The organism is Streptomyces sp. NPDC007084, assembly GCF_040703595.1.
In the GTDB taxonomy this organism is placed as follows: domain Bacteria; phylum Actinomycetota; class Actinomycetes; order Streptomycetales; family Streptomycetaceae; genus Streptomyces.
Genome location: NZ_JBEYFY010000019.1, coordinates 56723 through 112587 on the forward strand (window position 1 = coordinate 56723; position 55865 = coordinate 112587).

General features: G+C 71.7%; 54 protein-coding genes, 2 pseudogenes and 1 riboswitch (2 of these 57 running past the window's edge). Of the genes and pseudogenes, 24 read left to right on the top strand and 32 right to left on the bottom strand.

Features of this window, described 5'->3' with window-relative positions; genetic code table 11:
- Positions 1-1217, top strand: the 3' portion of a protein-coding gene (rox, locus tag AB0912_RS17935) for a rifampin monooxygenase (protein ID WP_366700666.1). 208 nt of this gene lie to the left of the window's left edge; 1217 of the gene's 1425 nt are visible here — the last part of the coding sequence; its start codon lies beyond the left edge, outside the window; it ends in the stop codon at positions 1215-1217.
- Between the two features lie 114 nt (positions 1218-1331).
- On the opposite strand, the gene AB0912_RS17940 is transcribed toward rox, so the two are convergent.
- Both AB0912_RS17940 and AB0912_RS17945 read right to left on the bottom strand, forming a co-directional pair.
- Complete coding sequence (locus AB0912_RS17940; RefSeq protein ID WP_366700668.1) at positions 1332-1802, bottom strand: zinc-binding dehydrogenase; 471 nt, start codon at positions 1800-1802, stop codon at positions 1332-1334.
- Between the two features lie 318 nt (positions 1803-2120).
- On the bottom strand, positions 2121-3461 hold the full coding sequence (locus AB0912_RS17945; RefSeq protein WP_366700670.1) for a GAF domain-containing SpoIIE family protein phosphatase: 1341 nt from the start codon (positions 3459-3461) through the stop codon (positions 2121-2123).
- Positions 3462-3724: 263 nt separating this feature from the next.
- Here AB0912_RS17945 and AB0912_RS17950 point away from each other — a divergent pair, with 263 nt between their 5' ends.
- From AB0912_RS17950 to AB0912_RS17960, 3 genes are read left to right on the top strand one after another with little or no spacing between them, the layout of a single operon-like run.
- Positions 3725-4414 carry a TetR/AcrR family transcriptional regulator gene (locus tag AB0912_RS17950; protein ID WP_366700672.1) on the top strand — a complete coding sequence of 230 codons (690 nt, stop codon included), beginning with the start codon at positions 3725-3727 and terminating at the stop codon, positions 4412-4414.
- Positions 4411-5778 (top strand): MFS transporter, encoded by a 1368-nt coding sequence (locus AB0912_RS17955; RefSeq protein ID WP_366700674.1) that lies wholly within the window; start codon positions 4411-4413, stop codon positions 5776-5778. Before AB0912_RS17950 ends, AB0912_RS17955 begins: the two co-directional genes overlap by 4 nt.
- Positions 5775-7277, top strand: a complete 1503-nt coding sequence (locus tag AB0912_RS17960; RefSeq protein ID WP_366700676.1) for an aspartate aminotransferase family protein — start codon at positions 5775-5777, stop codon at positions 7275-7277. The genes AB0912_RS17955 and AB0912_RS17960 overlap by 4 nt, the downstream gene beginning before the upstream one ends.
- Before the next feature lie 80 nt (positions 7278-7357).
- Here AB0912_RS17960 and AB0912_RS17965 read toward each other — a convergent pair whose 3' ends face one another.
- The 3 genes from AB0912_RS17965 to AB0912_RS17975 form a co-directional block, all read right to left on the bottom strand.
- Complete coding sequence (locus AB0912_RS17965) at positions 7358-7531, bottom strand: hypothetical protein (RefSeq protein ID WP_366700678.1); 174 nt, start codon at positions 7529-7531, stop codon at positions 7358-7360.
- 32 nt (positions 7532-7563) lie between these two features.
- Positions 7564-7920, bottom strand: coding sequence for a PRC-barrel domain-containing protein (locus tag AB0912_RS17970; protein WP_366700680.1), 357 nt, complete (start codon positions 7918-7920; stop codon positions 7564-7566).
- 97 nt (positions 7921-8017) lie between these two features.
- Positions 8018-8275 (bottom strand): hypothetical protein, encoded by a 258-nt coding sequence (locus AB0912_RS17975; RefSeq protein WP_366700682.1) that lies wholly within the window; start codon positions 8273-8275, stop codon positions 8018-8020.
- Between the two features lie 270 nt (positions 8276-8545).
- Here AB0912_RS17975 and AB0912_RS17980 point away from each other — a divergent pair, with 270 nt between their 5' ends.
- On the top strand, positions 8546-9250 hold the full coding sequence (locus AB0912_RS17980) for a YoaK family protein (RefSeq protein WP_366700684.1): 705 nt from the start codon (positions 8546-8548) through the stop codon (positions 9248-9250).
- 307 nt (positions 9251-9557) lie between these two features.
- Positions 9558-9872, top strand: coding sequence for a WhiB family transcriptional regulator (locus tag AB0912_RS17985; protein ID WP_366700686.1), 315 nt, complete (start codon positions 9558-9560; stop codon positions 9870-9872).
- An 88-nt stretch (positions 9873-9960) separates the two neighbouring features.
- Here the strand turns inward: AB0912_RS17985 and AB0912_RS17990 are convergent, their stop codons facing one another.
- The 9 genes from AB0912_RS17990 to AB0912_RS18030 all read right to left on the bottom strand — a co-directional run bounded on the left by AB0912_RS17990 (position 9961) and on the right by AB0912_RS18030 (position 19645).
- Positions 9961-11001 (bottom strand): LLM class flavin-dependent oxidoreductase, encoded by a 1041-nt coding sequence (locus AB0912_RS17990; RefSeq protein ID WP_366700688.1) that lies wholly within the window; start codon positions 10999-11001, stop codon positions 9961-9963.
- A 99-nt stretch (positions 11002-11100) separates the two neighbouring features.
- Positions 11101-11925: a DUF1684 domain-containing protein gene (locus tag AB0912_RS17995; protein WP_366700690.1), complete on the bottom strand. Its 825-nt coding sequence runs from the start codon at positions 11923-11925 to the stop codon at positions 11101-11103.
- Entirely contained in the window at positions 11922-13607 is a 1686-nt protein-coding gene (locus tag AB0912_RS18000) for an ABC transporter ATP-binding protein (RefSeq protein WP_366700812.1), read from the bottom strand. Before AB0912_RS18000 ends, AB0912_RS17995 begins: the two co-directional genes overlap by 4 nt.
- Positions 13608-13731: 124 nt before the next feature.
- Positions 13732-14679: an ABC transporter permease gene (locus tag AB0912_RS18005; protein ID WP_366700692.1), complete on the bottom strand. Its 948-nt coding sequence runs from the start codon at positions 14677-14679 to the stop codon at positions 13732-13734.
- A complete protein-coding gene (locus tag AB0912_RS18010; RefSeq protein ID WP_366700694.1) occupies positions 14676-15635 on the bottom strand; it encodes an ABC transporter permease in 960 nt (319 codons plus the stop codon). Before AB0912_RS18010 ends, AB0912_RS18005 begins: the two co-directional genes overlap by 4 nt.
- Before the next feature lie 8 nt (positions 15636-15643).
- Positions 15644-17266, bottom strand: a complete 1623-nt coding sequence (locus AB0912_RS18015; RefSeq protein WP_366700696.1) for an ABC transporter substrate-binding protein — start codon at positions 17264-17266, stop codon at positions 15644-15646.
- 318 nt (positions 17267-17584) lie between these two features.
- Positions 17585-17704: a putative leader peptide gene (locus AB0912_RS18020; RefSeq protein WP_366700698.1), complete on the bottom strand. Its 120-nt coding sequence runs from the start codon at positions 17702-17704 to the stop codon at positions 17585-17587.
- A gap of 32 nt (positions 17705-17736) precedes the next feature.
- Positions 17737-17845: riboswitch (SAM riboswitch) on the bottom strand.
- A 230-nt stretch (positions 17846-18075) separates the two neighbouring features.
- Positions 18076-18495 (bottom strand): MerR family transcriptional regulator, encoded by a 420-nt coding sequence (locus tag AB0912_RS18025; protein WP_366700814.1) that lies wholly within the window; start codon positions 18493-18495, stop codon positions 18076-18078.
- A gap of 115 nt (positions 18496-18610) precedes the next feature.
- The gene (locus tag AB0912_RS18030) at positions 18611-19645 is read right to left on the bottom strand and encodes an NADP-dependent oxidoreductase (protein ID WP_366700700.1); all 1035 of its coding nucleotides are present in this window, start codon (positions 19643-19645) and stop codon (positions 18611-18613) included.
- 567 nt (positions 19646-20212) lie between these two features.
- Between AB0912_RS18030 and AB0912_RS18035 the strand changes: the two genes are divergently transcribed.
- Complete coding sequence (locus AB0912_RS18035) at positions 20213-20491, top strand: hypothetical protein (RefSeq protein ID WP_366700702.1); 279 nt, start codon at positions 20213-20215, stop codon at positions 20489-20491.
- Between the two features lie 80 nt (positions 20492-20571).
- Here AB0912_RS18035 and AB0912_RS18040 read toward each other — a convergent pair whose 3' ends face one another.
- Together AB0912_RS18040 and AB0912_RS18045 are read right to left on the bottom strand one after the other, a co-directional pair.
- Complete coding sequence (locus tag AB0912_RS18040; RefSeq protein ID WP_366700704.1) at positions 20572-20841, bottom strand: DUF4190 domain-containing protein; 270 nt, start codon at positions 20839-20841, stop codon at positions 20572-20574.
- A complete protein-coding gene (locus tag AB0912_RS18045) occupies positions 20838-21026 on the bottom strand; it encodes a hypothetical protein (protein WP_366700706.1) in 189 nt (62 codons plus the stop codon). Before AB0912_RS18045 ends, AB0912_RS18040 begins: the two co-directional genes overlap by 4 nt.
- Before the next feature lie 346 nt (positions 21027-21372).
- Here AB0912_RS18045 and AB0912_RS18050 point away from each other — a divergent pair, with 346 nt between their 5' ends.
- Positions 21373-22242 (top strand): SigB/SigF/SigG family RNA polymerase sigma factor, encoded by an 870-nt coding sequence (locus AB0912_RS18050; RefSeq protein WP_366700708.1) that lies wholly within the window; start codon positions 21373-21375, stop codon positions 22240-22242.
- Between the two features lie 260 nt (positions 22243-22502).
- On the opposite strand, the gene AB0912_RS18055 is transcribed toward AB0912_RS18050, so the two are convergent.
- On the bottom strand, positions 22503-23177 hold the full coding sequence (locus AB0912_RS18055; protein ID WP_366700710.1) for a DNA polymerase ligase N-terminal domain-containing protein: 675 nt from the start codon (positions 23175-23177) through the stop codon (positions 22503-22505).
- Between the two features lie 362 nt (positions 23178-23539).
- Here AB0912_RS18055 and AB0912_RS18060 point away from each other — a divergent pair, with 362 nt between their 5' ends.
- From AB0912_RS18060 to AB0912_RS18075, 4 genes are all read left to right on the top strand, one after another.
- Positions 23540-24367, top strand: a complete 828-nt coding sequence (locus tag AB0912_RS18060; RefSeq protein ID WP_366700816.1) for a SigB/SigF/SigG family RNA polymerase sigma factor — start codon at positions 23540-23542, stop codon at positions 24365-24367.
- Between the two features lie 147 nt (positions 24368-24514).
- Positions 24515-24949 (top strand): hypothetical protein, encoded by a 435-nt coding sequence (locus tag AB0912_RS18065; protein ID WP_366700712.1) that lies wholly within the window; start codon positions 24515-24517, stop codon positions 24947-24949.
- Between the two features lie 308 nt (positions 24950-25257).
- Entirely contained in the window at positions 25258-25878 is a 621-nt protein-coding gene (locus tag AB0912_RS18070) for an endonuclease (RefSeq protein WP_366700818.1), read from the top strand.
- Positions 25879-26061: 183 nt separating this feature from the next.
- Positions 26062-28095, top strand: a complete 2034-nt coding sequence (locus tag AB0912_RS18075; RefSeq protein WP_366700714.1) for a cellulase family glycosylhydrolase — start codon at positions 26062-26064, stop codon at positions 28093-28095.
- Positions 28096-28205: 110 nt separating this feature from the next.
- On the opposite strand, the gene AB0912_RS18080 is transcribed toward AB0912_RS18075, so the two are convergent.
- Both AB0912_RS18080 and AB0912_RS18085 read right to left on the bottom strand, forming a co-directional pair.
- On the bottom strand, positions 28206-28625 hold the full coding sequence (locus AB0912_RS18080; RefSeq protein WP_366700716.1) for a VOC family protein: 420 nt from the start codon (positions 28623-28625) through the stop codon (positions 28206-28208).
- Between the two features lie 723 nt (positions 28626-29348).
- Positions 29349-29834, bottom strand: coding sequence for a hypothetical protein (locus AB0912_RS18085; RefSeq protein WP_366700718.1), 486 nt, complete (start codon positions 29832-29834; stop codon positions 29349-29351).
- Between the two features lie 196 nt (positions 29835-30030).
- Between AB0912_RS18085 and AB0912_RS18090 the strand changes: the two are divergent.
- Positions 30031-30251 (top strand): annotated as a pseudogene (locus tag AB0912_RS18090) (hypothetical protein); the annotation flags it as partial.
- A gap of 58 nt (positions 30252-30309) precedes the next feature.
- Here the strand turns inward: AB0912_RS18090 and AB0912_RS18095 are convergent.
- Both AB0912_RS18095 and AB0912_RS18100 read right to left on the bottom strand, forming a co-directional pair.
- The gene (locus tag AB0912_RS18095; protein ID WP_366700720.1) at positions 30310-31200 is read right to left on the bottom strand and encodes a glycoside hydrolase family 19 protein; all 891 of its coding nucleotides are present in this window, start codon (positions 31198-31200) and stop codon (positions 30310-30312) included.
- 522 nt (positions 31201-31722) lie between these two features.
- On the bottom strand, positions 31723-32397 hold the full coding sequence (locus AB0912_RS18100) for an alpha/beta hydrolase (RefSeq protein ID WP_366700722.1): 675 nt from the start codon (positions 32395-32397) through the stop codon (positions 31723-31725).
- A gap of 232 nt (positions 32398-32629) precedes the next feature.
- On the opposite strand from AB0912_RS18100, the gene AB0912_RS18105 reads away from it, so the two are divergent.
- From AB0912_RS18105 to AB0912_RS18115, 3 genes are read left to right on the top strand one after another with little or no spacing between them, the layout of a single operon-like run.
- A complete protein-coding gene (locus AB0912_RS18105) occupies positions 32630-33850 on the top strand; it encodes a fused response regulator/phosphatase (protein ID WP_366700724.1) in 1221 nt (406 codons plus the stop codon).
- 44 nt (positions 33851-33894) lie between these two features.
- On the top strand, positions 33895-35514 hold the full coding sequence (locus AB0912_RS18110) for a CHASE3 domain-containing protein (RefSeq protein ID WP_366700726.1): 1620 nt from the start codon (positions 33895-33897) through the stop codon (positions 35512-35514).
- Positions 35511-35960 carry a response regulator gene (locus AB0912_RS18115; protein ID WP_366700728.1) on the top strand — a complete coding sequence of 150 codons (450 nt, stop codon included), beginning with the start codon at positions 35511-35513 and terminating at the stop codon, positions 35958-35960. The genes AB0912_RS18110 and AB0912_RS18115 overlap by 4 nt, the downstream gene beginning before the upstream one ends.
- A gap of 45 nt (positions 35961-36005) precedes the next feature.
- Here AB0912_RS18115 and AB0912_RS18120 read toward each other — a convergent pair whose 3' ends face one another.
- A complete protein-coding gene (locus tag AB0912_RS18120) occupies positions 36006-36212 on the bottom strand; it encodes a hypothetical protein (protein WP_366700730.1) in 207 nt (68 codons plus the stop codon).
- Between the two features lie 216 nt (positions 36213-36428).
- Here AB0912_RS18120 and AB0912_RS18125 point away from each other — a divergent pair.
- Positions 36429-36790: pseudogene (locus AB0912_RS18125) on the top strand (DUF427 domain-containing protein).
- Positions 36791-36954: 164 nt separating this feature from the next.
- Here AB0912_RS18125 and AB0912_RS18130 read toward each other — a convergent pair.
- On the bottom strand, positions 36955-37560 hold the full coding sequence (locus tag AB0912_RS18130) for a hypothetical protein (protein WP_366700732.1): 606 nt from the start codon (positions 37558-37560) through the stop codon (positions 36955-36957).
- A gap of 667 nt (positions 37561-38227) precedes the next feature.
- Here AB0912_RS18130 and AB0912_RS18135 point away from each other — a divergent pair.
- Positions 38228-39769 (top strand): CYTH and CHAD domain-containing protein, encoded by a 1542-nt coding sequence (locus AB0912_RS18135; protein ID WP_366700734.1) that lies wholly within the window; start codon positions 38228-38230, stop codon positions 39767-39769.
- A 56-nt stretch (positions 39770-39825) separates the two neighbouring features.
- Here AB0912_RS18135 and AB0912_RS18140 read toward each other — a convergent pair whose 3' ends face one another.
- From AB0912_RS18140 to AB0912_RS18160, 5 genes are all read right to left on the bottom strand, one after another.
- The gene (locus tag AB0912_RS18140) at positions 39826-41508 is read right to left on the bottom strand and encodes an ABC transporter family substrate-binding protein (protein WP_366700736.1); all 1683 of its coding nucleotides are present in this window, start codon (positions 41506-41508) and stop codon (positions 39826-39828) included.
- 76 nt (positions 41509-41584) lie between these two features.
- Entirely contained in the window at positions 41585-43714 is a 2130-nt protein-coding gene (locus AB0912_RS18145) for an ABC transporter ATP-binding protein (RefSeq protein WP_366700738.1), read from the bottom strand.
- The gene (locus tag AB0912_RS18150) at positions 43711-44619 is read right to left on the bottom strand and encodes an ABC transporter permease (protein ID WP_366700820.1); all 909 of its coding nucleotides are present in this window, start codon (positions 44617-44619) and stop codon (positions 43711-43713) included. The genes AB0912_RS18145 and AB0912_RS18150 overlap by 4 nt, the downstream gene beginning before the upstream one ends.
- A gap of 37 nt (positions 44620-44656) precedes the next feature.
- Positions 44657-45640: an ABC transporter permease gene (locus tag AB0912_RS18155; RefSeq protein ID WP_366700822.1), complete on the bottom strand. Its 984-nt coding sequence runs from the start codon at positions 45638-45640 to the stop codon at positions 44657-44659.
- Positions 45641-45898: 258 nt separating this feature from the next.
- Positions 45899-46387, bottom strand: coding sequence for a carbonic anhydrase (locus AB0912_RS18160; RefSeq protein WP_366700740.1), 489 nt, complete (start codon positions 46385-46387; stop codon positions 45899-45901).
- A 793-nt stretch (positions 46388-47180) separates the two neighbouring features.
- Here AB0912_RS18160 and AB0912_RS18165 point away from each other — a divergent pair.
- The 4 genes from AB0912_RS18165 to AB0912_RS18180 all read left to right on the top strand — a co-directional run bounded on the left by AB0912_RS18165 (position 47181) and on the right by AB0912_RS18180 (position 51174).
- Positions 47181-47969, top strand: a complete 789-nt coding sequence (locus AB0912_RS18165; protein ID WP_366700824.1) for an ABC transporter permease — start codon at positions 47181-47183, stop codon at positions 47967-47969.
- Positions 47970-48246: 277 nt separating this feature from the next.
- Positions 48247-49260 carry an ABC transporter substrate-binding protein gene (locus tag AB0912_RS18170; RefSeq protein WP_366700826.1) on the top strand — a complete coding sequence of 338 codons (1014 nt, stop codon included), beginning with the start codon at positions 48247-48249 and terminating at the stop codon, positions 49258-49260.
- Entirely contained in the window at positions 49247-50080 is an 834-nt protein-coding gene (locus tag AB0912_RS18175; RefSeq protein ID WP_366700742.1) for an ABC transporter ATP-binding protein, read from the top strand. Before AB0912_RS18170 ends, AB0912_RS18175 begins: the two co-directional genes overlap by 14 nt.
- Before the next feature lie 182 nt (positions 50081-50262).
- The gene (locus AB0912_RS18180) at positions 50263-51174 is read left to right on the top strand and encodes a TauD/TfdA family dioxygenase (RefSeq protein WP_366700744.1); all 912 of its coding nucleotides are present in this window, start codon (positions 50263-50265) and stop codon (positions 51172-51174) included.
- Between the two features lie 405 nt (positions 51175-51579).
- Here AB0912_RS18180 and AB0912_RS18185 read toward each other — a convergent pair whose 3' ends face one another.
- Positions 51580-52137 carry a TetR/AcrR family transcriptional regulator gene (locus AB0912_RS18185; RefSeq protein WP_366700746.1) on the bottom strand — a complete coding sequence of 186 codons (558 nt, stop codon included), beginning with the start codon at positions 52135-52137 and terminating at the stop codon, positions 51580-51582.
- A gap of 77 nt (positions 52138-52214) precedes the next feature.
- Here AB0912_RS18185 and AB0912_RS18190 point away from each other — a divergent pair, with 77 nt between their 5' ends.
- A complete protein-coding gene (locus AB0912_RS18190; RefSeq protein ID WP_366700748.1) occupies positions 52215-53492 on the top strand; it encodes an MFS transporter in 1278 nt (425 codons plus the stop codon).
- 180 nt (positions 53493-53672) lie between these two features.
- Here AB0912_RS18190 and AB0912_RS18195 read toward each other — a convergent pair whose 3' ends face one another.
- Positions 53673-53882 carry a hypothetical protein gene (locus AB0912_RS18195; RefSeq protein WP_366700750.1) on the bottom strand — a complete coding sequence of 70 codons (210 nt, stop codon included), beginning with the start codon at positions 53880-53882 and terminating at the stop codon, positions 53673-53675.
- A gap of 211 nt (positions 53883-54093) precedes the next feature.
- Here AB0912_RS18195 and AB0912_RS18200 point away from each other — a divergent pair, with 211 nt between their 5' ends.
- On the top strand, positions 54094-54720 hold the full coding sequence (locus AB0912_RS18200; protein WP_366700752.1) for a sugar O-acetyltransferase: 627 nt from the start codon (positions 54094-54096) through the stop codon (positions 54718-54720).
- Between the two features lie 10 nt (positions 54721-54730).
- Here AB0912_RS18200 and AB0912_RS18205 read toward each other — a convergent pair whose 3' ends face one another.
- Complete coding sequence (locus tag AB0912_RS18205; protein WP_366700754.1) at positions 54731-55150, bottom strand: CBS domain-containing protein; 420 nt, start codon at positions 55148-55150, stop codon at positions 54731-54733.
- 178 nt (positions 55151-55328) lie between these two features.
- Positions 55329-55865: the 3' portion of a helix-turn-helix domain-containing protein gene (locus tag AB0912_RS18210; RefSeq protein WP_366700756.1), read on the bottom strand. Its footprint extends 465 nt past the window's final position; 537 of the gene's 1002 nt are visible here — the last part of the coding sequence; its start codon lies off the right edge, out of view; its stop codon occupies positions 55329-55331.

The following is a 55865-nucleotide window of genomic DNA, read 5'->3' on the forward strand; positions in this document are numbered from 1 at the left end:
GCACCGGCGGCCTCTTCGGCGGCGTCACCAAGCCCTGGCCGGAGCGCCTGGACACGGCCCACCCCTACGGCTTGTCCACCCCGCAGCCCGTCACCGAGCGGCTGCTCCACGAGCGCGCCCTCGAACTCGGCACCGAGATCCGGCGCGGCGCCGAGGTGACCGGCCTGAGCCAGGACGAGGACGGCGTGAGCGTCGACCTCGCGGACGGCACCCGGCTGCGCTCCCGCTATCTCGTCGGCTGCGACGGCGGCCGGAGCACCGTGCGCAGACTGCTCGGCGTCGGGTTCCCCGGCGAGCCCGCCACGGTCGAGACCCTTCTCGGCGACATGGAGATCACCGAGGACCCGGCGAAAGTGGCCGCCCTCGTAGCCGAGGTCCGCAAGACCCAGCTGAGGTTCGGCGTCATCCCCAACGGCGACGGCACCTTTCGCGTCGTCGTACCCGCCGCCGAAGTCTCCGATCGGGCGCCGGCGCCGACCCTGGAGGAGTTCAGGGAACGGCTGCGGGCCGTGGCCGGAACCGACTTCGGCGTGCACTCGCCACGCTGGCTGTCCCGGTTCGGCGACGCCACCCGGCAGGCGGAGCGCTACCGGCTGGGCCGGGTGCTGCTGGCCGGCGACGCCGCGCACATCCACCCGCCGACCGGCGGACAGGGGCTCAACCTCGGCGTGCAGGACGCGTTCAACCTCGGCTGGAAACTGGCCGCCGCCGTCGCCGGCTGGGCCCCCGAGGGCCTGCTCGACAGCTACCACGACGAGCGGCACCCGGTCGGAGCCCGCGTGCTCGCCAACACCCGCGCGCAGATCACCCTGCTCGGCACCGACGCGGGCGCGACCGCGCTGCGCGAACTGTTCGCCAGTCTCATGGACTTCGAGGAGGTCAACCGCTACGTGACCGGCATGATCACCGCGGTCGACGTCCGCTACGACTTCGGCGACGGACATCCCCTCCTCGGCCGCCGGATGAAGGACCTCGCGCTGAGCCGTGGCCGCCTCTACTCGCTCACCCACGACGGACGCGGACTCCTGCTCGACCAGACCGGCCGCCTCTCCGTGGACGGTTGGGCGGACCGCGTCGATCACGTCGTCGACGTCAGTGACGAACTGGACGTACCGGCGGTGCTGTTGCGGCCGGATGGCCATGTGGCATGGGCGGGGGAGGACCAGCGGGACCTGCTCCGCCACCTCCCCAAGTGGTTCGGCACGCCCACCGGTTGACCCGTCGCGGCCCCTCCCGCCGCCGTCCGCCGTCGTCCTGCCGCCCCGGCGCCCGGTTCGTCCCGGCGCCCGCTTCGTCCCGTCGCCCCTGTGGCCCCGTCGTCCCTGGTCCCGTCACGCTCGGTGCCGGACGCGGTGGACGAGCGTGCCGGTGGCGCGGTCGTGCTCCATGTCGTCGTGGGCCCGTGCCACTTGCTCCAGTCCGTCGCGGACGCGGTCCACCGGGAAGGCCGGCCGGCCCGCCTCCACCGCGCCGAGGATCTCCCGCAGGGCCTCCCGGGGCAGGTCCGAGGCGTCGCCGGAGTACCCCGACAGACGTACGCCCTTGGGCAGGTACTCGTTCGGGGAGAAGTCCCGCACCGTCCACTGGTCGGACAGGCTGCCGCCCAAGCAGGCCGTCCCGTGCACCCGTACCGTCCGCAGCGTGTCGGGCAGCGCGCCCAGCGCCTCCCACGGCAGACCGGTGTCGACGGGGATGACCTGGGACAGCGGCACCGAGGTGTATTCCGCGTAGCCGCCGTCGGGGGCGGCCTCCACGGTGCCGACGGCCTCGATGCCGAGAGCCCGGTGAAAGGTGGCACCCACGCTCACGCCCAGCCGGAGCTTCAGCTCGGAGCGGTTGAGTCCGACCGCCTCGACACGGATGCGCGCCCAGCCCTCCTGTCTTCCGTTCCGGCGGGAGCGGCAGCGTGGTGAGCCGCAGGTCGTCCACGGGACCGGGCGGAGAGCCGGACCCCGCGCATCGTGGTCGGCGAGGACGTCGTGGGCGTGGCCTTCTTCCGGGAGACAGGACGGGAGACACGCGGGCGACGCGAACCCACGCGGCCCACGCGAGCCCGTGCGGCCGGCGTGACCCCGTGCCGCCGAAGCGGCCCCACAGCGGCCACCGACTACGGTGCCCGGTCAGCCCCGCTCGGGCACGCGCAGCACCAGCAGCGCGGTGTCGTCGCTGGCCCAGTTCCCGCTGTGCTCGGCGAGCAGGGAGCCGAGCCGGGTGATGGTGCCCTGGGCGTCGAGACCGTGGCAGTCGGCCAGCGCGGCGGCGAGGGCGTCCTCTCCGAACATCGGCCGCTCGCGCGGTGCGGCGGTGCGGCGGGCCCGGGCGTCGGTGGCGCCGTCGGTGTAGAGCAACAGCGCGTCACCGGGGCCCAGGCGGAAGCGCACGTCGGTGAGGGCGACGGTCGGCAGGACCCCGAGCAGGCTGCCTTGGCGGCCGACCTGCTGGACGCGTCCGTCCGCCCGGCGGATCAGGGCCGGGGGATGCCCGGCGGTGCAGATCCGGCCCGACAGACCGCCCGGCGTGAGACGGAAGGTGGCGTAGACGGCCGTCAGGAAGCGCTCGCCCTTGCGCTGCTCGATGAGCGCCGAGTTCAGATGCTCGAAGACGGTCGCCGGCGACAGATGCCGGCTGGCCTCGGCGCGCAGGGTGTAGCGGGCGAGGGCGGTGACCTTCGCGGCCTCGACGCCCTTGCCGCACACGTCGCCCATCACCGTGCACCACCAGGGCCCCTTCGCGTGGAAGAGGTCGAAGAAGTCGCCGATCACGGTCGTGCCGCCCGCGGCGGGCAGATACGACGCGGCCGCCTCCAGTCCGGGCACCTGCTGGAGGGCCGGCGGAAGCAGGCTGTCCTGGAGGCTGCGGGCGAGGGTGTTGGACCGCTCCAGCGCCTCCTGGGCGGTGACCAGGGCGTCCTGAACGGTCGTCAGGGAGGTGCGCAGGTTGATCTCGTTGCTCACCGCGCGGGCCATCGTCGCCAGCGAGCCGAGTTCCGAGGGGAGCCAGACGTGCGGATTGTCGTCGATCACGCACATACTGCCCAGCACCTGGCCGCCCGGCCCGAGTATGGGGTAGCCCGCCCAGGCGCCGATCTTCATCGGGACGACCGACGGATGGTCCCGGGTGCGGGGGTCCGCGGCGGCGTCCTCGACCACGAACGGTTCGCCCGCCAGGCCGACGAGGAAGTAGCAGAAGCTGTCCCGCACCGCGCTCTGCCGTTCGTCCATGCGCTGGGCGGGCACGCCGACGCAGGACTTCCAGTACGAGCGGTGCTCGTCGACCAGCGTGACGAAGGCGCGGCCACAGCCGGTCACCGCCGCGGCGAGCCGGGCGAGATCCTCGTACGCCTCCTCGGGACCGGTGCCCAGCAGCCCGGTCGCCTCCACGGCGGCGAGCCTGACCGGGTCGGACAACGCCGCGGGCAGACCGTCGGGGCGTAGCCCGGCGGCGAATTCGACGTTCTGCATCCGGCGTTCCCCTGTCCCCCGACGCCCGGTGTCCCACGGGCGCGATGACGGCGATCCGACCGCCGGGCGCCAAGACATTTGACGCGCGGCAACAGTATCGCTCCGCGCGCACCGCGGACGGCCCGCCCTCCGAAGAAGCGGAAGCTGTGGCCGACCCGAGATCTGCCCCGGCCCCGACGACCGTCCATCGGCGGCGGCAGCCGGCCGAACTCGCCTCCATCAATCGATTGATGGAGGCGCCGGCACCGCGTAGTCTCCCCGCCATGCCCGAGTCGCCACCCGCCTCCCCGGCCGCCGCGCCCGCGCCCCCCGACGCTCGCCGTGGCGCCTCCCCGGCCGCCGACGCCAGCCGCGAACGCATCATCGCCGCCGCCACCGCCCTCTTCGCCGACCACGGATACGACGGCACCTCCACCCGGCGGATCGCCGCCGAGGCCGGGCTGAACATGGCCACCGTCGCCTACCACGTCGGCGGCAAACCGGACCTGTACCGCGAGGTCATGCTGCGCGCCCACCTCGCCGAACAACGCGTGCTGGCCGACGCGCTCGGGACCTTCCGGACCCTGGCGCCCACCGATCCGGCCGCCGCCGTCACCGGACTCCTCGACCGCTACCTCGACTTCTGTCTCGACCAGCCGCACATCCCCGCCCTGTGGATGCGCCGCTGGCTCGCGGACGCCGCCGAGTTCGAGGACCTGGAAGGCTCCTACGCCCGCCCCCTCATCGAGTCGGTCCGCGACACCGTGGCCGGGGCGCTCGCCGCGCTGCCGGACGGCGCCGCCGCACCCGCCGACATCGAGATGACTGTCTGGACCGTGCTCTGGACCACCCACGGCTTCTGCCGCTCCGTCGTCCGCGCCGAGGTGCCCCGCTTCCGCGCCCACCTGCGCGGCCTCGTCCTGCGCGACCTCGGTCTCGGCACCCCGGCGGCGAACGCCCGGGAGCGCGGATGACGGCCACCACGCTCCCGGGGACCACCGCCGGCGAGCTGACCCGCCGTCGCCTCTTCGTCTACGGACTCGGCTCGGTCGGCACCGGCCTGTTCGCTACCGTCCCCGGCCTCCTGCTCCTCTACTTCATGACCGACGCGCTCGGCGTTCCCGCCGGAGTCGCCGGCCTGGTCGTCACCCTGCCCAAGGCGTGGGACGCCCTCTTCAACCCCCTGGTCGGCGCCGCCAGCGACCGGGAGGCCGTCCGCACCGGCCGTCGCACCCGGCTGCTCGTCGCCGGCGCGCTGGCCCTGCCCGCGGCGTTCGCGGCGATGTTCCTGGCGCCCCTGACCGGCGCCGGCGCGGCGGTCTGGGTGGCCGTCACCTTCGTCCTGGCCGCCAGCGCCTTCGCCCTCTTCCAGGTCCCCTACGTAGCCCTGCCCACCGAGATGTCCACCGTCCCGGCCGTCCGCACCCGCGTCATGGTCTGGCGGATCGTCTTCCTGACGCTGGGCATCCTGATAGCCGGCGGCGCCGCCCCCGCCCTGGTCGGCGCCGCCGGAGACGGCCGCACGGGATACGCCGTGATGGCGCTGACCCTCGGCCTGGTCATCGCGGCCGTCCTCCTCATACCGGCCCTCGGGACACGCTGGGTGCGCTCCCGCCCCGGACCCGAACCCCTCGGCCTGGTCACGGCGTTCCGCACCGCGCGCGGCAACCGCGCCTTCTTCGCCCTGCTGGCCTCGTTCGTCCTCCAGGCCGCCGCCGTCGCGATCATGCTCGCCGCCGCACCGTACGTCGCCACCTACCGGCTCGGCGGCTACGGCCTCACCTCGGTGCTCTTCGTCTGCCTGGTCGCGCCGAGCGCGATCGCCGTCCCGCTGTGGGCCAGGGCCGCCGGACGCTGGGGCCGCCTGCGCTGCCTCACGGCCGCGACCTGCGGCTACGCCCTGGGCGCCGCGGCCCTGCTCCCCGCCGCCGGGAGCGGAAGCGGAACCGCCGCAGTCGCCACGACCCTCGCCCTGTGCGCCCTGCTCGGCATCTGCTACGCCGCCCTCCAGGTCCTTCCGCTCGCCCTGCTGCCCGACACCGTGCACGCCGACAGCGCGAGGACCGGCCAGATCCAGTCGGGCGCCTTCACCGGCCTGTGGACGGCCGGTGAGACCTTCGGCCTCGCCGCCGGACCCGGCGCGTACTCGATCGCCCTGGCCGCCACCGGCTTCGTCTCCTCGACCCTGGACCACCCGGTCGCCCAGACCGCCACCGCGCGGACCGGCATCCTGCTCGGCTTCAGCCTGGTCCCGGCCCTGCTCATGCTGCTCTCCCTGCCGGCCCTGCGCGCCTACGGCCGCCGCCGCGCCCCGCGAGAAACGGAAACCACCCGATGACGACTCCTCAGCAGGCCACCGCCACCGCCCGGCCGGCCCACCCCGGCCTGCCCGAGAAGGGCCGCTCCGGCGAGGACCTGCTCGCCGAACTCGGCGCCCTCACCGCCGCCGACCTGCCCACCCGCGGCGGCCACACCACCGCCTACGTCTACGACAGCGGCCGGCCCGAGGTCCGCGACACCGCCGAACAGGCCTACGTCACGATGATGGAGGTCAACGGCCTCGACCCGACGGCGTTCCCGAGCATCGTCGCCCTGGAACGCCAGGTGGTCGGGGCGACGGCATCCCGGCTCGGCGGCGACGACACCACACCGGGGATCTTCACCAGCGGCGGCACCGAGTCGATCATGCTCGCGGTGAAGGCCGCCCGCGACGCCCGCCCCGACATCCTCGCCCCCGAGATCGTCGTCCCCGTCACCGCCCACGCCGCCTTCCACAAGGCGGGCAACTATCTGCGGGTCACCGTCCGCAGCGCACCGGTCGACCCGTCGACCTACCGCGCCGACCCCGCCGCGACCGCCGCCCTGTGCGACGAGAACACCGTCCTCGTCGTCGCCTCCGCCCCCTCCTACGCGCACGGCGTCATCGACCCGGTCCCCGAGATCGCCGCGGCCGCCGCCGCCCGCGGCATCCCCTGCCACGTCGACGCCTGTGTCGGCGGCTGGCTGCTGCCCTGGCTCGCCGACGCCGGCGCCCCGATACCGGCCTTCGACCTGTCCGTCCCCGGCGTCACCTCGCTCTCCTGCGACCTGCACAAGTTCGGCTACGCGCCCAAGGGCGCCTCCGTGCTGCTGTTCCGCGACGAGGCGATGCGCCTGGGCGCCTACTACGCCTGCGCCACCTGGCCCGGGTACACGGTCGTCAACTCCACCATCCAGAGCAGCAAGGGGGCCGGACCGCTCGCCGGAGCCTGGGCCACGCTGCGGGCGCTCGGCGCCGACGGCTACCGCGAACTCGGCCGCGCCGCCCTGGCCGCGACCCGCCGGCTGATCGCCGGAGTCGAGGCCATCGACGGCCTCACCGTCCTCGGCACCCCGGAGGCCACCCTCGTCGCGATCGGCGCCGACCCCGCCGCCGGCCTCCCGCTCGACCTGTTCGCGCTGGCCGACGAGACCCGGGCCCGGGGCTACTTCCTCCAGCCCCAACTCAGTCTCGGCGACCTCCCCGCCAACCTCCATCTGACCCTCACCGGCGTCAGCGAGCAGGGCGTCGACGGTCTGCTCGCCGTCCTGCGCGAGTGCGTGGACGCCGTCCGTCCGCTCGGTCCGCCGACTCCGCCCGCGGACATCGTCGGCCTGCTCCGGCAGGTGGACCTGACCGAGCTGGACAACGCCTCCTTCGCCGCGCTGCTGCCCGCCGCCGGCGTCGACCTCACCGGTGAGGACGCGGCGCGCATGGCGCCGGTCAACCGGCTCCTGGACGCCCTGGACCCCGCCGCCCGCGAGGTCATCGTCACCCGCTTCCTGTCCGCGCTGTACAGCCCGTACCTGGGCGGCTGAAGACGACTTCGGCCGCGCCGACGGATGTCGGTCGCGGCCAAGGCACGGGCGAAAGTACGGCGAGTGCTACGAGATGGCGGTCAGCGGGCGATCCGCTGCTTGCGACCGCCGCGGCGGAACCGCAGGGCCCCGTAGGCGAGCGCGGCGAGAAGCACGACGCATCCGATGACCAGCAGGTAGAAGAGGCCGTGCACGGCCACTCCGATGATGCCCAGGATGACGGCCGCGAGGATCAGGAAAAGGAACAGGCTCATCGGTTCTCCATGCTGCTTGCTGCTTGGTCGGATCAGCGACGGGCGAGGCGGCGCTCGCCCTTGATGCCCGGTGCGTAGTCGAGTTCGTAGTGCGCGAAGACCCCCGGCTCGTCCTCGGCGGGCAGTACGCCGTCCGTGTCGATGGAGGGCGCCTTCTTCACCAGGTTCTTGTCGTGAACGACCTTCAGATATCCGGGGCCGACGGTCGCGCCGTCGAGCGGTACGAACACCAGACGCCGACGCGTGGGCATGCCCACCGTCACCGTGGCGAACGACGGATCATCCGTCGCCGTGTCCACATAGACGGACTCCAGCGTGCCGATCTTGTGCCCACCCGAATCCACCACGTCGTGGCCACGCCACTCGCGGATGTCACCTGCCTCGAACATGTGAACCTCCATAGTCGGAGTACCCCCGATCGTAGGCCTGATGCCCTTGCGTCGCCTCTGTAGTCCTGCCGGGAAGAAGCGCCTGACGTGCTGGGACTCAGGACGCGATGACGGCCGCGATGCCGTAGTCCAGCTCCGAGCCGTCGACCAGGACGCCTTCGATCGCGCGCGTCTGGGGGTCGATGTCGGCGACGACGCCCTCGCCCGCGTACCGCGGATAGCCGGTCTCACCCGTCTCGCCGGTCGCCTCGACGACCGCCGCGCGCACCGCGGCCTCCTCGGGGGCGGTACCGCCGCCGTCCGCCAGGTGTTCGGGGACCAGCAGAATCGTGAAGCGCTGCGGTTCGGTAGTCATGTGACGGTATTCAAGTACGTTTCCCGCCGGTCGTGGGAGAGGCGCACGGCGGGCCGCGCCCCGGAGTCCGGGGCGCCCCCGGCCGCACCCGCCGGCCGGGGTGCCGGCTCCGGACGGGGTGCGGCCGCCCGGCCGCGTGGACCGGGCGGTCCGCCGGGGGCGGCTATAGCGTGAGAGACCCGGCGGTTGTGCCGCACCGCCGCGCCGGACGACCACGGGCCCGCCACCGGGGGTCGTACGACGGGACGCGGCGCGGTGAACGGAGGAGCGATGCCTGCCGAACGCGGCCACACCTCCGCCCCCGCGCTCGACCGGACGGCGCAGTACCTGCTCACCGCCGCCGCGGGCTGTGTCAACGCGGTGGGGTTCCTGGTCCTCGGCGGTGTGTTCACCAGCGTCATGACGGCCAACCTGGCGCTGCTGGGACTCGGCCTCGGCGGCGGACACCCCGGGACGGCCCGGCTCGCCGCCCTGACGATCGTCGCCTACGTGACCGGGGTCGTCCTCGGCGGCAGAGCGGCGGCCGGAATCGGGCGGGAACCCCGGCGCACCGGCGGACTGCGCGCCGCCCTGGTGGCCGAGTGCGCCCTGCTCTGGGCGGTGTGGGTCTTCTGGGTGAGCGTGGGCGGTGAGCCCGGGGCGGCGCAACGGGCGACGCTGCTCGCGGCGAGTTCGCTGGCGATGGGCTGCCAGAACGGCGGCGTCCGGGTGGTGACCGGCGGCGCCGAGACGACCGCCTACATGACGGGGGCGCTCACCGGTCTGGTCGCCGAGGGCGTGCGGACCAGGCGGCTCGACCGGCACATCGCCCTGACGGTCGTCCTCATCCCCGTCGGCGCGGCCCTCGGCGGCTTCGCCGTCCGCTGGGCGCGTCTCGCCGCGCCCGCGCTCGCCGCCGTCCTGGTGACACTGGCGCTGCTGGCCGTGGTGCGCGCAGTCCCCCGGCGGAAACGCGGTCCCCGCCCCGGCGCCTGACGCCGGCCCCCGCGTCCCGGGCGAACGCGGGGACCGAACCGTTCGCCCGAGACTCGCCCGGGATCAGGTTCAACCGAATTCGGTTACCCGGGGAGACCAGGTCCGCCGGTCAACTGGCCATGTTTGATCCGCGATGCGCTTCTTTAGCGCTTTCGCGTGCCGGAGGCAAGCGCCGATCACCCGAAGGTGTGGTGACACCCTGCGGATAGGGTGACGATTCTCGAAAGGCGTAGTGTCATATGCCTGTTGCTCACGGCAAGGGAGCAACTCGCAGGCGCGGGGCCAGGGGAGAGGACGGCATCACGAGATGGCGAGCACCGACTGGAGCGACCGAGGGCTGTGCCGCAAGGCCGACCCTGACGAGCTGTTCGTCGAAGGCGCGGCACAGAACCGCGCCAAAGCTCTGTGCAGCGGCTGTCCCGTGCTCACCGAGTGCCTCTCCTACGCGCTCGACCAGCGCATCGAGCACGGCGTCTGGGGCGGCATGACCGAGCGTGAACGCCGCGCCCTGCTCCGCCGCCGCCCGACCGTCACCTCCTGGCGCCGCCTGCTGGAGACGGCCCGCGTGGAACACGAGCGGGCCGGGGGAGACGTCGGGGTGGCGGTGTCCAGGGCGAGTTGAGGGACGTAAGCCGGCCCTCGGGACCAACTCGCCCCGCCGGTAAGGCGTTTCGGGCGAGGTGGGACGCGTCACGTCCCCCTCCGCGCGGTCAGTGAACCGCCCCCTGGAGCTGGGCGGACGCGGGCCGCCAGCCCAGCTCGGGCGCGATCGCATGCCGCACGTCGTGCAGGATCTGCTCGTAGTCGTCCCGACCGAACTCGTACGGCAGCTCCAGGCGCAGTTCCGACACGGCGGAGACGGCCGGGTCCGCGGCGAGCTGTTCGAGGATCTGCTCCGCGGTACCGACCACGTCCGGAGCGAACAGCGTCCGCTTCGGACCCCGGGGCGCGAGCGTGCGCTCGTGCCGACTCGCCGCGTACGCCCGGTAGCGGGCCCGGGTGGCGGCGTCGGCGCTGTCGAGCGGCACGATCACCCGCCCCAGCGCCACCCGCGGCCGCCGCGTGCCCGAGCCGGCCCGCCGGTACGCGGAGAGCAGGTTCCGCTGGGCCACGGTGAAGTCGTCGGTCTCCTCACCGGTGACGATGTTGCCCAGCAGCAGGTTCAGACCGTGCTCGGCGGCCCAGCGGACCGAACGCAGACTGCCGCCTCCGTACCAGACACGGTCCACCAGGCCGGGACTGTACGGCTGGAGCCGGGGGCGCTGGGTGTTGCCCGGCGACTGGATCACCGTGTCCGGGCCGCCCAGGAGGTCGCCGCGCAGATTGTCGAGGACCCGGGCGATCCGGCCGTAGGACAGATCGAAGCCGCGCCAGTCACCGTCGTACACCAGATCGCCGAGGAGTTCGGCGTGCGGCATCCCGGTGCTGAACCCGGCCTGGAGCCGGCCACGGGACAGCACGTCGGCCAGCGCCAGGTCCTCGGCCAGCCGGAACGGGCTCTCGTAGCCGATGGGGATGACCGCCGTCCCCAGCTCGATCCGCTCGGTCCGCTGTCCGGCCGCCGCGAGGAAGACCGCCGCCGAGCCGACACCGTGTTCCAGATGGCGCTGCCTGATCCAGGCACCGTCGAACCCGAGCCGCTCGCCGTACTCGAAGAGCCGCAGCGTCTCCTCCAGACCGGTGTACGGGTCGTCGTCGGCGAAGTTGCCCGGCGTGAGGAAGGCGAGCGAGCTGATCGCTGGGGTGGGCATACGGGGGAGTCCTCCGTCGTGATCGTCACACCGGCGCCCGGTGTGTTCAGGCCGGGCTCAAGACCGTTCGTTCCGGCTCGTGTGCCGCTCAGGCCGGGCTCATGAACCGCCCCGCTCGAAGGGGATCTTCTCCCCGGCCTCGACCGCCAGGGGCAGCCGGTTCTCCGCCGGCGGCAGCGGGCAGGTGGCCAGGTCGGTGTAGGCGCAGGGCAGGTTCGCGGCCCGGTTGAAATCCAGGACGACGGTGCCGTCCGCGGCCGGCGGCTCCAGAGCGAGCGCCCGGTTGGCCGCGTAGGTGGTGACACCCGAGGTCGCGTCCGTGAACAGCACCAGCAGGCTGCCGGCGCCGTGGCCGGGGAACGCGGTGAGCGCCAGCTCCTGTCCGTCCAGCTCGAACCGGATCCTTCCCGGCGCGTCGTAGACGTGCTCAAGACCCTCGACCGCCGCCCCCACCGTCGTCGGACGCGGCGTGTCGAAGGGCTCGTAGCGGCCGGTCACGGCCCAGCGCGGATGCGGCGCGTAGGCGGGCGTTCCGGCGAACGCCGTCCGCAGCGGGGTGTCCGGGTGCCGGGGCCGGACGATGTCGTGGCCGCCGCGCTTGGCCACCTCGATCACCGCGTCGCCCCACACGGCGTTGACACTGCCGCGCTCCGGCAGCACCCCGAAGTGGTACTCGCCCCGCACGGCGGTGTCACCGACCACGAGTTCCTCGTCCGCGCCGAGGACCACGGTCACCCCGTCCGCGTCCGTCCGCCAGGCACCGGGCGCGTCGGGGAAGCGCTGCGGCTCCTCGCCCAGCCAGTGCAGATTCGTGATGGCGAGGAAGCCGTGGGGATCGGCGAGCCGCGCGTCCTGACCGCTGTGCCACTCCTGCCAGGCTTCGGTGAAGGCGTGGAGGTCCGCCCGGCTGTCCTGCACGGTCATGTGTGCTCCTTGATCAGATCGACGGAACCGCCGTCGGGCGAGGCCTGTCCGGCGGTGGAGAACGCGTGCCGGCCGCCGGGAATCGCGGCCAGCAACGCGCGGGTGTAGTCGTGGCGGGGGTCGGTGAACAGCGCCTGCGCGGTACCGGTCTCGACGATCCGGCCGGACCGCATCACCGCGACCTCGTGCGCGATCTGCCGGACGACGGCCAGATCGTGCGAGATGAACAGGTACGCCACGGAGGTGTCCGCCTGCAGTTCCGCGAGCAGGGCGAGCACTTGGGACTGCACGGACACGTCGAGCGCGGACACCGGCTCGTCGCACACCACCAGGTCGGGGGAGAGCGCGAGGGCGCGGGCGATCGCCACACGCTGCCGTTGCCCGCCGGACAGCTCCGCGGGACGCCGGTCCAGCATCGAGGCCGGGAGGGCCACCCTGTCGAGCAGTTGGCGCGCCGTGGCGAGCCGGGAGGCGCGGTCGCCCACCTTGAAGGCGCGCAGCGGCTCGATGATCACCTCGCCGACGGAGAACCGGGGGTCCAGGGAGGCGTACGGGTTCTGGTAGACGAGCTGGGCCCGCCTGCGGAGCTGCCGGGCCCGTGCTCCGCGCGCGCCGGTCACGTCCTCGCCGTCGAACAGGATCCGCCCCTCGGTCGGGTCGGTCAGCCGGAGCGCCAGCCGGGCCGTGGTGGACTTCCCCGAGCCGGACTCGCCGACCAGCGCCAGCGTGCGGCCGCGCCGGAGGGTGAGACTGACCCCGTCGACCGCGCGCAGCGTACGCGCGGCCTCGGCGGCGGCCGGAAGCCGGAACTCCTTCACGACATCCCGGAGTTCGAGCAGCGGTGGCTCCTCGGGGCCCGGCTGCGGGGCGGATTCGGCGACCGTGACGCGGGGGCGGTCGGTGTTCAGGCTGGGGGCGCCCGCCAACAGGTGCCTGGTGTAGGCGTGTTGCGGATCGCCGAGCACGTCGGCGCTGAGACCGGACTCGACCACGCGGCCCTGCGACATGACGACGATCCGCTGGGCGCGGTCGGCGGCGACCCCCAGATCGTGTGTCACCAGCAGCACCGCGGTGTCCGACTCCCGTGCCAGCTGCTCCAGATGGTCGAGGATCACGCGCTGCACGGTGACGTCGAGAGCGCTGGTCGGCTCGTCGGCGATGATCAGTTGGGGCTTGCCCGCTATCGCGATGGCGATCAGGGCGCGCTGCCGCATCCCGCCGGACAGTTCGTGCGGGTACTGCCGGGCGCGGGTCGCGGCGTCGGGCATCCCGGCCCGCTCCAGCACACCGATCGCCTCCGACGCGGCCGAACGCCGAGTCGCCAGACCGTGGATGCGCAGCACCTCGGCGACCTGTTCGCCGATGCGTTTGACGGGGTTCAAGGACACCGTCGGGTCCTGCGGCACCAGCCCGATGCTCGTACCGCGTACCGCCCGCAGCTCGCGCTCCGAGAGCGCCGCGAGGTTCTCGTGGCGGCCGAAGCGGATGGTGCCGGCGTCGATGCCGCCGTTCGCCGCGAGCAGCCGGGTGATCGCGTGCGCCGTCGTGCTCTTGCCCGAGCCCGACTCGCCGACGACCGCCGTCACCTGCCCCGGCCACACGTCGAGATCCACTCCGCGCACCGCCTGGACGGTGCCCGAGCGGGTACGGTACGACACCGACAGGCCCCGCACCTGGAGCAACGGGGCGCCGTCCGGCTCGGGTTCACCGGCCGGCCGCCCGTCGGGCGGTGCCGTCTTGTCGGGGGGCGTGTTCGTCACGGGGTGCTCATCTCGGCTCGGTCGGTCGGTGCTGTCCGGGGAGGGTTCATCGCTGCCGGGACCATTCGCCGTCGAGCGCCCGCGCGATGCGGTTGGTCGCCAGACCCGTTGCCGCGATCGCGAGACCGGGCAGCGCGGTCAGCCACCAGGCGTTCGCCATGTAGTTGCGGCCGTCGGCGATCAGCGTGCCCCACTCCGGGGCGGGCGGCGGCGCCCCGTAGCCGAGGAAGCTCAGCGACGACACGGCAAGGATCGCGGCACCGAAGTCGAGCGTGGCCAGCACGATCACCGGCCCGACCGCGTTGGGCAGGACGTGCCGGCCCAGCACCGTGTACCAGCGGGCACCGCACGAGCGCGACGCCTCCACGAAGACCGCCTGCCGTACCCGCAGCACCTCGGCCCGGGTCACCCGGGCGAACCCGGCCACACTGGCGATCCCCACCGCGACGGCGACCTTCACCGTCCCGTACCCGAGGGCCGTGACCAGCGCGAGGGACAGGAACAGCGAGGGGATCGACAGCAGGACGTCGACCACACGCATCAGCACGTCCTCGACCCAGCGGCCCACGAACCCGGCGACCAGGCCGATCAGCCCGCCCACGACGAACGCGACACCCACCGCGAGCAGCGTCGCCTTCAACGAGAGCTGGGCGCCGTGCACGACCCGGGAGAACACGTCACGCCCCAGCTCGTCGGTGCCGAACCAGTGCGCGCCGTCCGGGGCACGGAAGTTCTCCGACGGCACCCCGTGCAGCGGGTCCCGCGAGGTGAACAGGTCCGGCCAGAAGGCGGCGAGCACGATCAGGACGACGACCAGCGCCGAGGCCACCAGGCCGGGCCGACGCAGCAGGAACCGCACCAGCCGCCGCCGTCCGGCACCGGACCCCGGCTTCTCCGGCACCGGGCCGCCACCGGGGTCGGCGCCCGGTTCGACCGCACGGGCGAGGCCGGTCGCCGCGCCCGCTGCCACGTCCTCGGCAAGGGTCTGACTCATGCCGGACTCACCTTCCTGCCCGAATGGACCACGATCCGCGGGTCCAGCACCGGATAGACCAGATCCACGATCAGGTTGGCGGACACGAAGATCAGCGCGCCGAACACCACCACCCCCTGGACCAGCGGAATGTCCTGGGCCGTGACGGCGGCGGCGGTCACCCGGCCCAGCCCGTCCCGCGAGAACACCGTCTCGACGACCACCGAACCGGCGACGAGCTGCCCGGCCAGCAGCCCGACCACCGTCAGGGCGGGCAGCGAGGCGTTGCGCAGCGCGTGCCGCAGATGGATCCGCGCCCGGCCCGCCCCCTTGGCCCGGGCGGTCTCCACATAGGCCTGGTCCAGCGCGGTGAGCAGACTCTTGGCGAGCACCTGGGCGACCAGGGCGCCGGTCGGGATCGCCAGGGTCACCGCGGGCAGCACCAGCCCGCGCAGCCCGTCGTTGCCGAACGCGGGGAACACCTTCACCCGGAAGGAGAAGACCTCCACCAGCAGCAGCCCGACCCAGAACGTCGGGACGGACACGCCCAGCGGCGGCAGCGACAGCAGAAGCTGCCGCAGCCACCGGCTGGCCGTGTACGTCGCGAGCAGGGCCACACCACCGCCGAGCACCACGGCCAACAGCAGTGCCGCGCCGGTCAGTTGCAGCGTCTGCGGAAGCGCGTCGGCCACCGACGAGGTGACCGGGCGGCCCGAGGACACCGAGTCCCCGAAGTCCCCGCGCACCGCACGCCCGAGATGCTCCGCGTACTGGAGCAGCACGGGCTTGTCGAAGCCGTACTGGTGGCGGAGCGCGGCCAGCTGCGCCGGATCGACCTGCCCGGAGTCCGCCCCGGCACCGGCCATCGCCGACACCGGATCACCGGGCAGATAGTCCAGCACCAGGAACGACACCGTATAGGCCGCCCACAGCACGCCGAGCGCCTGAGCAACGCGCTTGATCACATAGCGACGCATGGCGGCCGCTAACCGATCCACGTGTCGTGCAACTGGATCCGGCTGGAGGCGTCGAAGTCGAGGTTGTGCACCTTCTTCGCCACGCCGAGCTGGGTCTCCAGCTCCACCACCGGTATCACGTACGCCTTGCGGACAAGCAACTCCTGTGCCTTCTTGACCAGTTCGCCGCGCTTGCCCGGATCGGCCGTCGCCGCCTGCCGGTTCAGCGCGGTGTCCAGCGGACTGGCGGGCAGGTGGTAGAAGTTGGCGAGCCGCGTGGAGTACGAGCTGCGCAGGATGTCCGGGTCGGCCCGGGTGATGTTGCCCCACACCGCGTCGAAGTCGCCGGACTGGAGCGTCGGGGCGAACTGGGTGATCTGGAGCTGCTTGAGGACCACGTCCACACCGACCGCCTTCAGCTGCTGCTGGATCAGCTCCAGCGCAGGCTGGTTGGTGGCCGCGTTGGCGAACCACTTGACGGTCAGGCGCAGCTTCTTGCCGTCCTTCGACCGGACGCCGTCACCGCCGGCCTTCCATCCGGCCTCGTCCAGCAGGGACTTGGCCTTCGCCGCGTCGAAGGCCAAGTCCGCTCCGAGGTCCGCGTAGTCCGGCGTCGTGTGCGCCAGCACGCTCGTGGCCGGCTCGGTGCCCGTCGGGAAGACGGCGTCCACGATCTGCTTCCGGTCGATGGCGGACTGGAGGGCCTGCCTGACCTTCTCGTCCTTGAACACCGGACGGGCGTTGTTCAGGCCGAGGTTGAACACGACACCCGGGTTGGCGCGCCGCTGGAGGTTCACCGCACCGCCCTTGAGCGCGGTCTCGTCGGCCTTGCCGACACTGCCCACCGCGTCGACCTGGCCGGACTGCAGACTCCCGCTGCGCACACCGGCCTCGGGCACGATCTTGAACACCAGCTTGTCCAGATACGCCTCGCCCTTCTTGGTCCACAGCGAGGAACCCCAGGCGTACTTGGCGCGCTTGGCCAGCGTCACCGAGCGGTTCTGCACATAACCGGCCAGCTTGAACGGGCCGGAGCCGACCACGCCCTTGCTGCACTTCTCCTGCGGGCTCAGCTTCACACTCGCCGCCGACTCGATGCCCAGCGAGTGGGTCGAAGTGGCTTGCAGGAACTGCGCGTTGGGCTCCTTGAACGTCACCCGGACAGTGCTCGGATCGACCACCTTCGTGCTCTGCACCCCGCTCAGGTAGCCCTGGGCGAGCGTGGCCAGGGCCCCGAGCTTCGGCACCGCGTCGAAGTTGTCCTTCACCACCTGGGCGGTCAGCGGTGAGCCGTCGCTGAAGGTGACCCCCGACCGCAGATGGAAGGTGAACGTCCGGGTGTCCGAGCTGATGTCCCAGCTCTTGGCCAGCCACGGCACGATCTTGCCGGTCTTGGGATCCTGGTCGGTCAGGGAGTCCACGACCTGGCGCAGCGAGTAGATGCTGTCGTTGCTGCCCACCTGCTGCGGGTCAACGCAGCCGGCGTCGGAACCCACCGCGAAGGTCAGAGTGCCGCCGGACCTGGCCTGGGCGTCGGTGTTGTTCGAACCGGTGCCGTCGCTCGACGAGCAGCCGCTCAACAGGATGCCGCAGGTCACGACAGCGGCGGCTGCCGCCCATCGGGCCGATCGGGAATCCGGATGCGATGTCACGGAAGGGGTTCTCCTACTCCAGAGTCGCCGCGCCTGTCCGGTGCGGACATGGCGAAGCGGGGCGGTGCGGCCGTGGACGGGCGGCACCGTTCGGGCGAGAAAGTCGGAACGGACGGGACGCTCAGGCGCGAGCCCCGGACAGGGAAGCCGGGCGTGAGCGATGCGCGAGGGCTGCGTCGACGACGGCGTACGACGTGCCCACCGAGGACCCGGCAACGCCGGGGAGAGCAGGGGTGGTTGACGGCTATCCGCGGGAACGGGCCGACGGAGTGCGTCGACCGGTGACCGGCGGGGTGCGCCGACCGGTGGGGCGTCCGGTCAGCGGCGACACAGACAGCTGGCGGAACGCTCCAGGTCGATGTGGCGGCGGCGCGAGAAACCGGAGAACATCGCCGCGGCCGCGATCGAGGCGCTCAGATCGCCGCTGATGTTCCGCACGCCTGGCCTCCCCATCTCGTCCCCCGTCAGGGGGTTCGCGCTTGCGGGGCTGTCACCCCGCCGGGCTTTCACCTGGAGCACCCCACCGCGGTGGAGGGTTGCCGGTCAGCGAGCCAGGGCTTGACGCTGACACTCAATGCCAGTCGCGATCGTACGAATCGATTCTCCGATCCGTCAATGACGAGATCGGGGACGAGACCGGGGCGAGTGGCGTCGGGCCAGTGGCCGCACCGCGCCGAGCTGCGGGATTTCATCTCCGCGCAACAACCGGGCCCGTTCGAGGGGATCTTGACGGCCCGCACAAGACTCACGCCGTCACGCCGTCACGCCGTCACGCCGTCACGCCGTCACGCCGTCACGCCGTCACGCCGTCATGACGTCCGGGACTCCGCCCCGGTACGGCCGACGCCCCCGTACGGTCCGTCGGCCGTTCGGCCCGTCTGGGCCGCCAGGCGGGTGCGCAGCCGGGTCAGACGGTCGATTTCGGCGTCGAGGGCGTCCAGCCGCCGGTCCACCACGCCCGCGCCGGGACCGTCCGTACGGCCGGAACACCGCCGGCGCGGGTCCTCGACGATCAGCGGGATGCGGTCGGCCAGGCCGCACAAGTCCTCCACCGTCAGACCGAGGGCGAGCAGGTCCCGGATCACCCGCACCCGGGCGATCTCGTCGGGACCGTACTCGCGCTGCCCGGACGCGGTGCGCCGTGGCGGCGGCAGCAACCCACGCTCCTCGTAGAACCGCAGTGCCCGTGGTGTCGTGCCGGCCGCCGCCGCCGCGTCCCCGATCCGCATCCGCTCCTCCACCCGTCGCCGTGCCGACATCCTTCGTGCCGACATCCGTCCTGTCGAGGACGTCGGCATCCGTCCCGTCGAGGACGCGGAAGGCACGGACATCGCGGCGCCGGTGTTACGGCAGGTCGACGACGACCGTTCCGAGGTGCCGCCCCTCGAACAGTTCCTGCAACGCTTGGGGAGCGCGATCGATGCCCGTGATCCGTGCGGTGGGGAAGACGATGTCCCCAGAGCGCAGCCACTCCCCGAAGCGTTTGGTCCACTCCTCCGCCGCGTCGCCGAGATCGGCGCTGCTGAATCCGCGCAGGCTGAGGCCGAGCGTGATGATCCGGAACGTGTCGATCTCCGCCGGCGAGGTGCTGCCGTCGCGGCCCCGCTCCGGCGACAGCTGCCCGGAGAGCGCGCCCACGAGCGCGAAGCGCGCGCCACGGCGCGCGGCGCCGACCGCGGCGGTGAGCTGCTCGCCGCCGACGGTGTCGAGGAGCACGTCGATGCCCTCCGGTACCGCGTCGGCGAGCTGTTCGGCGAGCGGCGCCGTCCCCGGCACGATCACGGCGTCGTAGCCCAGTTCGGCCGTGAGCCGGTCGGCCTTGCGCGCCGACCGGGTGGTGCCGACGACGCGCGTCGCGCCCAGCAGCCGGGCCACCTGTCCCGCCAGGCTTCCGACCGCGCCCGCGGCCCCCGTCACGAGGACCGTGTCGCCGGGGCGTACGGCGGCGAGCCGGGTGAGCGCGGCGTACGCGGCCGCCCCGGAGGAGAGGAACGCGACGGGGTCGGGCAGTACGTCGCCCAGGGGCAGGCAGTCGGTCTCGTTCACGAGGGCGTGCTCACGCCAGCCGAGCAGATGGGTCACGGTGTCGCCGGGGCGCAGCCGGCTGTCCGGACCCACCGCGACGACATCCCCCACAGCGGGGCCGAACAGGGCGTCGCCGAGCCGCACGGGCGGCAACGGCACCGCTTCGGCCTGCCCTCCGATGAGGGTGCGCAGCCCCGGGAAGACGAGGAAGTGCCGGTTGCGGACGACGACTTGGCCCTCCCGCGGCGCCGGGAGCGGCGTCTCGACCACGGCGAGATGCTCGGGTCCGGGCAGTCCGTCGGGCTCGGTGACGAGGTGGATCTGGCGGGTAGTGAGCGGTGGCTGAAGGGTCATGACGCGACTCCGGGGCTCGGGCGAGGAAAAGGGCACGAACCGGTGCGTCGTCTTGCGGCCGGGCCTCCCGGCCGACCCACCGGCCGGGGCACGCTAAACCCTGACGTGCGGGTCAGAGGCAAGTCGTACGGGTCAGAGACGAGTCGTACGGGTCAGGGGCAACACGTGCGGGTCAGGGGCAAGACGTGCGGGTCGGCGGGAACCTGTGCGGGGCAGTGGCAAGGGGAAGGGCGGGTTGGCCTTTCCGCGTGTGCGGCGTGCGGCGCCGGGTGTGGCTTCTACGGCCGACCCGGTGGCGCGGCCATAGCCGGTCCCGTCCGGTCCGATCCCGTCCATACGGTCCCGTCCCGTCCGATCCGGCCGGCCCCATCCGGTCTGTACGGGCACTTCACCTGATCGGAGCAGTGGCGGTGACGGACCCGGGCGGCAGGTGTTTGCGGCCCCGCTCGGCGGGCCCCCGCCCGGCTCCGAGCGGACACGGGAGGAACCCTCGGATCGCGGCGTGGGCGCGCCCCGGCGATTCTGGTCCGACTCGCGTTGTCAGTGGCGGCTGGGAAGGTGGAGGGCATGGACAAGGACGACGAACAGCTCCTGCGCGGCCGGGTCTACGGCGCGGACCACGACGACCCCCGTCAGGGCCCGCAGCGCGGTCGGGACTATGCCGAACTGGTCGGCGGGCCGCTGGACGGTCTGCTGCTCGACATCACCGGGCGGACACCGGAGGAGATATCCGTCGGTGTCGCTCTGGAGACGGAGCTGGGGCAGTTCGGGCCCGGTGCGCGGGCCCTGTACGACCCGCGCCCCGGGGACCCGATGTTCTTCGACTGGGCCGGGGACGCCCCCTGAGGGACTGCCCTCTCAAGGCAGGCCCGCGGACTCCGTGCGCGTGACGGGCACTGACGCCGGCCGTCGGGCCGGTGGCCGGCTCAGATGTGCCAGGTGACGCTGTGGTCGGCCGCCGTGACGACGGCGAGCACCACGAGGTCGGCGACCCCGAGCAGAATGCCGAGATAGGCGCGGTGGCGGTGCAGTGTGCCCCGGTGCAGGGCGATCAACCCGAGGACGACGGCCATCGGCCCCAGGACGATGTTGAAGACCAGCAGCCCGACCAGGCCGAGGATGAAGGACGCCACGGCGAAGCTGTACGGGTCGCGCCGGGAGGCCGTCCGCGTCGTCTCCTGGGTCGACTGGCTCATCGGGCCTCCCCGCGGCGGTAACCGGTCGTCTTCCGCGGTGTGCCCACCCGGTGCCTGCGCAGCGAGTAGAAGAGCAGCCAGCACCCGATGGCCACGGCGGCCACCAGTGTGACGGGCAGCGGGAGGTGCGCTGCGGCGCCCACCACAACGCCGAGGAGGAGCAATGCGGCGACGAGGAAGAGCATGTGTCTCCTTCTGAGTTCGCGTTCTGGTTCGCGTTCTGACTTCGCGTTCCGGGTTCGCGGGACGTCCCGGACGAGTACGGACGAGTGTTCGCCGGAGCCCCGGGTGCCCCGGCCGCCCACCGGGAAACGCGCACCCCTCGCCACCGGCCGGTCACACTGGATTATGTCCGCCGAATAGGTGTTTACCGGCCGGTAAGGAGGGAAATCGGACTGTAGTGCTTCGGACAGTGAGGCACGTCCGTGGGAGCGCTTGGCTCCGCAGTGACGGGTGTGTCCCGAGAGTGCTGTGTCGTGGTCTCCCATGGTGGTCTGTCCAGTCAGCAACCGTTGAGGGAGCTGTCAGCACATGCGCACCACGAGCACCCACATCACGAGTACGAGCGCGACGACTTCGCACATCCCGGCTACGCGCGCCACGAGCGCCCACACCGCGAACGCGCCGAAGCGCCATCCGCACCATGACGCCCCGGACACCGACGCCGCGTTCGAACGGCTCGCGGAGCTGGGCGACGGCCCGGAACGTCGGGCGCTGCGGGACGAGATCGTCAAGGCCTGGATGCCCATGGCGGAGCGCATCGCCGGCCGGTACCGCGGAAGGGGCGAGGCGCTGGAGGATCTGACGCAGGTGGCCGCCCTGGGTCTGGTCAAGGCCGTCGACCGTTACAGCCCCGGCCGTGGACACGCCTTCGAGAGCTACGCGGTGCCCACCATCGCCGGGGAGATCAAGCGCCACTTCCGTGACCACATGTGGGTCCTGCACGTGCCGCGCCGCGTCCAGGAGGCGCGTAACCGGGTGCGTACGGCCATCAAGGAGCTGACCTCGGTGAACGCGGGCCGGCAGCCCACGGTCGCCGAGATAGCCGCGTACGCCCGGCTGACCGAGGAGGAGGTCCGTAACGGCCTGGAGGCGCTGGACAGCTACGCGGCCCTCTCGCTGGACGCCGAACTCAACGACGGCGACGACGGATACTCGCTGGCCGACGGGCTGGGGGAGACCGACGCCGGATTCGACCTCGTGGTCGACCGGGAGGCGGTGCGGCCGGCCATGCGACGGCTTCCCGAGCGCGAGCAGACCATCCTCTACCTGCGCTTCTTCCGCGGGATGACCCAAAGCTGCATAGCGGAGGAACTCGGTGTCTCGCAGATGCACGTCTCGCGGCTGATCAGCAGCTCCTGCGCCGCGCTGCGGGAGCAGGTGATGTCGGACGCGGCGTGAACCCCGATCGCCGAAGTGGCCGGCCGCCCGCCAGGATTGCCGATCGGGCGGCCGGTGGTGGGCTCACTGCCGAACCCTCCCGGGAACGATTGGCCAGCCAACCCACCTCACTCCGGTCTACCGGGCTGAGCCATGTCCAAACCAGACCTGGGCACCGAGATACCGCCGGTGCGGGGGTTACGAGACGGGGCGATGAGGGAAGCGCGACTCCCCATGGAGATCCGTTGCGGGACATTGTGGCGGGATCTGGTCGCGGGACATCAGGAATCCGTGCCCTCCGCCACCTGGCGCAGCGTGCGTCCGGTGCGAGCCGAATGGGCGCGGTACGGGTCCGGCGTGCCGTGCCCGGCGTCTGCGTGGCCGTCCTTCGCCTTCACCAGCAGCCACGCCTCCTCCCCGCTGTTCCCGCCGTCCTCGCGACTGCGGAACCTGGTCAGGGCGTACTCACCCCGCAGTTTCGAGCCGTTGAGCCAGAAGGTGGCGTGCCCGCGTTCGAGGGATTCGCCGAACGGTACGGGCCTGCCGCGCCGGTCGTGGCTGCGCGGCTGGTAGGTGCCGTGGTCCCAGACGATGACCGTGCCGCCGCCGTACTCGCCCCGGGCGATCACGCCCTCGAAGTTTTCGTATTCCAGCGGATGGTCTTCCGTGGGCACGGCGAGCCGTTTGTCCCTCGGGTCCCAGGACGGGCCCTTCGGAATGGCCCAGGACTTCAGTACGTTCCCGACCTGAAGCCGGAAGTCGAAGTGCATACGGCGGGCGTCGTGGATCTGCACGACGAAGTGCGGTTTCCCGCCAGTACCTTCGGTACCGCCGGCGCCGCTGCCGCCCGCGCCGCCGCCCTCACCGCCGTCCTCGGCGCCGCCCCGGGGTTCCCCGGTGCGGGCGAAGTCGCGTTTGCCGCGGTAGCGGTCCAAGGGTTCCTGGTCGTCAGCCATCCAGCGCTCCTTTCCCGGCGGTCCGGGGTTTCTCCGGCCGTCGGCAGAGGCCGAGAGGCCCACGGATCGCGCACGCGGCTGTCACGGAATGGAGTATGGCCCGCGTTCGATTGCGAACGCGATGTTTGCGGGTGGAAGCGAGGGGCACTCGAACGTTCGTGCTTCGGACTGGAGGCGCACGCCAAGTGGGGACTCCCCGGCGGCCGCGGTTCCGTCCGTGGGCCCGGTCAGCTCTCCGCTTGGCACCCCAGACCTTCCGTTCGGGGCGCGCCCGGAGACCATCCCGGGCGCGGCCTGAGACTCCCGTTCAGGAGCGAACCCGCGTGCCTACCCACACGACCACAGGCCGTCCGCACCCCCACATCGTCTCCGCCTCGCCCTCCGTGTCCGCGCGCCGTACCCATGATGATTCCCCCGAGGCCGGCGCGCTCTTCGAGCGGCTGGCCGGCCTGGACGACGGTCCGGAGCGGGACGCCGTGCGCGACGAGCTGGTGGCCCTCTGGCTGCCCATGGCCCACCGCATCGCCGGCCGCTTCCGCGACCGGGGCGAGGCCATGGAGGATCTGCGCCAGGTCGCGGCGCTCGGCCTGGTGAAGGCGGTCGACCGGTTCGACCCGGCCCGTGGCGCCTTCGAGAGCTACGCGGTGCCCACCATCACCGGCGAGGTCAAGCGGCACTTCCGGGACCGGATGTGGGCCCTGCGCGTACCGCGCCGGGTCCAGGACCTGCGTAACCGAGTGCGCCTCGCGCGCCGCGACCTGCTGGAGCGCCCCGGCACCCGCGAACCCACCCCGGCGGACATCGCCGCCCACACCGGCCTCACCGAAGAGGAGGTCGCCGCGGGCCTCGAAGCGCTGGAGAGCTTCAGCACCCTCTCGCTGGACGCCGAACTGGCCGCCGGCGACGACGGCTACAGCCTCGGCGACACCCTGGGGGAGTCCGACTCCTCGTACGACGTCATCGTGGACCGCGAGGCGGCCAAGAACGAACTGCGCCGGCTGCCCGAGCGGGAGCGGGCCATTTTGTACATGCGCTTCTTCGAGGACATGACACAGAGCGGCATAGCCGACCGGCTGGGCATCTCGCAGATGCACGTCTCCCGGCTCATCAACCGCAGTTGCGCACAGGTGCGCGACGAAGCGCTGGGCCGGTGTTCCCGGGGCCGGCCCGGCTCGCGCCGCCGCCCGTAGCGCGGAGGAGTGCGGGGCACGGGCGGGGACCTCGTAGCGCGTGTCCCGGCCTTCGGTCGGGAGGCGAGGCCCGACCGGTGGTCGACAGGTCAGGCCCGGCCGCTGGTCGAGAGGTGAGGATCGCGTCGATCGGGACACCATGGATCCATGAACGAATACGACGCCGGCTCCATCCCGGCGCACCAGCGCCCCAGCGGGGTGTCGGACGCCACGGTCGAGGCCCTCGGGGCCCTGTCGAAGGCGCTGGAGACGACCGAACGGGCCCGCGGCCACCTCTACGAGTTCCATCAGCTCACCGGCAGCGCGGACTTCGAACTCGACCGTGCGGTGCGGCTGCTCCGGGAGGCGGGCCACACCGGCTGGGCCGACCGCGTCGAGCGCGAGATCGTGGGGCGCAATGTCATCCCGGGCCACTGGACGTTCCAGATCGTCGAGGCGTACAACGCGACCTACTACGAGCCGTTCAAGGACGTAGAGGCCGAGGCCCGCGGGAAGCTGGCCGACGGTGTGGACCACTTGTTCGAAGCAGAGCTCAAGGAAAAGCGCCGGACCGGCGGCCACCCGGACCACACGGCTTCCTGAACAGTTCCATTCTCGGGGCAGAGCCGGTTTGGCGGGGCCGGAGAGGGCTACGCGACCTCTGCGGACCGCGTCAACGACCTCACCCGCGACGCCGAGGGAGGTGTGCCGTGCCGGAACAGGCGACGAGCACGAAGACCGAGACCGGGACCGACCGCAGGACCCGAACCGGCGGCAAGAGTCAGGCCGACCGCAGGACTCGGGCCGACGGCACGACTGGGCCCGGCGGGAAATCCAGAACGGGGAAGAAGCCCGACACGAAGCCGGGCGGCAAGGCCGGCGAGCGGACGGCCGGTGCGACGGACCGGGCACTGGTGAGCGCCCTGCTCGAACGCCAGCGGCGCACCTACGCGGCGGAAGCGGGCATCCGGCTGCGTGACACCCCGGCGCCGCTGTACCAGACCCTCGTCCTCGCTCTCCTGCTCAGCGCCCGCATCCGGGGCGATATCGCGGTGGCGTCCGCGAAGGCGCTGTTCGACGCCGGGCTGCGTGACGCGCGCTCCATGGCGAAGGCGTCGTGGCAGCGGCGGGTCGACGCGCTCGGCGAGGGTGGCTACCGGCGCTACGACGAGCGGACCGCGACGCAGCTCGGCGACGGGGCCGGGCTGCTGCTGGAGCGCTACGGCGGCGATCTGCGCCGGCTGCGCGAGGAAGCGGACCCGAAGAAGGCACTCCAGGACATCCCCGGGATCGGGCCGACCGGGGCGGACATCTTCCTGCGGGCGGTGCAGGGCGTGTGGCCCGAGTTCGCGCCGTACGTCGACGGCAAGGCCCAGGACGGAGCGCGCAGGCTCGGACTGCCGGTCACGCCCCGGCGACTGGGCGGGCTCGTCAGCGCCCGTGACATGCCCCGGCTCGCGGACGGCCTCGTGCACGCGGCCCTTGACAAGGGGTGGGCCGACGAGGTGCGGGCGGCGGCGGAGGCGAGTTGAGCGGCCCCTCGGGGGAGGGAAGGCCGGAGGTGTTCCCCTCAACTCCCCTCCCTGGGAAGCTTCTTGTGGGTGAGGACGCGTGAGGCGGCGGGGCTCCGGGCACCGGCCTGAACCGCTACTCCCGGCCGGTCTCTCCCGCTAGGCTGCACGCCCTCGGCCCCCCCCACGCACCCCCGAGGTCACATGCCCCCGTTCACTCGCAGACTTGGCACGTACCTGACATCAACGGCCACTGTCCTCCTCCTGCTCGGCACAGGCCCCGGCGCCGGCACCGCTGCGGTCGCCGCGCCTACAGTTCCCGCCGGTCCCGTCGGCCAAGCCGCTCCCGCCGCTAAGGCCGCTCCCGCCGTTCAAGCCGCTTCCGCCGTTCAAGCCGCCGCCGATCCGGCCGCTCCCGCGGACACATCGGCGGCCCGGAGCGTTACGGCAGCCGCCGAGACATGGAAGCCCCCGCTGTCCACGCGAGGGCGTTACATCGTCGACGCCGACGGCAATCGTTTCCGGCTGAAGTCCGCCAACTGGGACGGTGCGCAGGGTTCCTGGACCGGCAGTGGCAGTACCGACGATCCCGCCAACCACCACGCGGGCCAGAACTCCCACGACATCCCCCTCGGACTGGACCGCGTCCCGCTGTCCCGGCTGCTGGACGACTTCCGTCAACTCGCCATCAACAGCGTCCGGTTGCCGTTCTCCAACGAAATGATCCACACGACCGCCCCCGTCCCGGACGCCGCCGTCACGGCCAACCCGGAGCTGCGCGGCCGGACACCTCTCCAGGTCTACGACGCGGTCGTCGCCGCGCTGACCCGGAGCGGGTTCGCCGTCATCCTCAACAACCACACGAACACCTCACGTTGGTGCTGTGGCATCGACGGCAACGAACGGTGGAACAGCGGGCAGTCGACCCAGCGGTGGGCCGACGACTGGGTCTTCATGGCCCGCCGCTACGCCGCCGACCCGCGTGTGGTGGGCGCCGACCTCTACAACGAGGTGCGCCGTGACGTGCTGGACGATCCCAACTGGGGCCTGGGCGACGCCCACGACTGGTACGCGGCGGCCCAGCTCGCCGCCGACCGCATCCTCACCGAGGCGAACCCCGGCCTCCTCATCGTCATCGAGGGGATCAACTGGACCGGCCTGCCGGTCGACGGACTCCCGCACGGCCGCCCCACCCTCACCCCCGCCCGCACGCTGTCCCACACCCTCGTCGCCGCCCACAAGCTGGTCTACTCGGCCCACTTCTACGGCTACACCGGCCCCCGGCACAGCGGCGCCACCGGGATCGGCGAGACACACGACGCCCGCTACCAGGACCTCACCCGCGAGCAGCTCGCCCAAGTCCTGCACGACCAGGCGTTCTTCGTCTCCGACGAGCCGAACCAGCACTTCACCGCGCCCCTGTGGATCAGCGAGTTCGGCATCGGCGCGGGCGAGACCGGTACGGCCGCCCGCACCTGGTTCGGCAACATCACCGACTACTTCGCCGACCACGACGCCGACTTCGCGTACTGGCCCCTCGTCGGCTGGGAAGGCCACGACGACTGGTCCCTCCTGCGGTACGGCACCGCCGGTGACCGCCACGGCATCCTGGACGGGGCCGACTGGCGGGCCACCGGGTGGAACCGGCTCATGACCGCGCCCTCGCGCACCGGTTCCGTCGCTCCGGTCCCCGACTGGCACATGCTCGCCACCGACCACGGGGACCAGGTGGAATCGCTGCGGGTACGGGCCGGCGGCGACTGGGACTCCGGCGCCTCCAAGGCCGTCTGTCCCGACGGCAGCCGGCTGATCGGCCTCGGGCACAGCGGGGTCCGCGCCCTGTGCACCGACGTCAGCACCGGCGACCTCCGCGCGGCGGGCAACGCCCAGACCGTCGTCACCGACGAACGCCACGTCCCCTCGGGCGGCGACTGGGCCTCCGGATACACCAAACTCCAGTGCCCGGCGGGGGAGTTCCTCATCGGCGCCAGCCGCCGCGGTGGCCGCACCTCGGCCGCGCTCTGCGTTCCGGCGGCCCGCTCGCTGGCGGGAGCGGGCCGTACGGTGTGGTTCGACCGCTCCGACAACCGGCCCGCCGACGCGTCCGGGGGCGACTTCGCCTACGGCGACTACAAGGGGCAGTGCGCGGACGACGAGTACGCGGCCGGAATCGCCTTCACCACCCGCCTGGGAGCGGCCCCCGGCCCGGCGGCACTGCTGTGCCGCAAGCTGAGCTGATCACGCCCCCGAGGGAGGGAACGGCGGGAGGCGCGCGGCGAGGCCAGAAAAGCCCGCGCCGCGCACCTCCCGAAGCCCCCGGAAGCCCCCCGAACCTCAGCCCGCGAACCTCAGGCCCCCGCCTCCCCCGCGATGTTGACCATCCACTCGACACCGAAGCGGTCGGTACACATGCCGAAGGTGTCGCCCCACATCTGCTTCTCCAGGGGAACCGACACCGTGCCGCCCGCCGACAGCTTCTCCCAGTAGCCGCTCAGCTCGGCCGCGTCGTCGCCGCTCAGGCTCACCGCGAAGTCGTTGCCCGCCCGCCGCTCCATGCCGGGCGGGACATCGGCACCCATGAGGACGAACCCGTTCGGGGCCTCCAGCATGCCGTGCATGACCTTGTCGGCGTACCCGGGAGGCGCGTCCGAGCCGAAGGCGCCGTACTCGTGGACCGTCAGTTCGCCGCCGAAGACGTCCTGGTAGAAGGTCATGGCCTGCCTGGCATCACCGGAGAAGCTGATGTAGGGGTTGAGACGAGAACTCACGGCAAGATCCTTTCGTGACGGCCCATCAGAACCGCACCCTAACCGCGAACCCCCACCCCACCGAGTACCCGCGCCGCCCTCCGAACCCGCTACCCCCCCGACACCGCCCCAGCCCACCCAGCAACCATCGGCCACACCCCACCCCCTGCCCGGTTTGCCCGCACTGAATGCGCATCCCCCCAACCCATGGGACCGTGATTCAAGGCGTGGCCCGCCGACATCCCCCGAACGACGGGCCACGCCGTCGCGAGCGGACTGTGGCACTAGCCTGCGGCCATGCCCGGCTCCCCGCCTCGCTCCCGCCTTCTTCCCCTCCTCTTCCTCGACGTCGACTTTACCGACCGCCCGTAGTCCTGCCCGTGATGTCCGTCTGGGACTGGGACCAGTACGTCCCGGGCTTGTTTACCGACCGTGTCCGGGACGTCTGTCATGTTCTGGAGTCGGTACGGAGGCCAAGTGGTACGGCACGTCGTGGTCGGGAACTTGAGGGTCCAGCGGATCGAGCGAAAGGACGGGCGGAGATCATGGACGATCGTCTGGCCCGAGGGCATCGCTGTCACGGTTCCACCGGATCAGCGGATTCGACCCCATCGACATGTGGTGGTGGCGGCGCCACCCTCGTTTGCTCGTCGGTGATCTCGGCCGCTCGCTCCGCTCGGCGGCGCTATCGATTGATCTTCCTCCGCAGTGGCGCCCACTGCGAATCGCGGCCGGCGACCGCAATCACCTGGCCGGCGGCTCGGCCAGGAGGACGACTCGGTCGGCGTCGATATCGAAGCCGAGCACCGGATGACCATGATCGCCCTCCGGGTCCATGAACACCGGTTTGCCCAAGCACCGCCCGATCTCCCGCAAGAAGTCGCAGAACACATCAAGTCGCTCCTGGCCCTGCAACTCCCGCAGGTCGACGTCGAAGTCGATCTCACCGTCGTCCTGGAAACGGAAGATCGCTAGAACATCGGCAGTCGGCCAGACCCGCAGGTTCGGACATTCAGCGTCCGCCGGGCGGGACAGGACGGTCTCCGCCCGAGGGACCGGCAGCACGGTCTCGCCTTCGGAGTACCGGCAACGCCAACCTCTCGCCTCGACAAGATCAAGGACCGCCTGCCAGCCCTCCACCGAGGCATCTGGGACACGCAGGTCCGGCAGAGACCCCATCACATCCGGGTCGAAGAAACGGCTCACGTCTCCCCACAGCAGATCAGCCACACCGTCATGCTGCCCGACTCCTCAATCAAGCGCAGCCTTGTTTCCCTTGGCCAAAGACATGGGGCCTCGGATCGCTCAGACCGACGACATCATCGGCCCCAACTCGGCGTCACGGACATGTAGTCCATGTATCGTCGCAGTTCAGAGCAGATATCAGGGCTCCTGCGGTCGGTAAAGTAGACGGACCTCTCATCCCCACTGGAAGACGCGTGCCCTCGTGGACCGGGCCGCCGGACCGGCTTTCGCCTGGGTTGACGACGAGATCACCGGTGCCGACCGTGCCTGGTGGCCGCGCACCATCCCCGTGCGGCCCTGCTCCACCGCGTCGGCCCGCGACGGGGTCTCACCGACGCGGACTTCGCCACAGTCGAGAACTGGCTGCGGCGCGACCCGTCCAACGCGCCGGGCGCCCGCTGACCCCGGGTGGGTCGGCGGGCGCCCGGTGGTGGGGCTCGCTTGTGGGCCGGGCGTGCGCTCAGCAGTAGAGGTTTGCTCCCGGGGTCACGCCCAGGATCGACGTGAAGCGCTGGTAGGCGTCCACGCGGCTCTGGACCTGGGCGGGGTTCCTGCCGTCGCATTCCAGGGAGCCGTTGATGCTGCGGATCGTCTGGCCGAAGCCCGCGCCGTTGACCATCGCGTTGTGCGGGGTCATGGTGCCGGGGCCGGACTGGGTGTTCCAGTACCAGAGCCCGGTCTTCCAGGCCACCGCCGAGTCGTTCTGGACGAGCCAGGGGTTGCCCAGCAGGTCGATGCCGAGCGCGTCGCCCGCAGCCTTGTAGTTGAAGTTCCAGCTGAGCTGGATCGGGCCGCGCCCGTAGTACGCGGACTGGCCTGCCGGGCAGCCGTAGGGCTGGCCCCAGTCGCAGTACGTCGGATAGTTGGCCGTGTTCTGCTCCACCACGTAGACCAGCCCGCCGGTCTCGTGGTTGACGTTGGCGAGGAAGGCCGCCGCCTCCTGCTTCTTGACCGTGTCGCTGCCGGTGTTGGTGAAACCGGGGTAGGCGCTCAGCGCGGCCTTGAGCCCGCTGTAGCTGTAGAAGGAGTTCCGGTTCGGGAACATCTGGTTGAACTGCGCCTCGCTCACCACGAAGCCCTCGGAGGGGTTCGTCGGACCGTTGTCGCAGGCGTACGGCTCCCAGAACCAGGTGCTGATGGTCGGGTCGTAGCCCGGGTTGTCGTGCTCCGCTATGTAGGCCTTGCCGTCGGTGTACCGGACGATGTCGCCGGTGACGTACGACTTTCCGGCCACCCAACTCGGATAGCTCGCGCAGGATGCGGCGGAGGCGCCGGCGGCCGGCAGCAGCACCGGTGCGGCGGTGCCGATCAGGATCGCGGCCAGGAGGGAAGAGACGCGTCGCTTTGACACAGGATCAATTCCTTTGCACAGCAGGGCCGCACCGGAAGGCGAGGCGCAACCTCGCCTGCGCGCGCCGGAGTTGACCGACGCCACGGCTTCCGGAGCGGCCGCGGTGGGGGGTGTGCTGCCACACTCAACCGCCTTGGTCTGTACCAGTCAAGGGTGTAGACCAGTCATCCCCGACAACGTTGGCAAGCCAGGGAACAAGGGGAGTCAGGCGCGGAGAGGAGAGTGAGGGCCCGAGACCGGGCGGGGATGTCGGGCCCTCACGTATCGCGCCTCCTCGGGGGTGGCAGCGCGACGCCCATAACAACGACGTTCACGCGCGATGGATACGAAACGTCGCGGACCCCCCTCACGTTCGAGGCCCCCGGCGGGCCGGGTGTCCCAACCGTCCCCGCGGGCTCGGTGCGCGAGCTTCCCGGCGGGGCTCGGTGTGCCAACCGTTCCGGCGGCCTCGGTGCGCGCGCCGTTCCGGCGGAACCTGGTGCGCGGACCCCCGGCGTTACGCGTGGCGTAAACCTCCGGCCCTCACCGCGTCCCGTCGAGCAGCCGGTCGACCAGCGGGCCCGGACACGACAGCGCGGCCAGATGGCCCCCGGGGACGGTCTCCGCCGCCACGCCGAGCCGCTCGCGCGCCACCCGGCGCTGGAACTCCGCCGGGAAGAACCGGTCCCCGGCGCCGGCGAGCACCCGGGTCGGCACAGCGGGCCACCGCTCGATGGCGCAGGGCTGGGTGAACGCGATCTCGGCCTCCGGCCGCTCGTGCTCCGCCCCGCCCGCGGCGACCTCGGCCGGCACGTCGTGCAGGAAGTAGGTGTCGAGGTCGATCTCCGTCGAGTAGCCGCCCGCCTCTGCCGCCGCCACCCGGGCCGTCTCCGACCCCGTGGCGCCCCGCCACTGCCCGGGCGTCTCACCCGGCAGCGGGATCATCGCGTTGACGAACACCAGACCGGCCACCGGCACCCGGGCGCCCGCCATGGGCGCGGTGAAGCCACCCATGGACTGGGCCACGAGCACGGCGTCGTCACGGTCACCGACCGCGGCCACCACCGCGTCGGCGTACTCCGGCAGGCCCGCCGACTCGTCCGCGCCGTCCAGATCGACGGCCACCGCCTCGCACCCGCGCGCCCGCAGTTCGGTCACCACACGGTGCCAGTACCAGGCCGCCCCGCCGGCGCCGGGAATCAGGACAAACACGGTCACCCTCGCTTCCGTCGACACACCTTCCCACTCTTCGGACCGTCCCGGGTGACAAGACTCATCGGCGGCGGTCACCCCCCGTCCGCGTGACATCGAACACGTCTTCCGGCGGACACCTCGGGCCCGGCCCGCCTCAGTGACTCTCCCCATGGGGTGCTTCATGGCGAGCCTGAGTATGCTCGCGGAGTTATCCGTCAGGCAGCGGCGGAATGGTGGTGGCTGGGGGGTTCTTTCGATGATGACGTCGCAGCCTGGGGCTGCCGGCGTGGCTTCTCCCGCGCTGGACCGTGCAGCGGCCTGGGGAGTGGAACAGCCGTCGGTTCTCCTTGTCGAGGACGACGCGGGCGACGCCCTCCTGGTGGAGGAACTGGTCGCCGACAGCGCGCTCGGCATGCGACTGCGCTGGGTACGGTCGATGGCCGAGGCGTGCGAGGTGCTCGACTCCGAGGTGCCGGACTGTGTGCTGCTCGACCTGCACCTTCCGGACGCCCAGGGCCTTGAGGCGGTGTCCCGGCTCCGCGAGAGCGCCGAGCACGTGGCCATCGTGGTCCTCACGGGCCTCGCCGAGGAAGGCACCGGGCTCGCCGCGGTCGCCGCGGGCGCCCAGGACTACCTGGTCAAGGGCCGCGTCGAGCCGGAACTGTTCGGCCGGGCGATCCGTTACGCGATCCAGCGCAAGCAGGCCGAGCAGGACGCCGTGGCGCTGCAGGCGAGCCAGATGCAGGCACAGGAGAACGCCCGTCTGGAGCGTGGACTGCTGCCGCGTCCGCTGCTGCGCGACGACGGCGTGGAAGTCGTCACCCGGTACCGTCCCGGCCGTGCGCACGCCCTGCTCGGCGGTGACTTCTACGACATCGTGCAGAGCGCCGACGGCACCGTGCACGCGATGATCGGCGACGTCTCCGGGCACGGCCCGGACGAGGCCGCGCTCGGGGTGGCGCTGCGAATAGCGTGGCGCACCCTCGTGCTCAGCGGAGTCACCGGCCCGGACCAGGTGGGCCGGCTGGAGGAGATCCTCATGGCCGAGCGGGCCAAGGCGGGCGTCTTCGCCACCCTGGTCATCCTCTCCATCGGCCCCGGTGAGCGACGCGTCCGCATGGTGCGGGCAGGTCACCCCGGCGCGCTGCTCGCCGGAGCCGACGGCGTCGAGTGGGTCGAGGTCAGAGGCGGCCCCGCCCTCGGCATCGTGCCCGGCGGCGCCCGCTGGCCCGTGGAGGAACTGACCGTGCCCGAGGGGGCCGCGATCGTCCTGTTCACCGACGGCCTGTTCGAAGGACGCGTCGGCCGCGGCATCGAGCGGCTGGGCGAGGAGGGACTGCTCGACGTCGCGCGCGAGCTGGCCGCCCTGCCCCCGGCCCCGTTCGTCGACGGACTGATCGAGCGGGCCGAACTGCTCGCCGAGCAGCAGGGCGGCCTGGCCGACGACGTCGCCGTCCTCTACCTGCGGTGGCGATGACGGACATGGACAGCGTGCGGCACAAGGGTGTTTCCGAGGATGGGATGGCGAACATGACCGGCGAGCGGTGGGCCGGACACCGGCTGACGGTGCAGGGCTGGTTCCGGCTCGTGCTCGGCCTCATGGCCCTGCTCGTCCTGGTCGGCGCCGTGATCGGCGCGGCGGTGCTCCAGCGGACCGCGACGGTCACCGACCAGATGCTGCGGGACATCAAGCCGGCCCAGACCGAGGCGTACCGGCTCCAGGCCTCCCTGGTCAACCAGGAGACCGGTGTCCGCGGCTACACCATCGCCGCCGACCGCCAGTTCCTCGACCCCTACGAGCAGGGCCGGAAGGACGAGAGGCGGGCCGCCACCGAGATACGTACGCTCATCGGCGACCGCCCCGAACTGCTCGCCGACCTCGCGAGGGTGGAGAAGCGCGCCGACACCTGGCGGCGCACCTACGCCGAACCCCTGATGGCCGGCGTCACCCCGGGCGAGCCGCGCACCATCGACCGGGCGTCCGCCGAACGCGGCAAGAAGGCCTTCGACGACATCCGCCGGGCAGCGGCCCGGCAGAACGCCGGACTGGCGGCCGCCGTCGAGGACGGCCAGCGACAGCTCGACCACTCCCGTAAGGTCCGCGACGCCGTACTCCTCGCCATGGTCGTGGCCTTCCTGCTGGCCGGAGTGGCGCTGACGTTCCTCGTGCGGTTCCTGGTCGCCCGGCCGCTGGAGGGCCTGCAGGCCGCCACCCGCAAGGTCGCGCGCGGCGAGTTCGACCACGCCATCACCGGCGCGGGGCCGGTGGACCTGAGAGCGGTGGCCGGGGACGTCGAGGAGATGCGGCAGCGCATCGTCGCCGAACTCGACTCCTCGCGCGAACAGCGCGACATCCTGGCCCGGCAGACCGCCGACCTGGACGCCCAGGCCGTCGAGCTGCGCCGCTCCAACGCGGAACTGGAACAGTTCGCCTACGTCGCCTCGCACGATCTGCAGGAGCCGCTGCGCAAGGTGGCCTCCTTCTGCCAGCTCCTGGAGCGACGCTACGGCGACCAGCTCGACGACCGCGCCCAGCAGTACATCGACTTCGCCGTCGACGGCGCCAAGCGCATGCAGGTCCTCATCAACGACCTGCTCACCTTCTCCCGGGTGGGCCGGGTCAACGACGCCTGGCTCCCGGTCGACCTGGGCCTCGGCCTCACCAAGGCGCTGACCAACCTGGACAGCGCCGTCACCGAGAGCGGCGCCCGCGTCGACCGGCCGGAGGAACTGCCCGAGATCGTCGGCGACCCGACCCTCCTGGCGATGCTCTGGCAGAACCTGATCGGCAACGCCGTGAAGTTCCGGCACCCCGACCGCGCACCGCACATCCGGATCACCTGCCAACGCGATCCGGACGACTCCGACGCCTGGCGCCTGTGCGTCACGGACAACGGGATCGGCATCCCCGGTGAGTTCGAGGAGAAGGTCTTCGTCATCTTCCAGCGGCTGCACAGCCGCGACTCCTACGGCGGCACCGGTATCGGCCTGGCGCTGTGCAAGAAGATCGTCGAGTACCACGGCGGCCGCATCTGGCTCGACACCAGCCACACCGATGGCACACGCTTCTGCTTCACCCTGCCCACCGCCGAGGTGGCGGACGACACGCACGCGCACTCCGACGACAAGGCCCTGACATGACGACCCCCTCAGGCACCCCCATCGACGTCCTCCTCGTGGAGGACGACCCGGGCGACGAGCTGATGACCCGGGAGGCGTTCGAGGACAACAAGATCGGCAACACCCTGCACGTCGTCCGGGACGGCGAGGAGGCGCTCGACTTCCTCTACAAGCGCGGCGCCCACACCGACGCCCCGCAGCCCGACCTGATCCTGCTGGACCTCAACCTGCCCAAGTACGACGGCCGGCAGGTCCTGGAGCGCATCAAGTCGGACCCGGGGCTGTCCCACATCCCGGTCGTGGTCCTCACCACCTCGGCGGCGGAGGAGGACATCCTGCGCAGCTACAAGCTCCACGCCAACGCCTACGTCACCAAGCCGGTCGACCTCGACCAGTTCATCGCGGCCGTGCGGCAGATCGACGACTTCTTCGTCCAGGTGGTCCGCCTGCCCCGGCAGAACGGCTGACGCGAGGGTACGGTCCCACGCCGGGCGTGCCGCGGAACGGTCCCCTCAGGCGTCGCGCCGCCGCCCCGGCGCGCGCCGCAGCGGGAACCAGAGCGAGGCGGCCACTCGCGCGCTCTTGGTGGCCGCCAGCCCGGCCTGACGTACGGGGCCGTCCGTCGGACACCCGAGGACACGCTTGCGGGCGACCGAGACGCCGTACACCCTCAGCCGTTCGTCCATCACCCGGCGGATGCGGGTGACGCAGGTCGGCATCTGGTCGGCGAGGGCGCACTCGGGCCGGCACTGACCGGGACCGACCCGCGCCGACCGGGATCGCCCCTGCCTCCGGACCGAAACCGTGCCAGGGTTGGGGGGGACCGGAGGGTCAGCCGGGGGGCGAGCCATGCGCAGGGCTGCCGCCCGGGGGCGATCCGTTCGAGGGTGAGCCAGAGATGAGGCCGGCCGGTCGAAGGAGAGCCGCTCATGAGCATGACCGCGATCCCCGCCGCGCGGGAGGTCAGGACCACTCTGGAAGGCATCCTGTGGGCGCCCAGCGAGCGCTGGGTGCGCGGTCGCACCGGCGGCACCACCGTCGTGGACAGCAGACACCCGTGCTCGTGTGGGAGCCGGGGGTGCCGGTCCCGCTGTACGCCTTCCCGCGCGCCGACGCCCGTACGGACCTCCTGCGCCCGGCGAAGAACCCCCGGACCGGCACCCACACCGGATCGCTGCCGGCCGTGGCCCCCGTCAAGAACCTCCTCGCCTTCTACAACGAGGCCGTCGACATCACCCTGGACGGCGAACGCCTGGAACGACCCGTCACGCCGTTCACCTCCGCACGTGCCAAGTAGAGGCGGCGGCCGGTCGGTCGGCTACGGCAACGAGGAGCCGGGAGCGGGCCATCGACGGCACATCCCGGTTCTTCGACCACCGCGACCGCGGACCGTGGAGTGGCTTGTGCGGCGCCGCCTGGACGCGTGCCCCGCGTGCCCCGCATGCCTTGGACGCCGGCCCGTCAGGGGCGAAGGCCCACGCGCCGCAGGGTCAGTGTCGACAGGTCGGCGATGACCTCGGGGTCACCGCGCCGCCAGGCGTCGGCGAGACCGCCCGGGGGAGTGGGGACGGTGGCGAGCTGCCGCTGCGGCCCGGTGAGCGCGCGCAGGGCGAGGAGGTCGGCGCCGCCGGGGGCGTCGAGGAGACGGCGGGTGGTCGCCGTACGCCGGATCCACCACAGCCGCGGAACGAGCCACAGCAGCAGGATGACGGCGGTCGGGAGGACGATCAGGGCGATTGTGGTCAGCGTGGCGACATGCCCCACGGTGTCCTGCAACGACCGCCCGGCATCGGAAAGGCTGGTGCCGGCGTCGGCCGCGGACTTGAGCGGCTTCTTCAACGAGTCCCCGACGAACGGCACTTTGGAGGCCGCGTCCCCGGCGTCGTCGAGCCCGGAGGCAAGACTGTCGCCCGCGCTCTCCGCCTTCCGCCCGGGCTCGGCCAGCGTCAGGATCGCGTCACGGACGACCAGGGCGAACTTCACCGTGATCGCGATCAGGAGCAAGGCGATCAGATCTGCGACCAGTTGACGAGTCCGGCGCGCTGGGGTCTGGGCGTAGAGACGCATGGACGTGCTCCTGTTCCGACGTGGACATGGACGAGGGCCGGTTCCGGCCGGGTGGCGCGGCGGCCGTGCCCGGAGAGGTGACGGCGGGGCTCGGCGGTGGCTCGACGGTACGGGGGAGGGGCGGGCGATGGTGAGATACGCGCGGACGAATCACGGCACACGCACGCCCCGGCCCCCGAGCCGGCTCCCACCCGCACCGCCCTGAGCTGCCATCACGCCCACCGGCCCGACCTGCTCCCACGGCGCCGCCCCACCGCTCCCCGCCCCATCCGCCACCCCTGTCGGGGACAGTGTGCCCGTCCCCGCCCCAGGTACCCGCACCCGTCTCGCGCGCATCCCGCCGGAGCGTGCGCGGAGGCGACCGATCCCGCCGATCGACACTCCTTCATGGTGGTGAGGCCGGTTTTATGGTGGTGAGGCCGGTCGACCGGCTCGCGTCAGGTGCGTTCACCGCCGTCACCTGGAAGCCGCGTAGCTCAGATCCAGCTCAGACCTCGCATATCGGTAAAGATGTTGATCATCTTCGTCGTGTGATCGAACTCGACGGCGAGTCGTCGCGGACCCCTCCCGGAGGGACAAGGCCAAGGAGGGCGGGGGCGAGGCCGTTGCGGGAGGCGGAGTACGTACGTACGGGTTTGATCCGCTGAAATAGGTCAACGCGATCTGTATGGCCCATTCGACGCGCGAGACCGAACGCAAGTACACGCCACCCGCCGAGGGCATCTCCTGGCTGTCCGAGCTGGTGGGGGTGGGCCCCGTCGCCTCACTCGCGGACCAGGGCGCGCAGGAGCTGGACGCCGTCTACTACGACACCGACGACCTGCGGCTGTCCAGGAGCCGGGCGTCGCTGCGGCGCAGGACCGGCGGTACCGACGCCGGCTGGCACCTGAAACTGCCGCTGCCGGGCGACAGCCGCGAGGAGATCCAGGCTCCGCTGGACTCGGCGGACGACGTCCCCGAGGAACTGCGCGACCTCGCCCTCTCCCGTACCCGCGGCGCGCCGCTGCGCCCCGTGATCCGGATCCGCTCCGACCGCGCCCTGCACCACCTGCTCGACGCCGCGGGCGACGTCCTCGCCGAGCTAAGCGTGGACGACGTGTCGGCCGAGGCGCTGCTCGACGGCGGCGGGACGGCGACCTGGCGGGAGATGGAGGTCGAGCTGGCCGAGGACGGTGACCCCGCCCTGCTGGACGCCGTCGAGAAGGTGCTGCGCGAACACGGGGTCGAACGGGCGCAGAGCCCGTCCAAGGTGGGCCGGGGTCTCCGGGAGACGATCTCCGTCGCGCGGGACGGCACGCAGGACCGGCGCGACGCCGTCACCCCGGGGTCGGCCGGTGAGCACGTGCTCGCCTACGTGGACCGGCTGGCCGGCGGACTCCGGGACCTCGATCCCGCCGTCCGGCGCGAGCTGCCCGACGCCGTGCACCAGATGCGCACCACCGCCCGCCGGCTGCGCGGCTGCCTGCGTTCCTACCGTTCCGTCCTCGACCGCGAGGCCACCGACCCCGTCCGCCGCGACCTGAAGTGGCTCGCCAACGAGCTCGGGGTGGAACGCGACCACGAAGTGCTGCGCGAGCGCCTGACCACCGGCGTGAGCGAACTGCCCGGCGAACTCGTCCTCGGCCCGGTGGAGGCCCGCTTGCAGGCATGGGACGCGACGCGGCGGGCCGAGGCCCGCCGCCGCACCCTCGACACCCTCGCCTCACCCCGCTATCTGAACCTCCTGGAGAACCTGGCGGCGCTGACCGACGAGCCGCCGCTGCGCGCCAAGGCGGTCGGCAAGCCCGGGAAAGTCCTGGTCAAGGTCCTTCTGAAGGAGTTCCGCCGACTCGCCGGCCGCATGGAGCCCGCGCTCGACATGGCCCCCGGCCCCGCCCGGGACACCGCGATCCACGAAGCGCGCAAGGCCGCCAAGCGGCTCCGCTACGCCGCCGAGGCGGCCCGCCCGGCACTGGGAAAACCGGCCGCCCGCCTTGGCAAACGCGTCAAGGCCGTCCAGCAGGTGAGCGGCGCCCAGCACGACAGCGTGGTGACCTGCGACGCGCTGCGAGGCCTGGCGGTCGCGGCACACGCGGCGGGGGAGCCGGGCTTCACCTGGGGTCTTCTCCACGGCCAGGAACGCGCCGCCGCGGGCGCCCGCGAACGCCGGCTCCCCGAGGTGTGGGCCCGGGCACGGACCGCGGCCAGGCCCGGCAAGCTCCGCGACTGACCCCGAGCGCGCGCCATACGTCGCGGGCGCGGCCGGGGTCACACCGCTTCCGCCGCCTACTTCTCCCAACCCACCGTCTCCGGAAGCGGGTTGTAGAAGATGGTCGCGCCGACGTTGGCGAGCCCCTTCTTCACGCCGTAGGTCGACGGACCGCTGAACAGCGGGAGGAAGGCGTACTCCTGGAGCGCCGTGCGCTCGACGCTGTTCGCCGCCTTCGCCTGCTCGCCGAGGTCGGCGATATTGGTGGTCGCGCGGATCTTCTTGTCCAGCTCCGGTGAACCCGCCCCGGTGATGTTCGAGTCACGGTCCGAGCAGTAGAAGTCGCACAGGTAGCGGGCGCCGAACGGGTCCATCGAGCGGTTCCCGGAGAGGAAGAGGTCGAACTTGCGCTCGCTGAGGATGCTGGAGAAGTCCGCCTCGTCGGCCTTCTTGATGACAAGGCGCACGCCGACCGGCTTCAGCATCGCCGCGAAGGCACCCGCGGTCGCCTTGTCCAGCGGGTCGTCCCCGAGCAGCGTGTAGCCGACTTCGAGCCGCTTGCCGTCCTTGACCCGCACACCGTCCCCGCCCGGCTTCCAACCCGCCGCGTCCAGCGCCTTCTTGGCCTCGTCCGGCGCGTACTTCAGCACCGCCGAGACGTTGTCCTCGTAGCCCTTCTGGAAGCTGTACAGCACCGCCGAGCCGGGCAGCGGCTCCGAGTAGTCGAGCCCCTGGAACTGGATCTTCGCGATCTGCGCGCGGTCGATGCTCTCCTCCAGCGCCTTGCGTACGTCCTTGTCCGCGAGGACGGGCGACTTGGTGTTGAAGTAGAGCGAGTACTCGAAGGGGCTTCCGCCGCTGCGGATCTCCGTGCCCTTGAGCCCCTTGACCTGCTTCAGGCTCTCGGCGTCGACTGCGGAGACGTAGTCCAACTGGCCGTTCTTGAAGGCGTTGACGGCCGCCGTCGACTCCAGGTTGACGTAGACGCGCTTGTCGAGCTTGCCCTTCCTGCCCCACCACTTGGGGTTGCGGACGAAGGTGATGTTGCCCGAGTGGCTGTCCCAGGTGCCGACCGTGTAGGGACCCGCGCCCCACTCCGGGTGCGCCTTCTTGATGTACGCCTTGTTGAAGTTGCCGACCGTGGCGGCCTTCGGGTGCAGGAAGGTGGTGAACAGGCTCGACCAGGAGGCGTTGACCCCCTTGAAGGTGATGATCGCCTGCTTGGCGTTCACGCCCTTCTCGACCGAGGTGATCTGGTCGTATCCGTCGGTGGACGACGCCGCGTAGGCCTTGTCGGAACCGTTGTTGGCCTTCCACGTCGCCCTGATCGCGGTCCAGTCGATCGGGGTGCCGTCGTTGAACACGGCATTCGGGTTGATGGTGATCGTGACCTTCTGCCGGCCGCCCTCGACGGCCACCTTCACATCGCTGTAGTAGTCCGGGTTGTACTGGACTTCCCCGGTCGGCGAGTAGGTGATCGCGTCGGCGTTGTACCAGGCCCAGACCCGGGCCGCGGTCAGGGTCGCGTTGACGTTGAACGGGTTGCCCTGGTCGTCGAAGGTGCCGACGGTGGTGTACGTCCCGCCGTCCTTGATCTTGTCGTACGGGGTGGGGTTGTAGTCGGCGACGGCCGACGCGGCCGACGGCGCCTTCTTCCCGCCCGGTGCCGCGGAGTCCTTCCCGGGGGAGGACTGGCACGCGGTGGCGGCGACGGAGACGGCGGCGACGAGAGCGACGGGCAGGGCCAGTCTGGTGCGCATGGGGGGTGATTCCTTCGTGGTCGGGAAAGGGCGTGCGGACAGGGGAAGGTGTGCTTGCCCGGACGGGGCGGGCCGCTCAGACGCCGTGACAGGCGTACTGGTGGCCGGACTGGCCGGACTGGCCGGACTGAGCGGACTGACCGGACTGACCGGACTGGCCATTCACCGGCTTTGGCAACGGCCGTTCCGTGCGGCAGCGTTGACGTACGCCGTCGCCGGAGAGCCGGTACAGCGGACAGCGGTCGACGAAGACACAACCGGCGGGCAAACGAGCGGCGTTCGGCTGTTCACCCGCCAACACGACCCGCTCACGGGTGCGTTCGCGCTCCGGGTCGGGCACCGGGATCGCCGACAGCAGCGCGCGGGTGTACGGGTGCCGCGGATCGGAGAAGATCGCCTCGGTCTCGCCGGTCTCGACGATGTGGCCCAGGTACATCACCGCGATCCGGTCGGAGATGTACCGGACCACTCCCAGATCGTGGGCGACCACGAGGTAGGCCAGGCCGAGTTCACGCTTCAGCCGCGCCAGCAGGTTGATGACCCCGGCCTGCACCGACACGTCCAGCGCGGAGAGCGGTTCGTCGAGGGCGAGGAGTCTCGGCTCCGTGGCCAGGGCACGGGCGATGCCCACCCGTTGCCGCTGCCCGCCGGACAGGGCGGCCGGGAAACGGTCGCTCACCGCCTCGTCCAGACCGACGAGACGCAGCAGCTCGCGGACGCGCGGGCCGATCGAGGCGCGGTCCCGCCCGACGGCCCGCAGGGGTTCGGCGAGCAACTGGAAGACGGGCAGCCGCGGATCCAGCGACCCGAGCGGGTCCTGCATCACGATCTGCACGTCCTGCCGCAACTCCCGTACCCGGGACGCTGATTCGAGCGCGCCGACATCGGTGCCGGCGATCTCGATCCGGCCGCCCTCGGGCCGCCGGAGCCGGAGGATCTCCAGCAGGGTCGTCGTCTTGCCGCTGCCGGACTCACCGACCAGGGCGAGGGTCTCCCCGGCACGCAGCTCGAAACCGACCTGGTTGACCGCGTGCAGCGTTCCGACGCGCCGCTTGAGGAGGGCACCCTTGGTGACCGGGAAGGTCTTGACGAGATCCTCGACCCGGAGCACGACCTCACCGGCCCCCGGACGGTCCGCGTCCGCCGGTTCCTCGACGGCGCCGGCGCCGCCCGTCGGATCGAGGGTGCCGCCGGCGATCTCCGCGGCACGCCGACAGGCCACGTGCCCGTGCCCGGCGACCGGCAGCAGCTCCGGTTCCCCGGAGTGGCACGCGTCGACGGCGACAGCGCACCGGGGCGCGAAGGCGCAGCCGTCCGGGAGACCCACCAGCGCGGGCGGCTCCCCGCCGATGGGGACCAGTGGCCGGCGCTCCCCGCCGTCCACGGTCGGCACCGCCGCCAGCAGCCGCGCGGTGTAGGGCATCGTCGGGCGGCGGAACAGCTCCCTCACGCCCGCGTGCTCCACGAAACGGCCCGCGTACATCACCGCGACATCGTCCGCGTGACCGGCGACGACCCCGAGGTCGTGGGTGATCAGCACGAGCCCGGCACCGGTCTCCCGCTGTGCCAGACGCAGCACGTCGAGGATCTGCGCCTGCACGGTCACGTCGAGCGCCGTGGTCGGCTCGTCGGCCACGAGCACGGACGGCTTGTTGGCGATCGCCATGGCGATGACCACGCGCTGCCGCATCCCGCCGGAGAACTCGTGCGGGAAGGACGCGGCCCGGCCGCGCGCGTCGGGGATGCCGACGAGGTCGAGCAGTTCCACCGCCTGCTCCCACGCCGCCCGCTTCGTCAGGTTCTGGTGGACCCGCAGCGCGTCGGACAGGAGCCGGCCCACGGAGTAGATGGGGGTGAGCGCGGACAGGGGGTCCTGGAACACCATGCCGATGGAGTCGCCCCGTACCTGTGACAACGCCCGGTCGTCGAGGCCCACCAGGTCGCGTCCGCCCAGCAGCACCTGCCCGCTCAGCTTGGCCGAGGGCGGCAGCAGGCCCATGACGCCCATCGCCGTCGCGGACTTGCCCGAGCCGGACTCGCCCACGACGCACAGCGTCCGGCCGGGCAGCAGGTCGAAGCTCACGCCGCGCACCGCCTCGACGGTCCCGGCCTCGGAGGGGAAGGAGATCCGCAGGTCCCTTACGGAGAGCACGGGGCCGGCGCCGGCGGGAGGCACCGGGTCGAGCAGCGGGGTCGCGAGGGTCATCGTCGGCCTCCTGCCGAGCCGGTCACCGAGGTGGGGTCGAGGGCGTCGCGCAGACCGTCGCCGATGAACGTCATCGACACGGTGAGCAGGACGACCAGCCCCGCCGGGAAGGCGAAGAGCCAGGGCGCGCTGGTGACGGTGCTCGCGCCGTCGGCGAGCATCGTGCCGAGCGACACGTCCGGGGTCTGGACACCGAACCCGAGGAACGACAGGGCGGTTTCGCTCAGCACGGTCGCGACGACACCGAGGGTCAGGTTCACGATCAGCAGTGAGCCCAGGTTCGGGATGATGTGGCGCACGATGATGCGCGCCGGGCCGACGCCCATGAACTCGGCGGCCGTCACGTAGTCCCGCTCGCGCAGCGAGGTCGACACCGACCAGATCACCCGTGCCGTCGACATCCAGCCGAACACGGTCAGCACGACGATGAGGACCCGCCAGTCACCGGCCAGTCGGTGCGAGACCAGGGCGAGGATGAGGAACGACGGCACGATCAGCAGGAAGTGGATGACGGCGAGCGTCACCCGCTCGACCCGGCCCCCGAAGTACGCGGCACCGGAGCCGATGACGGCGGCCACGATGATCGTGAGCACGGAGACGCTCACGGCGATCGTCAGGGAGCGCCGCAGGCCGTGCACGGCGCACGCGTAGATGTCGTTGCCGCCCTGGTTGGTGCCGAACCAGTGCTGGGCGCTGGGTGGTTGGGTGAGCGCGGTGAAGTCGGCGTCGGTGTGGGCGTACGGGGTGAACAGACCGCCCAGGGCGCCGAACAGCACCAGCAGGACGAGGATCACCACTCCGGCGACCGCGAGCCGGTTGCGCAGAAACCGCCGCGTGTAGAGCCGGCTCAGACCGAGGTCCGTCCGCCCGCGAGCGGAGGAGACGCCAACAGGCTTGCCCGGCAGGCGAGGCGACGCGGCGTTCGTCGTGTCGGTGGTCACCTCAGCTCACCCGCACTCTCGGGTCGAGGAAGACGGTGGCGATGTCCGCGAGGATCGCGCCGATCGCGGTGAGGGCCGCGGCGAAGGCGGCGGTCGCCACCGTGCCGTGCACGTCGTTCTTGCTGATCGTCTGGATGAAGTAGCGGCCCATGCCGTTCCAGCCGAAGATCGACTCGGTGATGATGGCGCCCGTGAAGATGGCGGGAACGCTGAACGCCACGGAGGCCGCCGTCGGGATGAGCGCGGTCCGCAGGGCGTGCCGGCGGATCGCCTGGCCGCGTGTGAGGCCGGTGGCCTGCGCGGTGCGCACGAAGTCGGCGTTGATCGTGTCCAGCAGCAGGGAGCGCTGCGTCAGGTGGTAGCCGACGTAGCCCATCAAGGTCAGCGTCAGGGTCGGCAGGATCAGATGCAGGAGGCGGTCGCCGATCGTCGGCAAGAGCCCTTGGACGTCAGGGGAGTTCTCGCCCGCCACGTAGAGGAAGTGCAGTCCGGCGTGCTGGTTCAGCCAGATCGCGACGAACACGACGGCGAGCGCGGCGACGGACGTCGGGACGTTGAACACCGCGATCGACACCGCCTGCGAGACCCGGTCCGCCCAGCCGTACTGGCGTGCGGCGGTGTAGACCCCGAGCGCCACACCGATCACGACGGACAGGACGGTCGCGACGACGACCAGCTCCGCGCTGACGAGGGACCGGTAGCCCACCTCGCCGTTGACCGAGACGCCGGTGGGGGACTTCCCCCAGTCGAAGTGCAGGGTCACCGAGGTGAGCCAGTCCCACCACCGGTGCACCAGGGGGACCCGCGGGTCCAGGTTGTAGGGCGCGAGGGCGCGGTCGATCTGGGCCTCGGTGCGGACGGGCCGCAGCTCCTTGAAGTTCGACCGCGGGTCGAGAAACCAACTGGCCAGGAAGTAGGTCGCGTTGGTGGCGACCACGATCATCAGGAGCCAGCCGGCCGCTTTGCGCGTCACATAGCGCAGCACGGACGGCACCCCCTCACCACACACGGGAGGTGCGCCTGGGCAGCGCCGGAGAGACAAGACGAAGGCATGCGTGGTGAGGCTTTCTGCGGGTACGGATCGGAGCCCCGAGCGGGCGGGCTTCAGCTTGGTCCGTACTTTGAGACGACCACCAGGTTTTCCCAGGTCCTGCCATGAGGCCGTCATGTTGCCGTAGCAAACAATCCGGCGTACGTCGCAATCCGGAAGATCTTGACGCGTCCGGCTGTCACACGGGCGGGTTCACAGGACTTCGGTGAGCCTGCCGGTCGCCACGTCGAAGACGAAGCCCCGGACCGCGTCCTTGTGCGCGATGAACGGGTCGGCCTTGATCCGGGCGATCGACTGGCGGACGTCCGCGTCCAGGTCGTCGAAGGCCTCGGGCGCCCAGGGCGGCCGGATACCGGTGTCCTTCTGGACCGTGTCCTTGAAGGCGTCGTCGGTGAAGGTCAGCATGCCGCAGTCGGTGTGGTGGATGAGGATGATCTCCTCGGTGCCCAGGAGGCGTTGGCTGATGGCGAGGGAGCGGATCTCGTCGGCCGTGATCACCCCTCCGGCGTTGCGGATGACATGGGCCTCGCCGTCCCGGAGGCCGAGGACGTCGTACACGTTCAGCCGGGCGTCCATGCAGGCCACGACGGCGAGTTGCCTGGAGGGCGGCAGGGGCAGCGGGCCCGAGAAGGTCTCGGCGTAGCGCGCGTTGTTGGCGAGCAGCTCATCGGTCACGGACATGACGGACCTCGGTTCTGGTGATGATGCGGACCGGGTGGCCGCGCGGGAGCGGCGGCCATGGTGGAGTGGCGGCCACCGTGGAGAGGCGGAGCCGGGAGAGGAAGGGAGCGCAGGGGCCGGAAGGGGTGAATCCGCGGCGCCGGGGCTGTCCGGGCCGTGGGGGTGCGGTCAGGCTCCCCTGCGACACAGCCCGTCGTAGAGATCATCACGACGCGAGGGCCAGAAGCCCGTCAGCGTGGTGGCGAAGGTCGGCATCACTCCAGTGAACTCCCCGGCGGCCACATCGGCAATGCGATGCGTGTTCGGCCGACGCCCGGTGTGCCGTGAGGGTCCGGGGGCGGACGAGTTCTGGCGCTGAGGCGTGTCCGGAGGGATGTGGCGTGTTCCCGGGGGCCGTGGCGTGTTCCAGAGGGTGGACAGCTCCTGGTGCGGTGTGGTCCCCCTGCTGTACAACTTTCCTCGTGATCCACGAAACGTTGGTACGCCGCCTGGTCATCGACCTGTGCCGCTGTACCGCGTCGTGTTGTTGATCCTCCACCCCTGAGGCGCCCCTGAGGTCCCGCAGCGGTCGCGGGCGTGTCCTGTCCCCGGACGCCTCCGCCCTCTTCCTCGCTGCCAGGGCACACCTCCGGTCCCGCCTTGCCGCCCGCGCCCGTTGCCGCGCGGGTCTGTCCGTCATCCCTTACGAGGCCCGTGGAGGCCCTCCGTGTCCACAGCACCCGCTGTGCCCGACATCCTGCGCGACCAAGCCGACGACGAACCGCCCGGCCCGGGCCCCTCCGTCCGCTCGCGGCTGCTGACCTGGTCCCGTCGACTCGCCCTGCCCCTCGGCTCTCTCCTGCTGTTCCTTCTCGGCTGGCAGGCGGTCGCCGCCAGCGGCGCCTGGAGCGAGACGCTCGTGCCGCCGCCCGCCAAGGTGTGGGACGCGTTCATCGACGTGTCCACGACGCACGACGGAGTGCGCGGATACAACGGCACCTACCTGGTGGAGCACCTGGGCATCAGCCTGCGGCGCATCGCGTTCGGCGCCGGTATCGGCATCGTGCTCGGGGTGCTCTTCGGGCTGGTCATGGGCACGGTCGGCTGGGTGCGTTCGCTGCTGGAGCCGTGGATCACCTTCCTGCGGACGCTGCCGCCGCTGGCCTACTTCTCCCTCCTGATCGTCTGGCTCGGCATCAACGAGGAACCGAAGATCACGCTGCTGGCCGTGGCCGCCTTCCCGCCGGTCGCGGTCGCCACCACCACGGCCGTCGCCGCGGCGCCCCGCCACCTCAGGGAGGCGGCCCGCGCGCTCGGTGCCTCCCGCCGGGACGTCGTCAGGGACGTGGTGCTGCCCTCGGCACTCCCGGAGATCTTCACCGGTGTCCGGCTGGCCGTCGGCGTCGCGTACTCCTCGCTCGTCGCCGCCGAACTCGTCAACGGCCTGCCCGGCATCGGAGGCATGGTCAAGGACGCCGCCAACTACAACAACACGCCCGTCGTGCTGGTCGGGATCGCGGCCATCGGCATTTCCGGTCTGGTCATCGACGGACTGCTGCTGTGGCTCGAACGCACCGTCGTGCCCTGGCGCGGCCACGCCTGACCTTGGCCGCGCACCAGCCCGTCCGACCAACGAGACCCCGCGCACCAGCCCGGCCCGACCAACGAGACCCCGCCCTCCCCGCGTCCGCTTCACCGCTCGTCCACCCGCCAACTCGCCCACCCGTCAATTCGCCCACTCGTCTCCTCCACCACCCGCCCCCTCCATCCGCTCCCGCCGCCCGAGCGGCACCGTCCCTTCCCAGAAACGGCATCTCATGAGTTCTCCGGCGTCCAGAGCCCTCTCCGGTCCCTTCACGGGTCGCCCGACCCGTCGTGCCCTGCTCGCCGCCGCGCTCGGCGCGGCCTCCGTCGCCGTCACCGGCTGCTCCTCCGACGACGGGGGGTCCTCGGGCGGTACCAAGAAGCTGCGCATCGGCTACTTCGCCTTCCCGAGCGGCGACCTGCTGGTCAAGAACCAGAAGCTGCTGGAGAAGGCGCTGCCGGACCACAAGATCAGCTGGATCAAGTTCGACTCGGGCGCCAGCGTCAACCAGGCGTTCATCGGCGGCTCCCTCGACATCGCGGCCCTCGGGTCGAGCCCGTTCGCGCGCGGCATAGCCGGCTCCTCGCCGATCCCGTACAAGGTCGCGTTCGTCCTGGACGTGGCCGGTGAGAACGAGGCCCTCGTCGCCCGCAAGTCCACCGGCATCACCGATGTCGCCGGGCTCAAGGGGAAGACGATCGCCACCCCGTTCGCCTCCACCTCGCACTACAGCCTGCTGGCCGCGCTGGAGGAGGCCGGCATCAAGGCGTCCGACGTGAAGCTGATCGACCTCCAGCCCCAGCCCATCCTGGCCGCCTGGCAGCGGGGGGACATCGACGCGGCGTACGTCTGGCTGCCGACCCTCGACGAACTCCGCAAGACCGGAACGCAGTTGGTGAGCAGCAAGGAGATCGGCTCGCGCGGGAAGCCCACCCTTGACCTCGCCGTGGTGTCCGACGCGCTCATCGCGAAGGACCCCAAGGTGATCGAGACCTGGCGCCGGGTCGAGGCGGACGGCCTGCGCCGGATCAAGTCCGACCCGGGGGGTTCGGCGAAGGCCATCGCGAACGAACTCGGCATCAGCCTCGCCGACGCCAAGGCACAGCTCACCCAGGGCGTCTTCCTCACCCCGCAGCAGGTCGCGTCGGCCGACTGGCTCGGCACCGAAGGCAACCCCGGCAAGCTGGCCTCGTACCTGACCGATACGGGGGCCTTCCTCGCCGGCCAGAAGCAGATCGACGCCGCTCCGTCCGAGGCCACCGTCCGCAAGGCGCTCTATCTGAAGGGGCTGCCCGATGGCCTCAAGTGAAGTCGGCCGCAAGGAACGGACCGTGACGGTCCGTCCGTCGGGCGCGGACGGAGCGCCGGGTTCGGTGCGGCTGGAGAACGTCACCCACCGCTACGGCCGGGGAGCCGAGACCGTCACCGCCGTAGGGCCGGTCCAACTGGACGTCCCACCGGGGGAGTTCCTCGTCCTCGTCGGCGCGTCCGGCTGCGGGAAGAGCACCCTGCTGCGGCTGATCGCCGGATTCGAGCACCCCACGCAAGGGACGGTGCGGGTCTCCGGGGCGCAGCCCCGGCCCGGACAGGCGGCCGGCGTCGTCTTCCAGCAGCCGCGCCTGTTCCCGTGGCGCACCGTCGGCGGCAACGTCGACCTGGCGCTGCGCTACGCGGGTGTCCCGAAGGCGCAATGGCCGCACCGCCGGGCGGAGTTGCTGGAACGCGTCGGACTCGAAGGCACGGACAAGCGCCGCGTCTGGGAGATCTCCGGCGGCCAGCAGCAACGCGTCGCCATCGCCCGCGCTCTGGCGGCGGAGAACCCGCTCTTCCTCCTCGACGAACCCTTCGCCGCGCTGGACGCGCTCACCCGCGAACGCCTTCAGGACGACGTACGGCGGGTGACGGCCCAGACCGGGCGGACGGCGGTGTTCGTCACCCACTCCGCGGACGAGGCCGTCTTCCTCGGCTCACGGGTGGTGGTGCTCAGCAAGCGACCCGGCACGGTCGTCCTGGACCTGCCGGTGCCCCTGCCGCGTACCGGCGTCGACTCCGAAGACCTGCGTGCCTCGGCCGAGTTCGCCGAACTGCGCGCCCGGATCGCCCACGAGGTGAAGGCCGCCGCCGTATGAGGACCACCGACCGCTCGAACGGGCCGCGGCCCCGATGAACCCCTGGCATCCGAGAAAGACCCTGACCCCCGCGAACACCCCCTGACAGCCCCACAACTGGCCCCCTGACAACCAGCGAACGCCCCGACACCCGATGAACGCCCCCCGGCATCCGGTGAGCACCATGTGAAAGGAGAGACGGAATGACCGTCATCAGCGAGCACACGCACGAGAGCGAGCGGCTCCGAACGCACCGGCCCGGTACCGCCGGCCTGCGGATCGTCCCGCTCGGGCCGAGCTTCGGCGCCGAGGTGTACGACGTCGACCTCGGCCGGCTGGACGACGAGCAGGTCCTCGCGCTGCGGGCGGCCCTCGTGACGTACAAGGTGCTCTTCGTCCCCGGCCAGGACATCGACGACCGGGCACAGATCGACTTCGGCCGGCGCCTCGGCGAGGTGACGGTCGGCCACCCGGTGCACGACTCGGGCGACGTGCCCGAGGAGGTGTACTCCCTCGACAGCCAGGACAACGGGTTCGCCGACGTCTGGCACACCGATGTGACGTTCGTACGCCGGCCGCCGGCGATCTCCGTCCTGCGTGCCGTGGTCCTCCCGCCCTTCGGCGGCGACACGTCATGGGCGGACAGCCAGCTGGCGTACGAGTCGCTGACGCCCGGCCTGCGCGCCCTGATCGACCCGCTCACGGCGGTCCACGACGGCAGCCGCGAGTTCGGGTACTACCTCGCCCAGAAGCGGAAGGGCCGCGGCAACCTGTGGGAGGGGGAGGTGTTCACCGACCTGGTCCCGGTGGAACACCCCGTCGTGCGCGTGCACCCCGAGAGTGGCCGCAAGGGCCTGTTCGTGAACCCCGGGTTCACCTCGCACATCGCGGGCGTCTCCGAGCACGAGAGCCGGGGCATCCTCGACATCCTCTACGCCCACCTCACCAAGCCCGAACACACGGTCCGCCACCGCTGGCAGCCGGGCGACGTGGCGCTCTGGGACAACCGCGCCACCTCGCACTACGCCAACCGCGACTACGGCGACCAGCACCGGGTGATGCACCGCATCACCCTGCGGGGCGATGTGCCCGTGGGCCCCGTGACGGGGGAGTGAACACCACCCTGATGACCGCCGGCCCGCGTCCAGCGGGCCGCGCGGCTCCACCTCGCCGTCCGGTCCGCCGGGGCCCGGACGCACCCCGGGCCGCGCGTCCCACGATGGTGTGACCGGCGCCCGGGGGTCCTGGCGACCGGCGCCCGGGGCCCTGATGATCGGCGCCCGGGATGCTGGTGATCGGCGCCCGCGGTGACGGGCGCCGTCGGCCGCCTTGGTCTGACCTTCAGGACCCCGCACAGGCCCCGGCTTCAGGACCCCGCACAGGCCCCGGCTTCAGGACCCCGCACAGGCCCCGGCTTCAGGACCCCGCGCAGGCCCCGGCTTCAGGACGCCTCACCCATCCCGGCTTCAGGCCGCCTCACCCCCATCCTGGCTTCGGGCCGCCGCACACAGGTCCGAGTGTCAGGACGCCGCCAGGAAGGTGGCCACCAGCCGCCGCGCCCAGTCGGGCGAGGCGGGCTGGGCGCTGAAGATCGCCCGGTAGTACAGCGGGCCGAGCAGGCAGTCCACGGCGCTCTCGACGTCCGGCGCGCTGCCGCCCCGGGAGCGCTCGCGCTCGATGATGGCGCTGAGCTGCTCGTGCCGGTCCGCCGTGCACGCGCAGCCGCCCTCCGGACCGGAACCGATCGTGGCGCGCATCAGCGCGAGCGTGTCCGGGTCGGCGAGGTCGGTGGCCACGTCCTCCATCCACCGCTCCAGGTCCCCGCTGAGCGAACCGGAGTCGGGCACCACCACATCGCCGCTGAACCTGCTGGTCGCCACGTCGTTCAGCAGATGCGCGGCCGAGCCCCAGCGCCGGTAGACGGTCGTGGCGTGCACGCCCGCGCGGGCGGCGACGGCGGGGATCGTCAAGGCCTCGGCGGGCTCCTCGGCGAGAAGTTCCCCGACCGCGCGGTGGACCGCCGCCCGCACCTTCGCCGAGCGACCGCCGGGGCGTACCTGAGCTGAGACATCGACCATGACGGAATTATCGCACTGATCGCTGCGTTAGTGCTAGCGTCGTTAACGCATTGATCGCTGCGTTTGGAGACCTCGTCATGCCTGGTTCCGCCCTGCCCTCCAGCCGGACCGCTCCGCCCTCCGCCGACGCGCCGCCCGGCCGCCGCCGACGTGAACTCGGCCGCCCGGCCGCCTTCGCCGCGCTGGCCCTCGTCTTCGTCCTCTTCATGGCCGCGTCCAGCGCGCCGTCCCCGCTCTACGTCGTCTACCAGCGGCAATGGCACTTCTCCGCGACCACCCTCACCACCGTCTTCGCGGTCTACGTCCTCGGCATGATCGCGGCCCTCCTGGTTCTCGGCGCCCTCTCCGACCACCTCGGCCGGCGCCCGGTCCTGCTGTCCGCCATCGCCCTCGAAGCCGTGTCGATGGTCCTGTTCCTCACCGCGGACGACATCACCCTGCTGATGACCGCGCGACTGGTCCAGGGCGTCGCGACCGGCGCCGCCATGACCGCCCTCGGCGCCGCGCTCGCCGACCTGAACCCCGCCCACGCGCCCCACCGGGCCGGCGTGATCACCGGCGCGGCCCCCACCTTCGGGCTCGGTCTGGGCGCCCTCGGCTGCGGCCTCCTCGTCCAGTACGGGCCGCACCCCACCCGCCTCGTCTACGTGCTGCTCCTGGCCGGCCTCGCCATCGCCGGCGCTGTCCTCCTGGCCCTGCCCGAGACCTCGCTGCGCCGCCCCGGCGCCGCCCGCTCGCTCCAGCCCCGCCTCAGGGTCGCCTCGCACCTGCGCGCCGACCTGCTCGGACTCGTGCCGATCCTCGTCGCGAGCTGGGCGCTCGGCGGCCTGTACCTCTCGCTCGGACCGTCCGTCGCCGCCGGGCTGTTCGGCCTCACCAACCACGTCGTCGGCGGACTGGTCGTCACACTCCTGACCGTCCCGGCGTCCCTGACCGCCCTGACCCTGCGCGGCTGGCCCGTCGGCCGCACCCTCGCCCTCGGCGCCGGCCTGCTGCTGGCCGGCACCGCCGTCGCCCTCTCCGGGGTCGAGGACCACTCCCTCACCCTGGCGGCGCTGGGCACCGTCATCGCCGGCGTCGGATTCGGCGCCTCCGCCCTCGCCAGTTTCGGCACCCTGGCCCGGGTGGCCGCCCCTGCCGAACGCGGCGAACTGCTCTCCGTCGCCTTCGTGATCTCCTACGTGTCCTTCAGTGTCCCCGCCGTGATCGCCGGAATCGCCGTCACCCACACAGGGCTGCACGAGACGTCCGTCGTCTACGCCGCGGCGGTCGCCTTCCTGGCCGCGCTCGCCCTCGTCGCCCAGCGGCTCCGCGCCCAGCGCACCCCCGCCCGGCGCACCTGCCGGCAGGCGTGAACCGTCCAGGAGAGGTAAGGCGCGCGCACGTACCCCCCCGCAGGGCCCCCCGCAGGACCTGCCCCGCATGCCCCCGCCCGCACGAATCAGGGCCCGATGCCCGCGCCTGTCCCACGCCGGCCTGTCCCACGTCCGCGTACCCGACGGCGGCCTGTCCGAGACCTGCCCGCCCGGCGCGCCTCAGGCCGCGTCGGACCGCCGCTCGCCGCGCCCGGCCCGCTCGGTCGCGCCGTTCTCCGCCTTGGCGCCCTTGATCAGACGCAGATGCCGGGTGCGTGCGTGGCGGGCCGGGCGCGCGGGTGCCTCGTGTTCGTTGAGCACCCGGTCCTCAAGGCGGTCCATCGCGTAGAGCAGGGCTCCCTGGGCGGGCAGCAACAGAAGAGCGACCACTATCACCACCATCCCCCCTTCGGTCGACGTTGACCGGCGGGTGCCCCGGGGTCGCCGAGATCACTGCCGTCATTCCGTGGAGGTTTCGTGACCGACGGGTGCGGGGGCGCGGCCCGCTATAAAGCGATGCCGTCGCCGCCCCTCAACACGTAAGATCCGGAGGGGAGTTGACGGGGGAGTGCCGCGTCGCCGCACCTGGGAGGTCGGACGTATGGACGGTTCCGCTGAGCCGCGGGCGGACGAGGAAGAGGTCCTGGCCCGGATCGCCAAGGGGCTCGTCTACACGGAGTCCGAAGCGGCCTTCCAGAACGGACGACGGCGCACCGACGAGATCTTCGCCTACAACCACACGCCCCCGAGCGAACCCGAGAAGCGCCGGGCGCTGCTCGTCGCCATCCTCGGCTCGGTGGGCGAACGCACGGTCCTGCTGCCCCCGTTCCACGCGGGGTTCGGCAGCAACGTCCACATCGGCGACGACTTCTTCGGCAACGTGAACCTGACCTTCGTCGACGACGTCGACATCCGCATCGGTGACGGCGTGATGATCGCGCCCAGCGTCACCCTGACCACCACCGGACACCCCGTGCACGCCGCGCGCCGGGTGGACTTCGCCCGGTTCTCGGAGCCGATCGTGATCGAGGACAAGGTCTGGATCGGCAGCAACGCGGTCGTCCTGCCCGGCGTCCGGATCGGTTACGGATCGGTGATCGGCGCCGGCAGCGTGGTCAGCCGCGACATCCCTCCCATGACCGTCGCCGTCGGGACCCCGTGCCGGGTCCTGCGCCCGGTCACGGACGAGGACCTCGCGACCCGCACGGCCGGCGCCCCCGGCAACTGAGGCCCGCCACTCACTCGTTGGGAGTGGCGTTGCTGATGGCGGAGAGCACGGACTCCGGCTCGCTCTCGACGGCGATGTCCCCGAGAGTGACGATGCCGACCGGCAGGCCGTCGTCCACGACGGGAATGCGCCGGACGGCACGCTGACGCATGAGGGTGATCGCCCGGTCGAGGTCGTCGTCGGGAGAGACGGTCACCAGTACGTCACTGCACGCCTGTTCGGCCGTCACCTGGTCGATGTCGCCGCCCCGGCACATCACCCGGACCACCAGATCCCGGTCGGTGACGACACCGCGCAGCCGCCCGCGCTCGGTGACCAGCACCGCCCCGATGCCCTCGTCACGCATGTAACGGGCGACCTCGGTGACGGGAGTCTGGGGTGGGACCGATCGCGGGAGCCCGGTCATCACGTCGCGCACTGCTTCGGCCATCGCATCGCCTTTCGCCTTGACGTCAGGTCTTCTCGCTTCCACCGGCCGCCCGCCTCCCTCGACTTGTCCGATCACCGTCCCCCTGCGCGGGCGGTCTGTGCCTCGACAGACACAAGTGCCCACCGATGGCGCCGACAGTCGGGGCGAGAGGTGCCGGAGTCGTCGGACCCGGCCGCCCTCAGGTCGTCCCCGACCCCGGTTCCAGCAGTGCCCGGCCCAGCGGGGTGACGGTGTGGACGACCGTGCGGCCGTCCCGCCTGCTGGCGATCAGGCCGGCTTTGCGCAGTACGGAGGTGTGGTGGCTGGTGGTCGCCGGGGAGATCTCCAGCACGCGGGCCAGGTCCGTCGTTCCGCAGCCGTCGACGGCGGCCCGGAGGACCGCGGCCCGGGTGCGCCCCAGCAGGTCGTCCAGCGGTTCGGCCCCGAACTCGCCGGTCCCGTCCCACAAGGCCGTGCCGTCGAGCGCGTCACGCACACTCGGGATGGCCAGGACGGGCGGCCGGTCCGGGTCCAGGGGCGCCTGGAGGAGTTCGATCTCCTGCGAGGAGAACAGGGTCGGCGCGATCACGAGCCCCCGCCCGTTCAAGTGCACGTCCTGGTCCCGGGGATGCCGGATTTCGAGCACCGGTGGCCGCCAGCGGACCAGCGGCCCGCAGAGGGACGTGAGGAGTTGCTCGACACCGCCCTCGGCCAGGGAGTCGACGTAAGCGGCGCG

Coding starts and splice junctions, on each gene's coding strand:
- AB0912_RS17945 (WP_366700670.1), bottom strand. CDS start 3,461: ATGCAGAACGTCGAATTCGCCGCCGGGCTACGCCCCGACGGTCTGCCC.
- AB0912_RS17950 (WP_366700672.1), top strand. CDS start 3,725: ATGCCCGAGTCGCCACCCGCCTCCCCGGCCGCCGCGCCCGCGCCCCCC.
- AB0912_RS17955 (WP_366700674.1), top strand. CDS start 4,411: ATGACGGCCACCACGCTCCCGGGGACCACCGCCGGCGAGCTGACCCGC.
- AB0912_RS17960 (WP_366700676.1), top strand. CDS start 5,775: ATGACGACTCCTCAGCAGGCCACCGCCACCGCCCGGCCGGCCCACCCC.
- AB0912_RS17965 (WP_366700678.1), bottom strand. CDS start 7,531: ATGAGCCTGTTCCTTTTCCTGATCCTCGCGGCCGTCATCCTGGGCATC.
- AB0912_RS17970 (WP_366700680.1), bottom strand. CDS start 7,920: ATGTTCGAGGCAGGTGACATCCGCGAGTGGCGTGGCCACGACGTGGTG.
- AB0912_RS17975 (WP_366700682.1), bottom strand. CDS start 8,275: ATGACTACCGAACCGCAGCGCTTCACGATTCTGCTGGTCCCCGAACAC.
- AB0912_RS17980 (WP_366700684.1), top strand. CDS start 8,546: ATGCCTGCCGAACGCGGCCACACCTCCGCCCCCGCGCTCGACCGGACG.
- AB0912_RS17985 (WP_366700686.1), top strand. CDS start 9,558: ATGGCGAGCACCGACTGGAGCGACCGAGGGCTGTGCCGCAAGGCCGAC.
- AB0912_RS17990 (WP_366700688.1), bottom strand. CDS start 11,001: ATGCCCACCCCAGCGATCAGCTCGCTCGCCTTCCTCACGCCGGGCAAC.
- AB0912_RS17995 (WP_366700690.1), bottom strand. CDS start 11,925: ATGACCGTGCAGGACAGCCGGGCGGACCTCCACGCCTTCACCGAAGCC.
- AB0912_RS18005 (WP_366700692.1), bottom strand. CDS start 14,679: ATGAGTCAGACCCTTGCCGAGGACGTGGCAGCGGGCGCGGCGACCGGC.
- AB0912_RS18010 (WP_366700694.1), bottom strand. CDS start 15,635: ATGCGTCGCTATGTGATCAAGCGCGTTGCTCAGGCGCTCGGCGTGCTG.
- AB0912_RS18025 (WP_366700814.1), bottom strand. CDS start 18,495: ATGCGGATCGGGGACGCGGCGGCGGCGGCCGGCACGACACCACGGGCA.
- AB0912_RS18030 (WP_366700700.1), bottom strand. CDS start 19,645: ATGACCCTTCAGCCACCGCTCACTACCCGCCAGATCCACCTCGTCACC.
- AB0912_RS18035 (WP_366700702.1), top strand. CDS start 20,213: ATGGACAAGGACGACGAACAGCTCCTGCGCGGCCGGGTCTACGGCGCG.
- AB0912_RS18040 (WP_366700704.1), bottom strand. CDS start 20,841: ATGAGCCAGTCGACCCAGGAGACGACGCGGACGGCCTCCCGGCGCGAC.
- AB0912_RS18045 (WP_366700706.1), bottom strand. CDS start 21,026: ATGCTCTTCCTCGTCGCCGCATTGCTCCTCCTCGGCGTTGTGGTGGGC.
- AB0912_RS18050 (WP_366700708.1), top strand. CDS start 21,373: ATGCGCACCACGAGCACCCACATCACGAGTACGAGCGCGACGACTTCG.
- AB0912_RS18055 (WP_366700710.1), bottom strand. CDS start 23,177: ATGGCTGACGACCAGGAACCCTTGGACCGCTACCGCGGCAAACGCGAC.
- AB0912_RS18065 (WP_366700712.1), top strand. CDS start 24,515: ATGAACGAATACGACGCCGGCTCCATCCCGGCGCACCAGCGCCCCAGC.
- AB0912_RS18075 (WP_366700714.1), top strand. CDS start 26,062: ATGCCCCCGTTCACTCGCAGACTTGGCACGTACCTGACATCAACGGCC.
- AB0912_RS18105 (WP_366700724.1), top strand. CDS start 32,630: ATGATGACGTCGCAGCCTGGGGCTGCCGGCGTGGCTTCTCCCGCGCTG.
- AB0912_RS18110 (WP_366700726.1), top strand. CDS start 33,895: ATGGCGAACATGACCGGCGAGCGGTGGGCCGGACACCGGCTGACGGTG.
- AB0912_RS18115 (WP_366700728.1), top strand. CDS start 35,511: ATGACGACCCCCTCAGGCACCCCCATCGACGTCCTCCTCGTGGAGGAC.
- AB0912_RS18120 (WP_366700730.1), bottom strand. CDS start 36,212: ATGCCGACCTGCGTCACCCGCATCCGCCGGGTGATGGACGAACGGCTG.
- AB0912_RS18130 (WP_366700732.1), bottom strand. CDS start 37,560: ATGCGTCTCTACGCCCAGACCCCAGCGCGCCGGACTCGTCAACTGGTC.
- AB0912_RS18135 (WP_366700734.1), top strand. CDS start 38,228: ATGGCCCATTCGACGCGCGAGACCGAACGCAAGTACACGCCACCCGCC.
- AB0912_RS18140 (WP_366700736.1), bottom strand. CDS start 41,508: ATGCGCACCAGACTGGCCCTGCCCGTCGCTCTCGTCGCCGCCGTCTCC.
- AB0912_RS18145 (WP_366700738.1), bottom strand. CDS start 43,714: ATGACCCTCGCGACCCCGCTGCTCGACCCGGTGCCTCCCGCCGGCGCC.
- AB0912_RS18160 (WP_366700740.1), bottom strand. CDS start 46,387: ATGTCCGTGACCGATGAGCTGCTCGCCAACAACGCGCGCTACGCCGAG.
- AB0912_RS18175 (WP_366700742.1), top strand. CDS start 49,247: ATGGCCTCAAGTGAAGTCGGCCGCAAGGAACGGACCGTGACGGTCCGT.
- AB0912_RS18180 (WP_366700744.1), top strand. CDS start 50,263: ATGACCGTCATCAGCGAGCACACGCACGAGAGCGAGCGGCTCCGAACG.
- AB0912_RS18185 (WP_366700746.1), bottom strand. CDS start 52,137: ATGGTCGATGTCTCAGCTCAGGTACGCCCCGGCGGTCGCTCGGCGAAG.
- AB0912_RS18190 (WP_366700748.1), top strand. CDS start 52,215: ATGCCTGGTTCCGCCCTGCCCTCCAGCCGGACCGCTCCGCCCTCCGCC.
- AB0912_RS18200 (WP_366700752.1), top strand. CDS start 54,094: ATGGACGGTTCCGCTGAGCCGCGGGCGGACGAGGAAGAGGTCCTGGCC.
- AB0912_RS18205 (WP_366700754.1), bottom strand. CDS start 55,150: ATGGCCGAAGCAGTGCGCGACGTGATGACCGGGCTCCCGCGATCGGTC.